This is a genomic window from Kitasatospora sp. NPDC002543, assembly GCF_053594915.1.
In genome coordinates, this window is sequence record NZ_JBSFWR010000002.1 from 170,365 (window position 1) to 217,991 (window position 47,627).

At 71.2% G+C, this 47,627-nt stretch carries 49 protein-coding genes and 1 riboswitch (1 of these 50 running past the window's edge); of the genes, 17 read left to right on the plus strand and 32 right to left on the minus strand.

Going from position 1 to position 47,627, the window contains the following annotated elements; translation table 11 throughout:
* Both ACWD4P_RS01840 and def read left to right on the plus strand, forming a co-directional pair.
* On the plus strand, window positions 1-810 hold the 3' portion of the coding sequence (locus ACWD4P_RS01840; RefSeq protein ID WP_449778217.1) for a tetratricopeptide repeat protein. It extends 183 nt beyond the left edge of the window; 810 of the gene's 993 nt are visible here — the last part of the coding sequence; the start codon falls outside the window, past its left edge; the stop codon is at window positions 808-810.
* A 42-nt stretch (window positions 811-852) separates the two neighbouring features.
* Window positions 853-1,503 (plus strand): peptide deformylase, encoded by a 651-nt coding sequence (def, locus tag ACWD4P_RS01845; protein ID WP_359818526.1) that lies wholly within the window; start codon window positions 853-855, stop codon window positions 1,501-1,503.
* Between the two features lie 268 nt (window positions 1,504-1,771).
* Here def and ACWD4P_RS01850 read toward each other — a convergent pair whose 3' ends face one another.
* Both ACWD4P_RS01850 and ACWD4P_RS01855 read right to left on the minus strand, forming a co-directional pair.
* Window positions 1,772-2,635 carry a PaaX family transcriptional regulator C-terminal domain-containing protein gene (locus ACWD4P_RS01850; RefSeq protein WP_449778218.1) on the minus strand — a complete coding sequence of 288 codons (864 nt, stop codon included), beginning with the start codon at window positions 2,633-2,635 and terminating at the stop codon, window positions 1,772-1,774.
* Between the two features lie 77 nt (window positions 2,636-2,712).
* Entirely contained in the window at window positions 2,713-3,204 is a 492-nt protein-coding gene (locus tag ACWD4P_RS01855) for a YqeB family protein (RefSeq protein WP_449778219.1), read from the minus strand.
* Window positions 3,205-3,363: 159 nt separating this feature from the next.
* Between ACWD4P_RS01855 and ACWD4P_RS01860 the strand changes: the two genes are divergently transcribed.
* Complete coding sequence (locus tag ACWD4P_RS01860) at window positions 3,364-3,816, plus strand: SRPBCC family protein (RefSeq protein WP_449778252.1); 453 nt, start codon at window positions 3,364-3,366, stop codon at window positions 3,814-3,816.
* A gap of 30 nt (window positions 3,817-3,846) precedes the next feature.
* Here the strand turns inward: ACWD4P_RS01860 and ACWD4P_RS01865 are convergent, their stop codons facing one another.
* The 10 genes from ACWD4P_RS01865 to ACWD4P_RS01910 form a co-directional block, all read right to left on the minus strand.
* A complete protein-coding gene (locus ACWD4P_RS01865) occupies window positions 3,847-4,245 on the minus strand; it encodes a hypothetical protein (protein WP_449778220.1) in 399 nt (132 codons plus the stop codon).
* 74 nt (window positions 4,246-4,319) lie between these two features.
* Window positions 4,320-4,556 (minus strand): DUF397 domain-containing protein, encoded by a 237-nt coding sequence (locus tag ACWD4P_RS01870; protein WP_449778221.1) that lies wholly within the window; start codon window positions 4,554-4,556, stop codon window positions 4,320-4,322.
* 90 nt (window positions 4,557-4,646) lie between these two features.
* Window positions 4,647-4,883, minus strand: a complete 237-nt coding sequence (locus ACWD4P_RS01875) for a hypothetical protein (RefSeq protein WP_449778222.1) — start codon at window positions 4,881-4,883, stop codon at window positions 4,647-4,649.
* Between the two features lie 62 nt (window positions 4,884-4,945).
* A complete protein-coding gene (locus ACWD4P_RS01880) occupies window positions 4,946-5,779 on the minus strand; it encodes a helix-turn-helix domain-containing protein (protein ID WP_449778223.1) in 834 nt (277 codons plus the stop codon).
* A complete protein-coding gene (locus ACWD4P_RS01885; protein WP_449778224.1) occupies window positions 5,776-6,297 on the minus strand; it encodes a DUF6879 family protein in 522 nt (173 codons plus the stop codon). Before ACWD4P_RS01885 ends, ACWD4P_RS01880 begins: the two co-directional genes overlap by 4 nt.
* The gene (locus ACWD4P_RS01890) at window positions 6,281-6,484 is read right to left on the minus strand and encodes a hypothetical protein (RefSeq protein ID WP_359818549.1); all 204 of its coding nucleotides are present in this window, start codon (window positions 6,482-6,484) and stop codon (window positions 6,281-6,283) included. Before ACWD4P_RS01890 ends, ACWD4P_RS01885 begins: the two co-directional genes overlap by 17 nt.
* A 484-nt stretch (window positions 6,485-6,968) precedes the next feature.
* Window positions 6,969-7,472: a DUF6879 family protein gene (locus ACWD4P_RS01895; protein ID WP_449778225.1), complete on the minus strand. Its 504-nt coding sequence runs from the start codon at window positions 7,470-7,472 to the stop codon at window positions 6,969-6,971.
* Entirely contained in the window at window positions 7,459-7,665 is a 207-nt protein-coding gene (locus ACWD4P_RS01900; protein ID WP_449778226.1) for a hypothetical protein, read from the minus strand. The genes ACWD4P_RS01895 and ACWD4P_RS01900 overlap by 14 nt, the downstream gene beginning before the upstream one ends.
* Before the next feature lie 142 nt (window positions 7,666-7,807).
* Window positions 7,808-8,086, minus strand: coding sequence for a hypothetical protein (locus tag ACWD4P_RS01905; RefSeq protein ID WP_449778227.1), 279 nt, complete (start codon window positions 8,084-8,086; stop codon window positions 7,808-7,810).
* Complete coding sequence (locus ACWD4P_RS01910) at window positions 8,083-8,520, minus strand: ATP-binding protein (protein ID WP_449778228.1); 438 nt, start codon at window positions 8,518-8,520, stop codon at window positions 8,083-8,085. The genes ACWD4P_RS01905 and ACWD4P_RS01910 overlap by 4 nt, the downstream gene beginning before the upstream one ends.
* Before the next feature lie 228 nt (window positions 8,521-8,748).
* Here ACWD4P_RS01910 and ACWD4P_RS01915 point away from each other — a divergent pair, with 228 nt between their 5' ends.
* On the plus strand, window positions 8,749-9,609 hold the full coding sequence (locus tag ACWD4P_RS01915; protein ID WP_449778229.1) for a helix-turn-helix domain-containing protein: 861 nt from the start codon (window positions 8,749-8,751) through the stop codon (window positions 9,607-9,609).
* A 3-nt stretch (window positions 9,610-9,612) separates the two neighbouring features.
* Window positions 9,613-9,831, plus strand: coding sequence for a DUF397 domain-containing protein (locus ACWD4P_RS01920; RefSeq protein ID WP_449778230.1), 219 nt, complete (start codon window positions 9,613-9,615; stop codon window positions 9,829-9,831).
* Between the two features lie 65 nt (window positions 9,832-9,896).
* Here the strand turns inward: ACWD4P_RS01920 and ACWD4P_RS01925 are convergent, their stop codons facing one another.
* The 5 genes from ACWD4P_RS01925 to ACWD4P_RS01945 form a co-directional block, all read right to left on the minus strand.
* Window positions 9,897-10,913, minus strand: a complete 1,017-nt coding sequence (locus tag ACWD4P_RS01925) for a ribonucleotide-diphosphate reductase subunit beta (protein WP_359818564.1) — start codon at window positions 10,911-10,913, stop codon at window positions 9,897-9,899.
* Window positions 10,913-13,324 carry a ribonucleoside-diphosphate reductase subunit alpha gene (locus tag ACWD4P_RS01930; RefSeq protein WP_359818637.1) on the minus strand — a complete coding sequence of 804 codons (2,412 nt, stop codon included), beginning with the start codon at window positions 13,322-13,324 and terminating at the stop codon, window positions 10,913-10,915. The genes ACWD4P_RS01925 and ACWD4P_RS01930 overlap by 1 nt, the downstream gene beginning before the upstream one ends.
* A 191-nt stretch (window positions 13,325-13,515) precedes the next feature.
* Window positions 13,516-13,672, minus strand: a riboswitch (cobalamin riboswitch).
* Between the two features lie 49 nt (window positions 13,673-13,721).
* Entirely contained in the window at window positions 13,722-15,386 is a 1,665-nt protein-coding gene (locus ACWD4P_RS01935; RefSeq protein ID WP_449778231.1) for a glycosyltransferase family 39 protein, read from the minus strand.
* Window positions 15,383-16,471, minus strand: a complete 1,089-nt coding sequence (locus tag ACWD4P_RS01940) for a glycoside hydrolase family 26 protein (RefSeq protein WP_449778232.1) — start codon at window positions 16,469-16,471, stop codon at window positions 15,383-15,385. Before ACWD4P_RS01940 ends, ACWD4P_RS01935 begins: the two co-directional genes overlap by 4 nt.
* Before the next feature lie 5 nt (window positions 16,472-16,476).
* The gene (locus ACWD4P_RS01945; protein WP_359818640.1) at window positions 16,477-17,895 is read right to left on the minus strand and encodes a glycosyltransferase family 2 protein; all 1,419 of its coding nucleotides are present in this window, start codon (window positions 17,893-17,895) and stop codon (window positions 16,477-16,479) included.
* Between the two features lie 445 nt (window positions 17,896-18,340).
* On the opposite strand from ACWD4P_RS01945, the gene ACWD4P_RS01950 reads away from it, so the two are divergent.
* From ACWD4P_RS01950 to ACWD4P_RS01960, 3 genes are all read left to right on the plus strand, one after another.
* On the plus strand, window positions 18,341-19,552 hold the full coding sequence (locus ACWD4P_RS01950; protein ID WP_359818572.1) for a ricin-type beta-trefoil lectin domain protein: 1,212 nt from the start codon (window positions 18,341-18,343) through the stop codon (window positions 19,550-19,552).
* Window positions 19,553-19,823: 271 nt separating this feature from the next.
* Window positions 19,824-20,999 (plus strand): LamG domain-containing protein, encoded by a 1,176-nt coding sequence (locus ACWD4P_RS01955; protein ID WP_449778233.1) that lies wholly within the window; start codon window positions 19,824-19,826, stop codon window positions 20,997-20,999.
* A 187-nt stretch (window positions 21,000-21,186) separates the two neighbouring features.
* Window positions 21,187-22,875: a hypothetical protein gene (locus ACWD4P_RS01960; protein WP_449778234.1), complete on the plus strand. Its 1,689-nt coding sequence runs from the start codon at window positions 21,187-21,189 to the stop codon at window positions 22,873-22,875.
* 7 nt (window positions 22,876-22,882) lie between these two features.
* Here the strand turns inward: ACWD4P_RS01960 and ACWD4P_RS01965 are convergent, their stop codons facing one another.
* The 5 genes from ACWD4P_RS01965 to ACWD4P_RS01985 all read right to left on the minus strand — a co-directional run bounded on the left by ACWD4P_RS01965 (window position 22,883) and on the right by ACWD4P_RS01985 (window position 27,634).
* The gene (locus tag ACWD4P_RS01965; protein ID WP_449778235.1) at window positions 22,883-23,389 is read right to left on the minus strand and encodes a GNAT family N-acetyltransferase; all 507 of its coding nucleotides are present in this window, start codon (window positions 23,387-23,389) and stop codon (window positions 22,883-22,885) included.
* A gap of 66 nt (window positions 23,390-23,455) precedes the next feature.
* Window positions 23,456-24,358, minus strand: coding sequence for a histidine phosphatase family protein (locus tag ACWD4P_RS01970; protein WP_449778236.1), 903 nt, complete (start codon window positions 24,356-24,358; stop codon window positions 23,456-23,458).
* 154 nt (window positions 24,359-24,512) lie between these two features.
* The gene (gene mctP / locus ACWD4P_RS01975; protein WP_359818584.1) at window positions 24,513-26,123 is read right to left on the minus strand and encodes a monocarboxylate uptake permease MctP; all 1,611 of its coding nucleotides are present in this window, start codon (window positions 26,121-26,123) and stop codon (window positions 24,513-24,515) included.
* Complete coding sequence (locus tag ACWD4P_RS01980) at window positions 26,120-26,383, minus strand: DUF3311 domain-containing protein (RefSeq protein WP_449778237.1); 264 nt, start codon at window positions 26,381-26,383, stop codon at window positions 26,120-26,122. Before ACWD4P_RS01980 ends, mctP begins: the two co-directional genes overlap by 4 nt.
* Before the next feature lie 459 nt (window positions 26,384-26,842).
* The gene (locus ACWD4P_RS01985; protein ID WP_359818590.1) at window positions 26,843-27,634 is read right to left on the minus strand and encodes a GntR family transcriptional regulator; all 792 of its coding nucleotides are present in this window, start codon (window positions 27,632-27,634) and stop codon (window positions 26,843-26,845) included.
* A gap of 336 nt (window positions 27,635-27,970) precedes the next feature.
* On the opposite strand from ACWD4P_RS01985, the gene ACWD4P_RS01990 reads away from it, so the two are divergent.
* The 7 genes from ACWD4P_RS01990 (at window position 27,971) to ACWD4P_RS02020 (ending at window position 37,794) form a co-directional block, all read left to right on the plus strand.
* A complete protein-coding gene (locus tag ACWD4P_RS01990) occupies window positions 27,971-29,260 on the plus strand; it encodes an extracellular solute-binding protein (protein WP_359818592.1) in 1,290 nt (429 codons plus the stop codon).
* 90 nt (window positions 29,261-29,350) lie between these two features.
* The gene (locus ACWD4P_RS01995) at window positions 29,351-30,379 is read left to right on the plus strand and encodes a carbohydrate ABC transporter permease (protein WP_449778238.1); all 1,029 of its coding nucleotides are present in this window, start codon (window positions 29,351-29,353) and stop codon (window positions 30,377-30,379) included.
* Complete coding sequence (locus ACWD4P_RS02000) at window positions 30,376-31,203, plus strand: carbohydrate ABC transporter permease (protein ID WP_359818596.1); 828 nt, start codon at window positions 30,376-30,378, stop codon at window positions 31,201-31,203. The genes ACWD4P_RS01995 and ACWD4P_RS02000 overlap by 4 nt, the downstream gene beginning before the upstream one ends.
* Before the next feature lie 6 nt (window positions 31,204-31,209).
* Complete coding sequence (locus tag ACWD4P_RS02005; RefSeq protein ID WP_359818599.1) at window positions 31,210-32,763, plus strand: glycoside hydrolase family 3 protein; 1,554 nt, start codon at window positions 31,210-31,212, stop codon at window positions 32,761-32,763.
* A 454-nt stretch (window positions 32,764-33,217) separates the two neighbouring features.
* Entirely contained in the window at window positions 33,218-34,498 is a 1,281-nt protein-coding gene (locus tag ACWD4P_RS02010; RefSeq protein WP_359818602.1) for an extracellular solute-binding protein, read from the plus strand.
* Window positions 34,499-34,736: 238 nt separating this feature from the next.
* Window positions 34,737-35,795, plus strand: a complete 1,059-nt coding sequence (locus ACWD4P_RS02015; RefSeq protein ID WP_359818604.1) for an SIS domain-containing protein — start codon at window positions 34,737-34,739, stop codon at window positions 35,793-35,795.
* A 478-nt stretch (window positions 35,796-36,273) separates the two neighbouring features.
* On the plus strand, window positions 36,274-37,794 hold the full coding sequence (locus ACWD4P_RS02020; protein ID WP_449778239.1) for a sensor histidine kinase: 1,521 nt from the start codon (window positions 36,274-36,276) through the stop codon (window positions 37,792-37,794).
* A gap of 560 nt (window positions 37,795-38,354) precedes the next feature.
* Here the strand turns inward: ACWD4P_RS02020 and ACWD4P_RS02025 are convergent.
* Window positions 38,355-38,606 carry a WhiB family transcriptional regulator gene (locus ACWD4P_RS02025; protein ID WP_014138019.1) on the minus strand — a complete coding sequence of 84 codons (252 nt, stop codon included), beginning with the start codon at window positions 38,604-38,606 and terminating at the stop codon, window positions 38,355-38,357.
* Between the two features lie 369 nt (window positions 38,607-38,975).
* On the minus strand, window positions 38,976-39,947 hold the full coding sequence (locus ACWD4P_RS02030; RefSeq protein WP_449778240.1) for a diacylglycerol/lipid kinase family protein: 972 nt from the start codon (window positions 39,945-39,947) through the stop codon (window positions 38,976-38,978).
* Between the two features lie 50 nt (window positions 39,948-39,997).
* Here ACWD4P_RS02030 and ACWD4P_RS02035 point away from each other — a divergent pair, with 50 nt between their 5' ends.
* A complete protein-coding gene (locus ACWD4P_RS02035; protein WP_359818609.1) occupies window positions 39,998-40,426 on the plus strand; it encodes a hypothetical protein in 429 nt (142 codons plus the stop codon).
* A gap of 71 nt (window positions 40,427-40,497) precedes the next feature.
* Here the strand turns inward: ACWD4P_RS02035 and ACWD4P_RS02040 are convergent, their stop codons facing one another.
* From ACWD4P_RS02040 to sodN, 8 genes are all read right to left on the minus strand, one after another.
* Window positions 40,498-41,505 (minus strand): SigB/SigF/SigG family RNA polymerase sigma factor, encoded by a 1,008-nt coding sequence (locus ACWD4P_RS02040; RefSeq protein ID WP_449778241.1) that lies wholly within the window; start codon window positions 41,503-41,505, stop codon window positions 40,498-40,500.
* Window positions 41,506-41,691: 186 nt separating this feature from the next.
* Window positions 41,692-42,102, minus strand: a complete 411-nt coding sequence (locus ACWD4P_RS02045; protein WP_359818614.1) for an ATP-binding protein — start codon at window positions 42,100-42,102, stop codon at window positions 41,692-41,694.
* A 188-nt stretch (window positions 42,103-42,290) separates the two neighbouring features.
* Window positions 42,291-42,767, minus strand: a complete 477-nt coding sequence (locus tag ACWD4P_RS02050) for a GNAT family N-acetyltransferase (protein ID WP_359818617.1) — start codon at window positions 42,765-42,767, stop codon at window positions 42,291-42,293.
* Between the two features lie 9 nt (window positions 42,768-42,776).
* Window positions 42,777-43,160 carry a nuclear transport factor 2 family protein gene (locus tag ACWD4P_RS02055; RefSeq protein WP_359818620.1) on the minus strand — a complete coding sequence of 128 codons (384 nt, stop codon included), beginning with the start codon at window positions 43,158-43,160 and terminating at the stop codon, window positions 42,777-42,779.
* 88 nt (window positions 43,161-43,248) lie between these two features.
* A complete protein-coding gene (locus ACWD4P_RS02060) occupies window positions 43,249-44,241 on the minus strand; it encodes an ABC transporter substrate-binding protein (protein ID WP_449778242.1) in 993 nt (330 codons plus the stop codon).
* A 42-nt stretch (window positions 44,242-44,283) separates the two neighbouring features.
* Window positions 44,284-45,102 (minus strand): ABC transporter ATP-binding protein, encoded by an 819-nt coding sequence (locus tag ACWD4P_RS02065; RefSeq protein WP_449778243.1) that lies wholly within the window; start codon window positions 45,100-45,102, stop codon window positions 44,284-44,286.
* A complete protein-coding gene (locus tag ACWD4P_RS02070; RefSeq protein WP_449778244.1) occupies window positions 45,099-46,178 on the minus strand; it encodes a FecCD family ABC transporter permease in 1,080 nt (359 codons plus the stop codon). The genes ACWD4P_RS02065 and ACWD4P_RS02070 overlap by 4 nt, the downstream gene beginning before the upstream one ends.
* Window positions 46,179-46,507: 329 nt before the next feature.
* Window positions 46,508-46,903 carry a superoxide dismutase, Ni gene (sodN, locus tag ACWD4P_RS02075; protein WP_045699892.1) on the minus strand — a complete coding sequence of 132 codons (396 nt, stop codon included), beginning with the start codon at window positions 46,901-46,903 and terminating at the stop codon, window positions 46,508-46,510.
* Window positions 46,904-47,080: 177 nt separating this feature from the next.
* Between sodN and sodX the strand changes: the two genes are divergently transcribed.
* Entirely contained in the window at window positions 47,081-47,536 is a 456-nt protein-coding gene (gene sodX / locus ACWD4P_RS02080) for a nickel-type superoxide dismutase maturation protease (RefSeq protein WP_449778245.1), read from the plus strand.
* Window positions 47,537-47,627: the final 91 nt, after the last annotated feature.

Genomic DNA, 47,627 nt, shown 5'->3' on the forward strand with positions numbered 1-47,627 from the left:
CGCCGGGACTGGGAGCAGGCCCGCTCGGCCGGCCTGCGCGCCGTCGCCCTGCTGGACCGCGAGCACGGCGCCCCCGACTGGTGGAACCTCGGCATCACCGCCACCGCCCTGCAGGACTGGCCGCTGGCCCGCCGCGCCTGGCAGGCGTACGGACTGAAGCTGCCCGGCGGCCCCGGCGGGCAGCAGGACGGCCCGGTCAGCCTGGACCTCGGCACCACGCCGGTGCGGCTGTCCCCGGAGGGCGAGTCCGAGGTGGTCTGGGGCCGCCGGCTGGACCCGGCCCGGATCGAGGTGCTGTCCATCCCGCTGCCGTCCTCCGGCCGCCGCTGGGGCGAGGTGGTGCTGCACGACGGCGCCCCGCACGGCGAACGGGTCACCGACGGTGTCGCCTACCCGGTGTTCGACGAGATCGAGCTGTGGGCGCCGTCCCCGGTGCCGACCTACGTGGTGCTGCTCCAGGCCGCCACCGCGGGAGACCGGGACGCGCTGGAGCAGCTGGTCGCCGACGCCGGCTACGCGGCCGAGGACTGGACCTCCTCGGTGCGGCTGCTCTGCCGGGCCTGCTCGGAGAGCCGGATGGCCTCCGACGACGGTGTCGCAGCCCACCACGACCCGCACGACGACGGCGACGCCGCCCACCCCGGCCACCTCAGCCACCTCAGCCAGGGCGGCGCGGCCGGGATGTCCTGGCTGGTCGAGCGCGAGTGCGGGATCGCCGCCCCGGCCCACCTCGTACGCACCCTGCTGGACCGCTGGGCCGCGGCCGCCCCCGGAAGCCGGGCTTACCGGGATCTCGAAGAAGTGTGCTGAGTACCCTGGTGAGGTACGCGTAGACCTATGGAAGCGGAAGACATGGCGGAGCAGCACGGGCACAACCACGACCACGACCACGAGCACGACGTGGAGGGGGCGGCGCCCGAGGCGCCCGTGAAGGTGATCGGCGAGGAGCCCGACCTCAGCAAGGGCACCGCCCGTCCGATCACCGTCGTCGGCAACCCGGTGCTGCACCGCGAGGTCAAGGACGTCACCGTCTTCGACGACGAGCTGTCCGCGCTGATCGACGACATGTTCCAGTCGATGTACGCCGCCGAGGGCGTCGGCCTCGCCGCCAACCAGATCGGCGTCGACCTCAAGGTCTTCGTCTACGACTGCCCGGACGACGAGGGCGTGCGCCACATCGGCCACGTGATCAACCCCGTGCTGGAGGAGTACCCGGCGGACCGCCGCCGCGACCTGGACGACGGCAACGAGGGCTGCCTCTCCGTCCCCACCGCGTACGCCGAGCTGGCCCGCCCGGACTACGCCGCGGTCACCGGCGTCGACAAGAACGGTCAGCCGATCCGCGTCGAGGGCACCGGCTTCTTCTCCCGCTGCCTCCAGCACGAGACCGACCACCTCTACGGCACCCTCTACATCGACAAGCTGTCGAAGCGGGACCGCAAGGACGCCCTGCGGCAGATGGCCGAGGGCACCCCGAAGTACGCGACCGTGGCGAACGACTGACGGTCCGTCGTGCACGAGGGCCGGGACACCGCGGGTGTCCCGGCCCTCGGCGTTCCGCCGGCCGCGCCGGACCCGGCCGGCGGCCTCGCGGGCGACCGGCTCCGGGGCGACCGGGTAGTCCCCGACCTGGCCGCCGGATCGGTCACGGGCTGAAGGCGCGCACCCGCGGCCCCGGACGTCCCCGGTGTCCGGGAGGGCGCGGCGATCCGTGTGGGGCGGCGGTCCGTGCGGGGAAGTCACGTCCGTCCGGGTGAGGTCCGGGTGGGCATCAGGCGGGCAGGGGCCGCTCCGGCTCCGGCTCCGGTTCGAAGGCGCGGAAGAGCGAGAGGTCGGGGGTGCGGCCGCGGATCGCGGTCCAGGCCTCGTGGAAGTCGCGCCGGACCTCGGACGGCGGCCACGGGGCGGGCCGCAGCTCCGGGGGGAGGAGCGGATCGAGCTCCAGGGCGTGGGTGAAGGCCTCGGCCAGGCGCAGCGCGGTGGCGACGAGCTCGACGGAGCCGCGGTCGGGGCCGAGGGGTTCCTCGGCCAGCGCGTCGGCGAGGGGCCGGTAGGCCTCGACCGTCCCGGCCGCCGGCCAGAGGTGTTCCGCGGTGGCGCCGGGGCCGGTGAAGCCCCGGCCGGTCAGGCGGGTGGCCTCCGCCGTGACCAGGTAGGCGTCGACGGTCGCCGCCGAGGCCTCGGCGGCCAGTTCGTCGAGCAGGTCGTGCGGGCTGACGTAGGCGCCGGGCGCGAGCGGTGCGGCGCCGAGCCGGGTCAGCGCGGTGCGCAGGGCGTCGCGTTCCGACCGGTGGCGTTCGGGGACGGAGAAGGTGTAGAGGCGCCACAGCCCGTCCCAGGGGGCGAGGCCGGCATCCTGCGCGTAGGCGAGGGCGACGAACCGGACGTCCAGGTCCGAGCGGATCCTGCCCCGGTCGGTCAGGACGAGCCGGCCCTTGCGGCCCCGCCCCTCCTGCCGCAGGACGCCCGCCGCCTCCAGCCGGCGAACGGCCAGCCGTACCGGCTGGTCCGACAGCCCGGCCGCCGCGGCGACGTCGTAGACGTAGTCGAGCGGGGCCGTGCCCTGCGGATCGAAGCAGGCCTCGACGACCGTACGCGGCGCGGGTCGGTACGGCGCGGCGTTCTGTGCGGACACGGGAGACCTCGGTTCTCGATCGCGCGCCCCGGGGGTGGGGCCGTCCGGTCAATGTGCCACATGCGGCACGCGGGAGCTCAGGCGCCTTCCCAGGGGTAGCCGTGGCGGCGGAAGGCCGAGGCGATGGCCGCCCGCCGGCCCTCGACGTCGTCGTCGAAGAGGACGCGGCCGAGCGGTGACTCGATCCGCACCTTGCCGCCGTGGCGGAAGACACCGCCGACCTGGTCGCGGGTGATCACCCGGCTGTCATCGCCCTCGACGACGGTGATGCTCTCGTCCGAGATGCGCAGCGTGGCGGCGTGGTAGGTGACGAAGAGTCCGACCAGGAGCCCGACGGCGGCGAGCGCCACCGGTCGGCCGATCACCATGGCGGGGGAGGTGAACGAGCCCAGGAACCGCACGGTGTCCGCGTAGGGGATCGGGTGCCGGGCGGCGAACTGGAGCAGCCACGGGACGGCGAAGCCGAGGCCGGCGCCGACCGCGGCGCAGAAGGCCCAGATGACCACCTTGGTGTCGAGGGGCATCCGGAGCTCGGTCACGGCGGACTGGGCATCGGTTTCTTTCATCATGCATACGACCGTAGCAGCTGCGATAGATTTCGGCGATCGGCGGAGCGTTCCGGGGCGGGGGCCGGCGCCGGTGTCACGTTTCCGGCGGCTCCCCGGTCCACCTGTCGAGTGCGGCCGCCGCAGTCAGTGCCGCTGCCGACCGAGAGAGGGGACATGACCATGGAGACCCTGACCGTCCGACGCGTCATCGCCGCACCGATCGAGGACGTCTTCGACTGGTGCGCCACCACCACCAACTACACCCGCTCACCGCTCATCCTCCGGGCCCGCCTCGCCCGCCCCGGCGCCGCGGCGCCCTACGGGGTCGGGGCCGTCCGGCTGCACACCTGGGCGATCGGCTGGTTCCGCGAGCGGGTCACCACCTACGACCGGCCGTACGGCTTCGACTACACGGTCGAGCGCAGCGTGCCGCCGTCCCGGCACGAACTCGGCCGGATGACCTTCACCGAGGTCCCCGGAGGAACGGAGGTCGCCTGGACGACCACCTTCCAGGTCCGCCTGCCCTTCGGCGCGACCCTCACCCGGGTGCTGGCCAAGCCCCTCATCGCCCACACCTTCGCCCGCATCCTCGCCGCCGCCGACGCCGACCTCACGGCCGGACGCCGACCCTGACCCCCGCCCCTGATCGCCGCCCCGCGGGCGTCAGCCGGTCGGAGCCGGGCAGGGGAGGCCCGGCCAGGCCCTGTTGGGGCAGACGATCACGTAGTGGCCGGACCAGCGGCTGTCGGAGACCCAGCGGGACCACACCACGTCGGATTCCTGGGCCAGTTGGTCGAGCGCGGACTGCCGACGGGCGGCGACCGGGAGCCAGGGTTCACCGCCGGGGGTGTGCTCCTCGTAGCGGTTCACCAGCCAGGTGACCGCATCGGCCGGCGTCGTCCAGGTGCCGCGGACCTGGGCGGCGGGCCGCAGCAGCCACCAGCCCGTCATCATCGGCGGAAGCTCGGAGAGGCGGAACCCCGAACCGTCGACCGGCCGGCGCTCCGACTCCCTCGCCAGGAGCCGTCCGTCACCGGCCCACTCGTAGCCGTGGAAGTGCAACTGCGCTTCTCCTCAGTGGCGTTGGCGCCCCGTCCGCCCGCACGGGACTGCGGGCGGACGGGGCGCAACGGAGGTCAGGCCGAGAGCCCGAACCGCGCCGGGTCGATCCCGGCCGCGGCCAACTCCTCGGCGCTGAACAGCAGGGGCTCGCGGTCGGGACGCTTGCTGTCGCCGAGTGCGAAGACGCCGTGCGTCACCAGGCCGAGGGTCACGCACGACTCGCCGTCGTCGCCCCCGCCCTGGTTGCCGCCGCACGCGCGGTTGAACTCGACCCGGGAGAGGTCGAGTTCGTACAGGTTGTCGTCGGTCATCGCCTGCACCTTCCGGTGTCGCTTCGGGGCGGCGAGGAGCGGCCCCGCCCCGCCCAGGACTTGGGCGGAGGAATGAGGGGGAGAGGACGGTCAGCGCCAGAGGCTGATACGGGTGGTGAGCTGGTCGGCCGGCACCTGGCGCGGCGGCGTGTCCGGCTCGAACAGCGGCCGGACGAGGGCCCGACCGTGCTCCGCACCGACCAGCTCGACCAGGCGCCCGGTCGCCAGATCCTTCCGCACCGGGTTCTCGTCGATCCGCGCCATGAGCTCCGCATGCGTACGGCGGCGGTTGTTTTCGGCCGGCTGTGCGAAACCCGCAGCGGACATGGAGGACTCCCGTGGCTCTCTGACTTTCTCTGCCGAGCCACCAAATTACGGCCGGAAGAGGCCTATTCCGGCGCGCTTTCCTGTTCCCGAAAGAACTCGTCCCGGATTCTTCCGGCCATCTCCCGCATGGCGTCTCCGAAAAGTGCCGCTCTTTCGAACCGGTCGAACCGGTCCAGGTACAACTCCACGTCTCTCGGTTCGCTGGTGGTGACCTCCGCGTGCGGGATCTCCACGATGACCAATCGGTTGTCGAAGACGACGAACGACGAGGAAGGCGGTTCTGCCATGTGGGTCGAGAGCGGCACGACACCGATCCGGACGTTCGGGAGACGGGAGAGAGCGATGAGCCGGTCGAGCTGGACGGCCATCGCGAGTGGGGAGAGGAGCCGCCAGCGCAGCACCGATTCGGTGATCACGTACCGGAAGGACTTGGACGGCTCGAACAGTACGGCTTGCCGCTGGATTCGGGCGCCGATGGTCTGCGACAGAACCTGCTCTGTCAGGCCCTTCGTGCTGAGGATCGCCCGGACATACTCCGGTGTCTGGCACAGGCCAGGAATGCAGGACGGCTGGAAGATCCGTTGAACAGTGGTTTCGGCTTCGACGGCACGGATGGCGTCCTGGTGCAAGTGAAAGCCGCTGCGGCGGTACAGGCGCCAGGCTGTGGCTTCGGTGGCTTCTCTCCGCGCAGTCTCCACGAGTCCTGCCCGGACTTCATCCGGCACTCCGATGGCAGTCAGGATGCGGTCCACATCCATTGCCGTCGGGGCGATCTTCCCGGTCTCGATGCGGCTCAGCTTGGACGCGGACATGGCAGCGCTGCGGGCGACTGCTTTGGCCTCTTTCCCGCTGGCCTTCCGCAGCTCCCGCAGCGTGCTACCGATTTTTCCCCTCACGTGTTTCCGTGCCGCTCCCACCACTCAGCGAAGGGCTCGGCGTGGCTCAGGGCCGCATCTCGCAGTCGGAGCCACTTCTGCGCATCGGGCTCTTCCTCTGCTCCGAGGAATCCACCTTCATTGTCGTAGGCCATCGACACGGTCCTGGACTCGTCGAACATCCAGAAGTCGGGGACGCCTTCGAGTGGGTTCGGCTTGTCGGTGATGTCGAGGATGAAGAACTCTTCGCCTGCGGTTGCGTTCGTCCGGTAGCCCCAACCCAGTTCGAACTGGAGGTAGCGGGTGAGCGGCCGGGTCAGGACGTGGACGCGGTACATCCGGCGGCCGGCGTCGGTGTTGCGCCGGACCCGTGTCAGCCACACGGCGTTGTAGTCGGCCGGCTGCGGCTCTCCGGCCAGGAATGCCTGGTAGGCATCGACGCTGCCGGACTTGCCGTAGTCGTCCAGTGTCTCCAGCCGGAACGCTTCCAGCTGGAAGCCGTCGAAGAGTGCGCCGAAGGCGTCAGGAGAGATGGTCACGGGCAACCCTCACCAGGAGATCGATCGGAATGCGTACGGCAGTTTCGGCTTCGGGCAACCGCATCGTTGCCAGGGCTTCCGGGTCCTCCACCCGGAAGCCCTGAACGACCAGTTCTCCGGTGTCGGTGGCATAGATCGTCGGGCACGGCCCGTTGTCGCAGGAACTGTCGAGTTCGGTCAGCTTCACGGCTGCGTCCTCCCCTTGGCTGCTTGTTCCATGTTCCCGACATCCCGAGTGCGGGGTCAAGAACGTGATCTTTCGAGAACGGGAAATCGGGACGATGGGTGGCCGCCCCGCTCGGCGTGGATGCCGGGCGCGGCGGGGGTTGTTCAGGGCTCGCCGTTGGTGGTGATGGTGATCGGGTGGGCCGTCCGGTCGGTCATCTCGCCGATGCGGAGGATGGTGCTCCAGGTGCCGCTGTGGGCGAGGCAGTTGGCGGCTCCTTGTGCAGCCGGACCCTCGTGCGCAGGAAGTCGGCTGGTCCGACTTCCTGCGCACGAAGGGCCGTGGGATGTTCGCCCCTCAGGAAAACCCGAGGGGCTTCCCGACGGTGGGAGGCCCACTCGTGCAGCCGACATGGAAGCCCTGCGGGCGATGGTCCCGGCCGTCTTGTCCGAGGCGATTCGCAGCGCCCGCAGGGCTTTGCCCAAGTCGTTGTGATGTCCCCCGCTCAAGCTTCCGTGTACTCCCCGAAGGTGACGGCGCTGGCCAGGGCGATGGCTCGGTACTGCTGGTACTCGGGGAGGCGGTTCTCGGGTAGGAGTTCGGCGCCGAGGAACCGGCCGGCGTCGGTGTAGTGCATGCGGTAGACGTAGACGTCGTCGAACAGCCAGAAGTCGTGGTCGGGGAGCCCGGCGACCTCCTGGCGGGCCGTGTCGATGATGCCGATCGACTCACCGGCCTTGATGTTGCCGGGGTACGACGCCAACTCGTACCGGAGGTAGTCCGACAAGGGGGACCGGAGGACGTGCACCCGGGCCACCTGCTTGCCCAGGTCCGTCATCGAGCGGACCCAGGGGTTGTCGGAGGACTCGGGTGGCAGTCCCTTGCCGGCGAGGAAGTCGGCGAACTCCTCACGTTCCTCGTCCACGTCGTAGACGGCCAGCGTTTCGAGACGGAAGGCCGTTCGTTCGAAGGTCTCGAAGAGGCGGCCGAAGTCTTCACCCTTGAGCACGGAAGTATCCCTCCAGGATCGCGGCGGGGATCACGACCGCGGACTCACCGTCCGGCAGGTTCAACTCCGCCAGGCGGCGCGGATCGGTGATCACGTATCCCTGGGCCGCGTAGTCCCCGTTCTCGGTGCCCCAGAGGGTGGGGCAGTTGCCGTTCTTGCAGGACCCTTCCCCCGCCAGCCAACGCAGCATCATGTGCCTCCAGTCGCCAGTGGTTCCTGTTTCGCTCGATGCCCCTGATCCCACCTGCCCAGGGTCAAGAACCTGATCTTTCCAGAACGGGAAGGCGGTCGGGCCGTCCCCGCCCGGCGTGAACGCCGGGCGGGGACTGGGGAGTTCAGGGCTGCGGGGCGGTGGTGGTGATGGTGATCAGGTGGGAGGTCCAGTCGGTCATCTCGCCGACGTAGAGGGTGACGCTCCAGCTGTCGTTGCGGGAGAGGCAGGTGGCGATGCCCTGGCCGCCGCCCGGACCGATGCAGATCCGGATGAAGTCCCGGTGGGCCTCCCGGATGGGGAGCTTGCGGACGCGCTCCCAGAGGACGGGAAGGGCGTGGTCGAGGCTGGGGAAGTCGGTGGGGAGCATGACGCCGGCGATCCCGGCCCGGACGGCGGTCACGCGGCGTCCGCCTCGGGGGAGACGTGGCACCAGACGTACTTCCCGACGCCACCCTTGCGCGGGCAGCAGCCCCACTGGGTGGCCAGCTGCTGGACGAGGAACAGGCCCCGGCCGGTCTCGGCGGAGGTGGAGGCGGGGCGGAGGGAGGGCTTCTCGCTGTCGGCGTCGTGCACCTCGATGCGGAGGGTGTCGTCCGGAAAGAGTCGGAAGCGGACGAAGATCAGCCGGTCGCGCGGGGCGCAGGCGTGCCGGACGGCGTTGGTGACCAGCTCGCTGACCAGCAACTCCCCGGTGAAGACGAGGAGTTCGCCGGAGGGGTGAGGGAGGAGGAAGTCGTGGAGTTCCCAGCGGGCGGTGCGGGGGGCCTTGCGGTGCCGGGGCAGCCAGCAGGTCCGCTCGGTGGGGATGGGGGAGGGGGAGAGGTCTTCAGGCATGGCGGGGCCACCTCTGGAGTGTGCAGGTGAGAGCAACTGAAGAAGGCATGGGGATGCCCGGGTGGCTGGCCCGCCATGATCACAATGTGTCGACCTGCGGGCTACGGTGAGTAGCATGCTCCTGGGAACTTCCAAAGTGCAAGTCCCCACTTTGGAAGTGATCAAAGATTGTTGTCGATGCCTGACAGGGGCAGACTGACAGCTCACAGAAGTGGGGAGGTCGCGACGGTGCCCGTGAACAAGAACCCGACGGTTCGGCAGCGGCGGCTGGCTCGAACACTCAAAGAGCTGCGAACCGGGGCTGATCTGACGATTGCCCAGTCGGCTCGGCAACTTGCGTGCGCCGAGAGCAAGATCAGTCGTATCGAGGCCGCCCAGTCTGGCATCCGGTTGGTGGATCTCCGGCTGCTGCTTGATCTGTACGGGGTGACGGACTCGGAGGCCAGAGGTCGGTTGGAGCTTCTGTCGCGCGAAGGTCGCTTGCGCGGATGGTGGGATCGCTACTCGGAGGCCTTGTCACCGTTGTATGCCGACTACATCGCATTGGAGTCCGATGCGTCGGACATGTACAGCATCCAAACTCTGTTGGTGCCCGGGATCCTGCAGACTGAGGACTACACCAGGGCTGTCGTGAGGGCGCAGATAGAGGATGCGACTCCTGACCAGATCGAGACCCTGACGAAGGTTCGCCAGGAACGTCGCTCAGTGTTGACGCGAGATGCGCCGATGCGGGTGTGGGCCGTGCTCTCGGAATCTGCGCTCAGGCATCAGGTCGGTGGGTCGTCGGTGATGCGCGAGCAGCTTCGGTCCCTCGCGGCTTCCGCTGAGAGCCCCAACATCAACGTCCAGGTCCTGCCGGAGGCGTCGGAGATCCACGCCGCGCTCTTCGGACCGGTCACTATCCTCAGCTTTCCGGAGGTGGCCGAGACGGACGTGGTGTATGTCGACAGCCTTCTCAGCACTCTGTACATCGAGGAGCCGGACGAGGTCTTCAAGTACGCGAACCTGTTCCGCCGAGCCCTGGCGGAGTCACTGCCCCGCAACGAATCGATCGCGCTCATCGAGCGCATCGCGAGTGAGAAGGTCTAAATCGTGAGCGAGTTCTTGCCAGATGGTGCCTCAGGACTTGAGTGGCACAAGTCCTCGTTCTCGGGTGCGCAGAGCGAGTGCGTCGAGGTGGCTGTTGGCCTGCTCGATGCCGTACCAGTTCGTGACTCGAAGGACCCGGGCGGGCCGGCGCTGCTCTTCCCGGCTGATGCCTGGTCGTCCTTCCTCTCCGGGGTCAAGTCCGGGGAGTTTCCGACCGGCTGAACCTACAGAGGTGCCCCGCACGGCCACAGCCGTGCGGGGCACCTCTGTCATTCGTTCTGTTCTTCCTAGAAGTCGTCGTCGAAGGCGACGGTGCCCTCGACGGCGACCTGGTACGCCGACACCCGGCGCTCGAAGAAGTTGGTCAGCTCCTGGACGTTCTGGAGCTCCATGAAGCCGAACGGGTTGGTCGACCCGTAGCGGATCGGCAGGCCGAGCCGCGCCAGGCGCTGGTCGGCGACGGCCTGAAGGTACTCGCGCATGGACGCGGTGTTCATGCCGGGCAGGCCGTCGCCGCAGAGGTCCTGGGCGAACTGGAGCTCGGCCTCGACGGCCTCCTCCAGCATCTCCGTGACCTGCTTGGCCATCTCGTCGTCGAAGAGGTCGGGCTCCTCCTCGCGGACGGTGTCGACCACGGACATCGCGAAGTCCATGTGCATGGACTCGTCGCGGAACACCCAGTTGGTGCCGGTCGCCAGGCCGTGCAGCAGGCCGCGGCTGCGGAACCAGTACACGTAGGCGAACGCGCCGTAGAAGAAGAGGCCCTCGACGCACGCCGCGAAGCAGATCAGGTTCAGGAGGAACGCGCGGCGGTCCTCCTTGGTCTGCAGCGACTCGATGTGGTCGACCGCGTTCATGTACTTGAAGCAGAACTGCGCCTTCTGGCGGATGGAGGGGATGTTCTCCACCGCGGCGAAGGCCGCGTTGCGGTCCTCCGGGTCGGGCAGGTAGGTGTCCAGCAGCGTCAGGTAGAACTGGACGTGCACGGCCTCCTCGAACAGCTGGCGCGACAGGTACAGCCGCGCCTCCGGGGAGTTGATGTGCTTGTAGAGGCTCAGCACCACGTTGTTGGAGACGATCGAGTCACCGGTGGCGAAGAACGCGACCAGTCGCCCGATGAGGTGGCGCTCGCCCTCGCTGAGCTTCGCCAGGTCGGCGACGTCGGAGTGCAGGTCCACCTCCTCGACGGTCCAGGTGTTCTTGATGGCGTCCCGGTACCGGTCGTAGAACGACGGGTAGCGCATCGGGCGCAGGGTCAGCTCGAAGCCGGGGTCGAGCAGCATCTTCTGGCGGTCGTCGGACATTACTGGCAGGCCTCGCAGGACTCGGGGTTCTCCAGGGAGCAGGCGATGGCGGCTTCCTGCTCCGGGGTGAGGGAGGGGGTGTTCACGGGCACCGGCGCCGGCGCGGCGGCACGGGCGGTGCCGGACGCGGCCTGGGCGATGCGGGTGGCCGGGCGCGAACGCAGGTAGTAGGTGGTCTTCAGGCCGACCTTCCACGCGTAGGCGTACATCGAGCTGAGCTTGCCGATGGTCGGCGCCGCCATGAACAGGTTCAGGGACTGGCTCTGGTCCAGGTACGGCATGCGGGCCGCGGCCAGGTCGATCAGCGCGCGCTGCGGCAGCTCCCACGCGGTGCGGTACAGCGAACGCACCTCGGCGGGCAGCCAGTTGAGCTCCTGGACGGAGCCGTTGGCGTCGCGCAGGGCGTCGCGGGTCTGCTGGTCCCAGACGCCGAGCTCCTTGAGCTCGCGCACCAGGTACGGGTTGACCTGGAGGAACTCGCCGGACAGCGTCTCGCGCTTGAACAGGTTGGACACCTGCGGCTCGATGCACTCGTAGACGCCGGCGATGGAGGCGATGGTCGCGGTCGGCGCGATGGCCAGCAGCAGCGAGTTGCGCAGGCCGGTCTCGGCGATCCGGGCGCGCAGCGCCGTCCAGCGGTCGGCCCACTGCGGGGCGGCCGTCGGGAAGTGGTCGATGTGCAGCTCGCCGCGGGCGGCGCGGGTCTCGCCGTACGCCTCGTGGCGGCCGAGCTGCTCGGCCAGGTCGGCGGAGCGCTCGTAGGCGGTGAGCATGATGCGCTCGGCGATGAGGGTGGAGAGGACCTTCGCCTCGGCGGAGTCGAAGTCGATCCGCAGCTGGAAGAAGACGTCCTGGAGGCCCATCACGCCGAGGCCGACCGGCCGCCAGCGGGAGTTGGAGGTGCCCGCCTCGGTGGTCGGGTAGAAGTTGATGTCCACCACGCGGTCGAGGAAGGTGACGGCGGTGCGCACGGTGGCGTCCAGCCGCTCCCAGTCCATGGCGCCGATGAGGTCGGCGGCCGTGGCGCCCGGGGCGACGTGGGCGCCCAGGTTGACCGAGCCCAGGTTGCAGACGGCGGTCTCGGAGTCGTCCGTGACCTCCAGGATCTCCGTGCACAGGTTGGAGGAGTGCACGGTGCGGCCCGGCAGGGCGGTCTGGTTGGCGGCGCGGTTGGAGGCGTCCTTGAAGGTCATCCAGCCGTTGCCGGTCTGCGCCAGGGTGCGCATCATGCGGGCGTACAGGGTCTGCGCCGGGATGGTGCGGACGGCCTTGCCGGCCAGCTCGGCCTTGCGGTAGGCCTCGTCGAAGTCGGCGCCCCACAGGTCGACCAGCTCGGGCACGTCGGCCGGGGAGAACAGCGACCAGTCCTGGTTGGCGTTGACCCGGCGCATGAACTCGTCCGGGATCCAGTGGGCCAGGTTGAGGTTGTGGGTGCGGCGCGCCTCTTCGCCGGTGTTGTCGCGGAGCTCCAGGAACTCCTCGATGTCGGCGTGCCAGGTCTCCAGGTAGACGCAGGCCGCGCCCTTGCGGCGGCCGCCCTGGTTGACGGCGGCGACCGAGGAGTCGAGGGTGCGCAGGAACGGCACGATGCCGTTGGACTTGCCGTTGGTGCCGCGGATCAGGCTGCCGCGCGAGCGGATGCGCGAGTAGGACAGGCCGATGCCGCCGGCGTGCTTGGACAGGCGGGCGATCTGCGCGTAGCGGTTGTAGATCGAGTCCAGGTTGTCCAGCGGCGAGTCGAGCAGGTAGCAGCTCGACATCTGCGGGTGGCGGGTGCCGGAGTTGAAGAGCGTCGGCGAGGAGGTCAGGTACTCCAGGCGGCTCATCAGGCCGTACAGCTCGGCCACCTCGCGCACCGACTGCTCGCTGTCGCCGACCGCCAGGCCGCAGGCGACGCGGAGCAGGAAGTGCTGCGGGGTCTCGATCACCTTGCGGGTGATCGGGTGGCGCAGCAGGTAGCGGGACTGCACGGTGCGCAGGCCGAAGTACTCGAAGCGGTCGTCGCCCGAGGGGTCGATCAGCGCGTCCAGGGCGGCGGCGTGCTTGGCGACGAACGCGGCGGTGGTGTCGCCGATCAGGCCCTCGGCGTGGCCGACGGCGATCGAGGCGGAGAAGGACACCGAGCCCTGGCTGTTCGCCTCGTCGACGATCTCCAGCGCGAGCAGGCGGGCGGCCAGCTTCGAGTACTGGGGGTCCTCGGCGATCATCGACGCGGCGGCGTCCACGGCCAGCCCGCGCAGCTCGGCGAAGTCCGAGCCGGCGTGGCGGCCGCGCAGTGCGGCGGCGGCGACATGGCCGGGGTCGACCTCGGTGAGGTCGGTGCTGCGGTCGGTGAGCAGCCGCAGCAGCGCGCCCCCGGGGTCGGAGACCGTCGGGTCGGTGAAGGCGGTACCGGAGCCCTGGGCGGGCAGGGTGGCTGAGGCAGCGGTGGTCAAGGCGCTCTCTCCTGGCGGCGATCGGCGGCGGTGCTCGGGGGCCACCGGGCCGATCTGGGCAGGGGAGCACGGCGCGAACGCAAAAAGCGTCGCGCGAGGTGACTCCCCGGCCCGCCCGCGAGGCCCGGAGGGGTACTGCTCGTGCCGGCGCGGCCTCTGCGGGAGGGCCGTGGCGCACGCCGTCGGCAGGTACTCGGACTCGCGGGGTGCGGCTGCTGGAGCCGCCCGCTCACCGCTGCGGGGCAGTCCCGGATTCGCACCGGGTTCCCCTGCATCGACAGCAGAAGCGAGCATACATGTAGTGCCGCCAGACTGCGGCGGCACCATATGTTGTGCCTGTCGTGTCGCGGGTGTGCGTGGGCCGGACAGCCGGTCAGTGCTTGAGATAGACCTTGTACGTGCTCGAATCACCGGTCGGCGAGGTGAACTGGGCGACCAGCCGGTAGTGTCCGGCGGCGGCCAGGGCCTCGCGCAGGGCCCGGTCGGTGCCCCTCGGCGCGGTGCTGTCCAGGACGACCATGGTGAACCAGCCGTCCCGGATCGCGGCCACACTGCCGTCGTCCCCGTGGTGCTGCACCCCGCCGCCGTCGCGGTACTCCGTGCCGGCCCGCGTCGAGATCCACTGCGCGGGTTCGGAGACGCTGCCGAGGTAGTACTCGGCCAGGCCGTCGACCTCGGTGAGATAGCGCCCCTGGGGCTCGGTGTGGGCCCTCAGAACGGCCAGCAGGCGGCCGGAGTCGGGCCCGTTCTGGTAGCGCAGGGCGGACTGCTCCATGCCGAGCGCGAGCAGCGCGACCCAGACCAGGATGCCCAGCTGGGGGTGGCGGAAGTGGGCGCCGACCAGCCGGGTCAGGCCGACCCCGGCGAGCGGGGCGGCGAGCAGCATGCCGTAGCCGAGGTGGCGGAACAGCGCGCCGGAGGTGCCGGTCCACAGGTGGGCGGCGGGGATCAGCAGGGCGGTGACGGTCAGGACGGCCCCGAGCAGGGCGCGCTGCCCCCGGGTGGTGGGGACGGCGTCCTTCTCCGGCGCGTCGTGCTCGTTCATCTGCTCGCGGCGCGCGTAGGCGACGGTGCCGGCGACGGCGAGGACGGTGAACAGGCCGGCCCACTGGAGCGTGCCGAGCAGGATCGGGCCGGCCGGGCCGGGCGCGTTGCCGCGCGAGGGCGACCACCCCGCGACCGCGCCGAGGGTGCCGTACGGGAGCAGCAGGACGAGGGTGGCGGCGGCCGACAGCAGCGCGCGCACGGCGGCCGGGCCGGGCCGGTGGTGCGGCCGGGCGGCGGCGAACGCGAGGGCGACCAGCGCGGGGACGGCGAAGGCCGCGGAGTAGGCCACGGCGCAGGCCAGTGCCGCGGGTGGGGCGGCGAGCAGGGCCAGGGCCGGATGGCGGCGGGCGGTGAACACCGTGGTCCAGGCCGCGAGGGCGATCAGCAGGACGGCGAGGGACTCGGGCGCGGCGTAGAAGCCGACGACGACGGTGGACTGGAGGACGGCGTACACGGCGATCGCGCAGATGGCGACCCGCTCGTTGAACAGACGCCTGGTCAGCGCGTACAGCAGCATCGTGGTGATCAGTGCGAAGCCGAGACTGAGCAGCCGGGTGCCCCAGATGCCGTTGGCGTCGGCGGCGGCGCCGGCCAGCGGCGGGTAGAGCCAGGGCGAGCCGTGCACCCGGTCGACCAGGTCGGTGGTGACCGGGGTGCCGTGCAGCAGGTGGGCCAGCTGCTGGCGGCCGGCGACCATGGCGGCGGCCTCGTCGGGGTGCGCGGCGGCCAGCAGCCGCAGCGAGAGCGCGGCCTGGACGGTCAGGACGGCGCCCAGCAGGCCGCGGGCGATCCAGCGGCGCCGGGGGCTGCTGCCCGGGTCCCAGCCGATCGTGGGGACCGGCGGGATGGTGTACGGGGCCAGCTCGATGCCGTCGGGGTTGTCCACCGCCACGGCCGCGCGGTGCTCGGCGGGGTCCGGTTCCGGACCGGCCGTCGGGCCGTGGGCGGAGCGGCTGGTCGGGACGGGGGGGAACTCGGACTCAGTGCTCATCGGGGGTTCCGGATGTCGAAGCCGTAACGGGGGTCGGACACGCGCTGTTTGAACGCGGCGAGGGTGTCCGGGACGGCCTCGACCCGCCAGTCCGCCCGTTTGACGATGTTGAACCAGACGAAGCCGATGATGTCGTCGTGCGCCTCCAGCCCGGAGAACAGCTGGTCGATGTCGGCCTGCTGGCGCTTGCCCTGCTCGGACGCGGTCTCGCTGATGAAGAAGGGCTTGGCGCAGAAGGTGCGGATCTCGGCCATGGTGGGCCCGTAGAGGGTCTCGAAGGTCTTCGGCCCGGTGCGGGTGAAGTAGCCGGTCATGCCGGCCCAGTCGACGTAGGTGTCGCCGGGGTAGTACGGCTGCAGGCGGGTGTTGGGCGCGGGGTCGATGATGTTGGGGCTCCAGACCCAGATCACGTTGGTGGCGCCGGCCTGGTCGAAGATGTCGTGGACGTGGCGCCAGGCGGCCACGAAGTCCTCGGGGGTGGCTGCCTGGCGGCCCCACGGGTACCAGTCGCCGTTCATCTCGTGGGCGATGCTGATGGCGATCGGCAGGTTGAGCTTGGCCACGGACTTGGCGACGCCGCGCACGTAGTCGTCGGTGTCGCCGGCCGCGATGGAGGCGAGCGAGCGGTCGTGCGGCTCCCAGGCCATGAAGGGCAGCGCTCCGGCCTCGTAGATCCGGCGCACGCCGGCGGTGTCGAAGCCGCCCTTCCAGTAGGCGTAGTACTCCAGGACGTTGGGCTGCTTGCCGATCGCGGAACTGTAACCGGGCAGCGCGTCCATCGTGGCGGGGACGTCGGGCAGGGCGGCGCCGAGGTACTTGCGGTCCGGCTTGAGCAGCGGCGTGACGTCGTACGGGACGCCGGTCGGCAGGGCCTTGGGCTGGGCGGGCGCGGCCGGTGCGGTGCCGCCGGGGCCCCCGGAGGCGCCGGGGGCCGCGGTGGGGGCGGTCAGGGCGAGGTCCCGCTGCATCGCGAAGCCGGGGTCCTCGGGGCCGCACGCGGTGGTGAGCAGCAGGCCGGCGGCGGCCAGCAGCGGGAGCGCCAGCCGCCGACGGAGCCGGTCAGCCCGTCCGGGGTGGGCGGTCATGGCGATCACACTGCTTCCGTGGGACGCGGCTGGACGAGGACCCGGCCCACGATGGTGGCGTAGAAGAGGCCGGAGGCGAGGACGAGGGCGAAGTTCAGGGGGCCCATGGTGAGCATCCGCCAGATGCTCAACAGCACCCAGAGCAGGGCCGTTCCTCCGCCCCAGGCAATGACGCCGATCCAGAACCGGCGGGTCTTGTTCCGCTTGGCGCCGTCGGAGCCGGTCGGCTGCCAGGCCATCCGGTTGCGGCGCACGATGTCCCAGATGGCGAAGACGTGCGCCCAGCCGTACATCATGCGGGCGGCCCAGGCCTCCAGCCGGTAGGGATTGCGGTGCCAGAGCGGGAATATGACGGTCGCGTAGAGCAGGCCGGGCAGCACCAGGGCGGTGTTCTCCCAGCGGATCAGGTCGGGGCGGGCGAGCAGCAGGACGATCGGTATGAGGGGTGAGACGACGGTGAACAGCGCCGTGTGGATGTAGTAGAAGAAGCCGGACAGGTAGCAGGCCCGGGTGATCGGCCGCAGCTTGGTCTGCCAGAACTTCTTGCTGCCGAGCAGGCTCATCGAGCCGGTGCACCAGCGGTACTGCTGGTTGAAGAAACCGCCGACGTTGTCCGGGCAGACGCCGGTGGCCAGAGCGACGGGTATGTACTGGAGGTCCCAGCCGAGCCGGCGCAGGTCGAACCCGGTGTGCACGTCCTCGGAGTGGCCGATCAGCGTGGTGCCGCCGTTCTCCTCCAGCGCCGCGCGCCGGTACACCGCGCAACTGCCCACGCAGATGGCGCCGTCGTTGCGCTGCCGGGAGACCTGGACGGTCCGGTAGAACAGTTCCTGGACGGCGCCGGCGCCGCGTTCGATCCAGTTCTGCGAGTCCATGATGCGGAAGAACTGCGGGGACTGGACGATGCCGAGGCGCGGGTCGGCCTCCATGTAGGGGAGCATCTCGTTCAGCAGGTCCGGCCGGGGCGCGAAGTCGGCGTCCAGGATGAGGATGTAGTCGCTGTCGGAGTTGCGGAAGCCGAACTGGAGGTTGCCGGCCTTCTTGAACCAGCCGAGCTTGTCGCGGGTGCCGTACACGAACCCGAAGTCGACGGCCATCTGCGCGAGCTGGGGGCTGTTGCTGTCGTCGAGGACGTACGGGGTGACCTCGCCCGGGTACTGGTCGCGCAGCCGGGCGACGTGGGTCCAGGTGTTGTGGAGCACCTCGATCGGCTCGCCGGCGACGGGCAGGAAGACGTCGACGGTCGGATGGCGCTCGGGCTGCCAGGACTTGACGAGGGCGCGGTGGGCGCCGAGGTCGAAGGTCTCGTTGAAGCCGTGCACCCAGCGGGAGATCAGGTAGTAGACGATGGTGAAGGCGAGCGGCGGTATGAAGAAGAGGAACCACGGCGTCGCGCTCAGCAGGCCGATCTCGCTGGCCACCATGCAGGCGAAGCTGATGAGCGAGAAGCAGGTCAGCACCCACAGGTTGGTGCGGGCGTAGAGGTACTTCTCCGTGTTGTCCGGGGGCTGGGGGAGCAGGCCCCACCGGTTGCGGGCGGCCGGGTCGCGCCGGCTCCGGCGTCGTGAGGCCGGCGGCTGACCGCTTCCCGCGAGTCGCGCGCGCTCGGTGACAGTCACGTGCTCTACTCCCCCGAAAGCCGTACTGATCTGAACCGTCCCCGGGCAGCGGCCGTTGTGAATCGGGCGACAGGGGGACGCCAGGATCGTACGGGACCGATCGCACGGAGTTCGCTCCCCCCTCTTCGGACGGCCATCCGGAACCGATATCGAGTTCCGATCGTGATGCGAACGAAGGTGCGGCCGGAGCGCTTGTGTACGGTTGTCCGCTCGGCGGACGAGGACGGTTCGGACGGTTCGGGGGAGAGCGATGGTCATCGAGGACGGCAGAGCCGGGCGCCTGGGGCGCGGCCTGTGGGCGGTCGCCGCGTTCGGTGCGGTCGCCGCGCTGCTGGCCGGGTGCAGCGGAGAGGTCGGAGCGGTGGAGCCGCCGGCCGCCACGACGGGGGCGCCGGGCCTGTGTTCGACCGTCCGGGAGCCGTTCCCCAAGCTGGCGATGGACGGCGGCGCGAAGGTCCTCGAACCGAACCCGTGGAACACCGCCGGCACGGTCTGCGTGGACCCGGTCGGGGACAGCGGGTTCACGCTGTCCCGGACCGACGACTTCGTCCCGAAGAACCCGCTGGCCCCGGGCGCCTACCCCAACGTCTCCACCGCTCCGGGGGCGAGTGGCCTGCCGGTGCCGGTCAGCGCGCTCGGCGATGCCACCGTGGACTGGGACGCCAACGGCCGGGTGAGCGGCTCCTTCAACCTCTCCTTCGACCTCTGGTACGGCTCCAGCCCGGACAACTGCCTCCCGGGGGAGAGCGCCGAGGTGATGATCTGGCTGGACGCCACCGACAATGTGCGGCCCGCCGGGGACAAGGTGGCGGACGCCCTGCCGTTCGGGGACGCGAACTACCACGTGTACCAGGCGCCGATCACCGGCCCGCACAGCGTGATCAGCTACGTCCGCACGGTCCCCACCCACACCACCCGCGGGCTGAACCTGAGGCTGCTCACCGCCGACGCGATGGCGCGCGGCTACGTCCCCAAGGGCTCCTACCTGTGCCGGGTGCAGGCGGGCTTCGAGGTCTGGAGCGGCGGAACGGGCCTGCGCAGCAACTCCTTCGCCTTCCACAACCGGGTCGGGCTGCCGTCCGGCGAGGTGCCGGCGGGCGCCCCGGGGATCTGTCTGCGGCACGGCGGAGGCGGGACGGCCGGTGCTCCGGTGACCGTCGGGTCCTGCGGCGACCAGGCCGTCTCGACCGGGTGGACGGTGGGCAACGACGGCTCGCTGCGCGGCGGAGCGGCCTGCCTGGCGCCGGCCGGCGACCGCTCCTCGGTGACGCTGGCCGAGTGCACCGGAGGTTCGGCGCAGCGCTGGGTCACCGCCCCGGGGCAGCGGCTGAAGCACCAGGACACCGGGCTGTGCCTGGGAACCGCGGGCGGGGCGCTCGCGGAGGGCACGGCGGTGCTCCTGCGGCCGTGCGCGGACACCGTTTCGCAGCGCTGGAAGCTGCCGTACAACGGCGTCGCGTGAGTGGTCGTCCCCCGCGGGAAGCCGCAGGCGCGTTGACGTTTCGTCCGCGCACCCCCCATGGGCGTGTCGGGGCGGATGCCCTAGCATTCGGGCCATGAGCGATCGACCGGTACCGAGTGGCGAGCCGGGGCAGCCCCCCACGCCACCGCAGCAGGCACCGGCCGGGGGGGCCGCTCCGGCCACCGGTGTGCCACCGCGGCCCCCGAGCGGAGCATTCGGCCCCGCGTCCGGCTACGGGCCGCCGCCCGCTGCGCCAGCGCAGCCCCAGCAGATGACGCCGCATCCGGTCCCGCAGCCGGTGCCGCCGGTGCCGCATCCGGGCGGCGGGCCCGCCCCGGTGACGCCGGGGCCGGTGCGGCCCGGTCCGGTGGCGCCACAGCAGGCGCAGCCCGTCCAGCCGCAGCCGCCGGCGCCGGCCCCGCCGCCCGGCCGGCAGCCCTTCCCGCCCGGCCCGCAGCCGGCCCAGCCGGTGGCGCACTGGCAGCAGCAGGGCGGATTCCAGCCGCCGGCGCCCCCGGCGGGCGTACCGGCTCCCTCGTCCGCCACACCGGACTGGGAGGCGCTGGCCGACCGCAACGAGCAGTCCGCCAAGCGCGGCCGCAGGCTCAAGCTGATCGGCGCGGTGACCGCCGTGGTGGTGGTCGCCGCCGCCGGTGGCGGCGGGTACTGGTACTACCAGCGCGGCAAGGACGAGAAGCCGGTGGCCCACAGCACCGGCACGCCGAGCCCGACGGCCTCCGGGCCGTCGGGTCAGACGGGCGCGCCGCCGGTCAAGGGCATCGACAGCCCGCCGACCGTCGGCTCGCTGCCCGCCAAGAAGGGACCGGCCGCGCTCAACCTGGGGGCCGACGCCAAGCAGGGGACGATGGCCGGCTTCTCCGGCCAGGTCCTCAAACTGCCCAGCGGCCAGGACTCGTTCGCCTCGACGTCCACGCCGGTCGTCGACGTGAGCAAGAGCTTCACCGTCTCCGCGCGGGTGCTGGTGGACGTGCCCAACGGCAACCGCAGCGCGGTCAGCCAGGGCGACGGCCAGTACTACGCGTGGTCGATCGGCCGGGCCGGCAACAACGGTCACGACCAGTGGTACTTCAAGGTTCAGATGCCGGGCGGTGGTTCGGCGATCGCGTGGTCCAAGGGCGATGCGACGGTCAACCAGTGGGTGATGCTGACCGGCGTCTACGACGATCCGTCCGGTCAGATCACCCTGTTCGTCAACGGCGCCGCGCAGTCCTCGGCGAAGTCGGCGGGGGTTCAGCCGAGCGGCACCAACACCCTCCAGGTCGGCCGGCTGAGCTCCAACTCGCAGTGGGCCGACCCCTGGCACGGCGCGGTCGCCGACGTCCAGGTGTGGGACCAGATGCTGCCCGAGGCCGACATCGTCAAGATCGTGGCGGGGCCGAGCTCGCCGCCGTCCATCGCGCCGACCGGCGCCTGGCTCGGCGGCTGAGCCCGTCCGGCGCGGGTCCAGCGGTCCGGTTCCGGTGAGGACGACCAGCAGGACCCGCCGCAGGGCCGACCGGCCCTGGTGAACGTCCGGCCGCCGCCCCCGGCAGTGCGGGGCGGCGGCCGAAGCACGCCCAGGGGCGCGCGGCCCCGGCGGCCGGATGCGAAGTCCCAGATGAGGAGCAGTACTGATGAGCGCGGACGGCCGCTGGATCCGGCCCGAGTCCACCCGGAAGCCCGTCCTCGGCGTGGCCAGGCCGGCCGGGGCGGCCCTCGGTGAGCGCGACCGGGCGGCCACCGGGCCGGGGCAGGCCTACCCGGCGGCCGACCGGCGCCGTCGCAAGCCGGGGCTGCCCCGGGTGCCGCACCCGGCCCGGCCCGTCCTGCGGGCGGACTGGCTGCCGCTGGCGGCCGTGCTGCTGGTCCAGGCAGCGCTCTCGTACCACCTGATCCTCAGCAACACCGCCTTCATCGACGAGGGCACCTACATCTACGCGGGCTACCAGGAGATCGCGCACCTGCGGCACGGCGCCCCCGTGGCGACGTACGAGACCTTCTTCTCCGGTTCGCCGCTGATCTATCCGGTGGTGGTGGCCGTCGCGGACCACCTCGGCGGGCTCAACGGCGCCCGGCTGCTGAGCCTGGCGTTCATGCTCTCCGCCACCGCGGCCGTCCACCTGGCCACCCGGCGGCTGCACGGCTCGCTCGCGGCGTTCTGCGCGGCGGCCGCCTTCGTCGCGCTCGGCCCCACCCAGTTCCTCGGCGGCCTGGCCACCTACGACGCGATGGCGCTGGCGGTCCTCGCCTGGGCCGGGTACTTCGCGGTGCGGCTGACCACGGGCGGCGGCTACCCGAGCCTGGTCGCCTCCGGGCTGCTGCTGGCCCTGGCCGGCGCCACCAAGTACGCCGCGCTGCTGTGGGTGCCGGTGGTGGCGGGCATCGCGGTGCTGGCCGGGCCGCACGGGTCGCTGCGCCGCTGGCACGCCTGGCGGCGCGGGCTGCTGCTCCTGCTGACCTTCGTGGTGGCGGTCGGAGCGGCAGCGCTGGCGGCCGGCGAGAAGTACGTCAACGGCTTCAACCACACCACGCTCAAGCGCGCCCCGGGCCACGACGCGTACTCCTACGTGGCCTCGGAGGCCGCCCGCTGGGTGGGCCCGCTGCTGGTGGTCGCCCTGGCCGGGGTGCTGGTGCAGCTGGTGCGGGCGCGGCGGCGCGGTGGTGCGGCCTGGCCCGAGTTCTGGCTGGCGCTGCTCCTGCTGCTGGCGGGACTGATGGCGCCGGTGAACCAGATCCGCATCCACACCTGGCTGTCGCTGCAGAAGCACGTCGACTTCGGCGCCTGGTTCTCCTGCGTCGTGGTGGGCCTGGTCCTGGCCCGGACGGTGCTGTGGCTGAAGGGCCGGCTGCACCTGGTGGCCGGGGTGGCGGCCGCGGCCCTGGTGGTCGGACCGCTCGCCTGGGTGGGCGCGGCCCAGGGCCGGGAGATGAACGGCGAGTGGTCGAACTCGAAGGAGTTCGTCGCCGCCCTGGAGCCGTACATCGTCAAGGGCGACGACCGGTACCTGGTCGAGAACTACAACGTCCCCGCGTACTACCTGCGCAAGCAGAGCAACTGGCAGCAGTGGCACGACCTGGTGGCCGTCTTCCGCCGGAACCCGGACACCGGCGAGATGCAGAACGGCGTGCCCGCGATCCAGGCCGGCATCCAGGCCCACGAGTGGAAGGTCGTGGTCCTGGACTTCACCCAGACCGGGGCCATCGACAAGGCGATCCAGCCCACCCTGAAGGCCGCCGGGTACCGCGTGGTCACCGTGGTGACGAGCGGGAAGCACGGCCGGTACACCGTCTACGTGGCGCCCGGGTACGACAAGAGGCCGTGACGGGCGCTCAGAAGCCCTCCTGGAAGGCCATGGTGTAGACCATCAGGTCCATGCCCGGGTACGGGGCCCAGTCGCGCTCGGGGGTGCGGCGGAAGCCGATCCGCTCGTATATGCGGTGGGCGGTGGTCATCTCCGGGCGGGTGGAGAAGGCCATGCCGGCCAGGTCGAGTTCGCGGCTGCGGGTGACGGCGGCGCGGACCAGGGCCTCACCGACGCCGCGGCCGCGGGCGGCGGGGGAGGTGGCGAGCATCCGGATCTCTCCCTCGCGCGGGGTGGCGATGTCCGCCCACTCGGTGCCGCCGACCGCGAAGGTCACGCAGCCGAGCACGCCGGCTCCGGCCGCGTCGACGGCGACCAGCAGCTCGGCCTCCCGGGCCCGTCGTTCGGCGTCGCGCAGCAGGTCGACGTAGCCGCTCGCGGGGTTGGTGAAGCCGTCGCCGACGAAGGCCTCGACGGTGATCCGGCCGGCGTCGGTGAGGTCCTCGGGGAGGGCCTGGCGGATGAGGAAGTCCATCGGGCCAGTGTGCCGGAGCCCGGTGGGGGGTGCTCCTCCGGGGTCGAACGAGCGCGCGGCCGTCCGTCAGTCCTCCCCGAACGCCAGGTGCCCGACCCCGTTCCAGCCGTCCGGCCGCAGCCGCCCGTCCTGGGCCCGCCAGAGGCTGGTGGAGCAGTTGTGCACCGGCCCGAGCGCGGTGAGCTGCTCCTCGGTGAGCCGGTCGAGGGCGTAGCGGAGCATCAGCACCGTGCAGTCGTGCGCGACCAGCAGGACGGGCCGTCCGGCTTCCTCCTCGCAGAGGTCCCGCAGCAGGCTGCGCACCCGCAGGGCGACGTCGGCCCAGGACTCGCCGCCGGGCGGGCGGTAGTACAGCTCGCCCATCTTGCGCCGCCGGGCCGCCTCCTCCGGGTGCTTGGCCTCGATCGCGGCCTTCGGCAGCATCTCCAGGACGCCGAGTTCGCGGTCGCGCAGCCGCTCGTCGTACCGGACGGCCAGGGTGACGGGGACGGCGCCGAGCCCGGCGGCCTGGGCGAGCGCGATCCGGGCGGTTTCGGCGGTGCGCACGTACGGCGAGCACCAGACGCTGCGGGGGCGGTCGGCGCTGGGCAGGGCGGCCCACCAGTGGCCGAGCGCCTGGGCCTGCTGCCGGCCGTGCAGCGACAGCGGGATGTCGGCGTCGCGGCAGCTGATCGGCACGCTGAGCGCTCCGGCGGCCTCGGCCAGTTGGAACTCGACGTTGGCGGTGGACTCGCCGTGCCGGGTGGCGATCAGCACGGACGGCAGCCGGCCGGCCGCCGCGGGCCGGTGGCCGGGGGCGTGCTGCCCGGTGCCCGTGCCGTGCTGCTGTCCGTGGCCGGCGCCGTGCTGCCCCTGGGCGCCGGTGTGCTGGCCCTGGCCGGTGCCGTGCGGGCCCTGCGTGCCGACGTGGTGGTGCTGGTTCTGGGCGGACTGGTGCTGGCCGTTGAGGGTGGTGCCGAGTTCTGCCATGGCCGCGAGCTCCCCGTGGTCGATCAGGTTCCGGCCGGATGCCGGTCCGGTCTGGTGGTGCCCGGCGTGCACGCCTGTTCATACATATGATCGCGCCGCCTTCTCCAGTGTTCACGGAGAAGGCGGCGCGATCACAGGGCGCGTACCGCGCGAATCAGTGCGCCGCTACAGGCTCCGGCGCGTTCTTCAGCTCTTCGTCGCCGGCTTCGGCGCTGTAGTCGGACGGCTTGGTCTCGTCCGGGCCGTCCGGCGCGTTGACCGCCCTCAGCACCAGGGTGAGGGCCACCGCGACGATCAGGTTGAGCGCGAAGGCGGTCAGGCCGATGTAGCCGATCTCGCCGATGCCGGGGATCGCGGCCGCGTTGCCGCCGAAGTGCTTGGTGGCCGGGCTGGCGATGCCGTAGGCCTTCCAGGTGCCGTAGACCATGCCGGCCGCCCAGCCGGCGAACAGCGCCCAGTGGTGGAACCAGCGGGTGAACAGGCCGCCGACGATCGCCACGAAGGTCTGCAGGATCCACAGGCCGCCCAGCAGCTGGAGGTTGATCGCGGCCTGCTTGTCCATGCCGAGGACGAAGACCAGCGCTCCGACCTTGACCAGCAGCGAGACCAGCTTGGCGATCCTGGTCTCGTCCGCGGGGGTGGCGGCGGGCTTGAGCCACTCCTTGTAGACGTTGCGGGTGAACAGGTTGGCCGCCGCGATGGACATGATGGCGGCCGGCACCAGCGCGCCGATGCCGATCGCGGCGAAGGCCACGCCGGTGAACCAGTCCGGGAACATGTCGGCGAACAGCTGCGGCACGGACAGCTGGGAGTTGTAGCCCTTGACGCCCTTGCCGACGCCGGCCGCGACCGCCATGAAGCCGAGCAGCGCCAGCAGGCCCAGCATCAGCGAGTAGGCGGGCATGATCGCCATGTTGCGGCGCACGGTGGCGCGGGACTTGGAGGCCAGCACGCCGGTCACCGAGTGGGGGTACATGAACAGCGCCATCGCCGAGCCGAGGGCGAGCGTCGCGTACGTCCACTGCTTGTTCTCGGGGACGGTCAGCGAACCGCCCTTGGTCTCCTTGAAGTGCTGCGCGACCGTGTCGAAGATGTGCCCGTAGCCGCCCAGCCGGATCGGGATGTAGATCACCGCGACGATGATCACGATGTAGACGAGGGCGTCCTTGACGAAGGCGATCAGTGCCGGGGCGCGCAGGCCGGAGGAGTAGGTGTAGGCGGCCAGCACGCCGAAGGCGATGAACAGCGGCAGGTCCTTGACGAACCAGTTGGCGTTCGGCCCGCCGCCGACCCCCAGCACGTCCAGCACGGCCTGGATGCCGACGAGCTGCAGGGCGATGTACGGCATGGTGGCCAGGATGCCGGTGAGCGCGACCACCAGCGACAGCGGCCGCGAGCCGTACCGGCCGCGCACGAAGTCGGCCGGGGTTACGTAGCCGTGCACCCGGGAGACCGACCAGAGCCGGGGCAGGAAGAGGAAGACCAGCGGGTAGGCGATGATCGTGTACGGCACCGCGAAGAAGCCCACCGCGCCGGTCGCGTACACCGCGGCCGGGACGGCGACGAAGGTGTACGCGGTGTAGAGGTCGCCGCCGAGCAGGAACCAGGTCACCCAGGTCCCGAAGCTGCGGCCGCCCAGCCCCCACTCGTCCAGGTGCGCCGCGTCGTCCGCGCGTCGCCAGCGCGAGGCGAGGAAGCCCATCACGGTGACCAGCGCGAAGAACAGCACGAAGACCGCGAGGGCCGGCACGTTGACGTCCTTCATCGCGCACCGCCCTTCCGGGCCGCCTTGCGGGCCTTCTCGTCGCGGTTGATCAGCAGGTAGGCGGCGACGGTGAACACGGCCGACACCGGCACCCAGAGCAGCTGGTACCAGTAGAAGAACGGCATCCCGGCCACCGCCGGGTCCTTCTTGTCGTACGAGGACACCCAGAGGATCGCGACGATCGGCACGAGCAGGGCGAGGCCGGCCAGCACCCGCTCGGGCGTCACCGCCGGGACGGGTGTCCTGGCTGGCTCGGGCATGACACGTTCGACGGCGGGGGGATCAGACGGCATCTTCGGCTCCGCTCCGGAGGGTTCCCCGTCGGCGCCGCAGCCCGGCCGGCGCCGAGCGCCGTACGGGCCCGCCGGCAGCACCATCGGTGATCGGCAGTCAGTTCGGTACGGCTGCGCAATCTAGGGCATGGGGTGATCCATGTCACCAGGATTGACCGAAGTTCCCGCCAGTCGGACGCAGCCGACCGATGTCCCCCACCGGGGCGGCGGAAAAGCGACGGCGCGGGCGAACGGCGCGCACCGCCCTTCCCGGCGCGAGCGCCCCTCTCCCCGGGGCGCGCACGCCGTCGTCCCGGGGCGTGGGCACCTCCCTCCCCGGGCGCGCACGCGGCGTCCCCGGGTGTGAACGCGGCCTCGCGGAACGCGAAGGGCACCGGCGCGCGGGTCGCGTGCGCCGGTGCCCGGAGGTGCGGTGGGGGAGTGCGGCTACTCCGGACGCTTCAGTCGGGTGATGAACTTGTAGCGGTCGCCGCGGTAGATCGAGCGGACCCACTCGACCGGGTCGCCCTCCGCGTCGAAGGAGTGCCGGGAGAGCTGGAGCATCGGCAGGCCGAGGTCCGAGCCGAGCAGGCCGGCCTCGCGCGGGTTGGCCAGGGTGGTCTCGATGGTCTCCTCGGCCTCGGCCACGGTGACCCCGTACACCTCGCGCAGCGCCGCGTACAGCGAGTTGTGCTTGGCCAGGTTGCGGCGCAGGGCCGGGAAGCGCTTGGCGGACAGGTGGGCGACCTCGATGGCCATCGGGTCGCCGTTGGCCAGCCGCAGACGCTCGATCCGCAGCACCCGGCCGCCGGGCTTGATGTCGAGCAGCGGGGCGAGCCGGTCGTCGGCGGTGATGTAGCCGATCTCGATCAGCCGGGAGGCGGGCTCCAGGCCCTGGGCCCGCATGTCCTCGGTGTAGGAGGTCAGCTGGAGGGCCTGGGCGACCTTGGGCTTGGCGACGAAGGTGCCCTTGCCCTGGATGCGCTCCAGCCGGCCCTCGACCACCAGCTCCTGGAGGGCCTGGCGCACGGTGGTGCGCGAGGTGTCGAACTGGGCGGCCAGTGCCCGCTCGGGCGGTACCGGGGTGCCGGCGGGCTGGGTTTCCGTAAGCTGCAGGAGGTGCCGCTTCAGTCCGTAGTACTTGGGGATGCGCGCGGTCGGGTCGGTGCCGGCCTGCGCCGGGAGGCTGTTCACCTCGGGGTCGTTGACCTGGGCGGTGGATCCCCCGTCGCTGCTCATCGGACCTGTTCTCCCGCTTCTCGCGAGGCTTCAGCGGCCCCGCCACATCGTTAACGGCTCACATCGTTGCATGTATGGCTACGGAACGAATACCTCATCACGCGATGAACGATGTGCGGTGTCGGCTTGATAACGGGTGGTCGAGATCGGTCGGACAGCCGTTGACAGGCCCATTGGTCTAGGCCAAGCTCCAGGCAGCTGGTCTACACCACTAGACCGGTACCTATGAATCCCCCCACCCGTTCGAAGGGGTCCGCGGCACCTTTCCCCCCGCTTTGTGTGGGTCTGCCGCTGCCGCCCGACGGGGGCAACCCAGGCATCCCTCAGGAGGATGGCGTGAAGCGTCAGCTCATCGCGGCGGTCGGCGTCGCAGCAATGGTCGTCGGCCTGGCGGCTTGCAGCTCGGACGGCAAGAAGAACGAGGGTGACTCGAAGTCGTCCTCCGCCTCCGCGGCCGACAAGTACAAGGGCAAGACGCTGAAGGTCTGGACCATGAGCGGCTCGGCCCCGAAGGGCTGGACCGACGGGGTCAAGACCGAGTTCGAGACCACCTACCCGGGTTCGAAGGTCGAGTTCGCGACCCAGGAGTGGGGCGGCATCGGCGCCAAGGTCACCGCCGCGCTGTCGGAGGGCTCGGTCGACGTCCTGGAGGTCGGCAACACCCAGACCGCCGGCTACGCCGCCTCGGGTGGTCTGCTCGACATCACCAAGGACAAGGGTGCCCTGGGCGGCGACTCCTGGGCCGCCAACCAGAACGAGTCCACGATCCTGGACGGCAAGCAGTACGCCGCCCCGTGGTACGTCACCAACCGCGTGGTCGCGTACAACAAGGACCTGTGGGCCAAGGCCGGCCTGACCGACACGCCGAAGACCCTGGAGGAGTTCTACGGCGACCTGGAGAAGCTGAAGACCACCGAGGGCGTCGTCGACCCGATCTACATGCCCGGCCAGGAGTGGTACGTCTACTTCGGTCTGCTCACCAGCGAGGGTGGCAAGATCGCCAAGAAGGACGGCGACAAGTGGGTCGGCGGCCTGTCCTCCCCCGAGAGCCAGAAGGCCTTCGAGACCTACAAGAAGCTCCAGGGTTACTCGGCCACCGGTCCGAAGGACAAGGACGAGGCCACCCCGCAGCAGAAGGACGTCTTCGGCCAGGGCAACGTCGGCACCATGATCGGCCTCGGCTGGGAGCTCCCGGACGAGAAGGCCATCCCGAAGGACAAGATCGGCTTCTTCCCGCTCCCGGGCAAGACCGCCGACAAGCCCTCCGGCGTGTTCCTCGGTGGCTCGAACCTCGCGATCGCCGCGCAGAGCAAGAACACCGACATGGCCAAGGACTTCCTGAAGATCGCCCTCAACGACAAGAACGAGGGCGTCGTCGCCGCGGCCGGCAACATCCCGAACAAGGCCTCGCTGAACAGCCAGATCACCGGTGACTTCGCCAAGGCCGCGCAGCTGGCCGCCGCGGTCGGTGCGATCACCCCGAACACGCCGAACTGGGCGAGCGTCGAGGACAACCCGAACCCGATCAAGGAGTTCCTGACCGCTGCCCTCCAGGGCGGCGACTTCGCCTCCACGGCCAAGAAGTACGACGACGAGATCGCCAAGAAGCTCAACCAGAAGCAGTAAGCACCGAGCGGCGTCGCTCACCGGCCCCCGGCGGGGGGTCGGTGGGCGACGCCTGTCCGTCGTGGGCCAGGTTGTGAGGAAGTGAGAACGATGGCTGTGCATTCGGAGCGGGTGCAGACACAGTCCCCGGAACCAGGGAAGGCTGACGTGACCAGTCTTCGGAAGAGCGCCTCGGGTGGCGGCTCGAACGGTTCCGCGCCGAAGGGCGCAAGATCCGCGGGCGGCCCCAGCCTGGGCTCACGCCTCGCGCCGTACCTGCTGCTGCTGCCGGCCACCGTGGCGACCCTGGCCCTGCTGGGCTGGCCGCTGCTCAAGACGGTCCTGCTGTCGTTCCAGAACCTCAACAGGCGCCAGCTCGTCCTGCACCTGACCGAGTGGACCGGCTTCGACAACTACAAGGAGCAGCTGACCGACCCGGAGTTCTGGTCGGTCACCGGCCGGACGGTCGCCTTCACCCTGATCAACGTGGTGCTGATCATGGTCGGCGGCACCCTGATCGGCCTGCTGCTCAACCAGCTCGGCAAGAAGATGCGGTTGGTCCTCCAGATCGCGCTGCTGCTGGCCTGGGCCATGCCGGTGGTCGCCGCGACCACCGTCTACACCTGGCTGTTCGACTCCCAGTGGGGCGTCGTCAACTGGATCCTGGACCAGCTGGGCTGGCACGCGATGCGCAGCTACAACTGGCTCAGCGACCCCTACTCGACGTTCTTCATCATCATCCTGCTGATCGTCTGGATGTCGATCCCGTTCGTGGCGTTCAACATGTACGCCGGCCTGACCACCATCCCCAAGGAGCTCTACGAGGCCGCGCGCATGGACGGCGCCGGCCCCGTCAAGATCTTCACCGCGGTGATCTTCCCGAACCTGAAGCCGTTCTTCCTGGCCACGACCTTCCTGGAGGTCATCTGGGTGTTCAAGGCCTTCACCCAGGTGTACGCCGTCAACGCCGGCGGTCCCGAGAAGCTGACCCGGACGCTGCCGGTGCACGCCTTCCTGGAGGGCTCGGCCGGCCAGCACTACGGCATCGGCTCCGCGATCGCGGTGCTCACCATCCTGATGCTGGGCGTGCTGATGGCGTACTACTTCCGCATCATGATCAAGCAGGAGGACGAGCTGTGAGGCGCTCTCTCTTCGGACGTACCTGGCTGAACGTGATCGCGGCCGTCCTCGCCGTCTTCTTCGTCTTCCCCGTCTACTGGATGTTCGCGACCGCGTTCAAGCAGAACAGCGACATCATCAGCCCGACGCCGGTGTTCATCCCGCTCGACGCGACCTTCGAGCACTTCACCACCGCGGTCAACGCGCCGAACTTCTGGACGTACGTCCTCAACAGCGTCACCGTCACCGTCGGTGCGGTGCTCGGCTCGCTGGTGATCGCGACCCTGGCGTCCTTCGCCATCGCCCGGATGAAGTTCCGCGGCCGCAAGACCTTCGTGCTGGTCATCATGATGGCCCAGATGGCGCCCTGGGAGGTCATGACCATCGCGGTCTACATCATCTCCCGCGACAACGACATGCTGAACAGCCTGGTGCCGCTGACCCTCTTCTACATGATGATGGTTCTGCCCTTCACCATCTGGACGCTGCGCAGCTTCATCGCCGCGGTGCCGAAGGAGCTGGAGGAGTCGGCCATGGTGGACGGCTGCACCCGTGCCCAGGCCTTCGTGAAGGTGATCTTCCCGCTGCTGGCCCCGGGCCTCATGTCGACCTCGCTGTTCGGCTTCATCACGGCGTGGAACGAGTTCCCGCTCGTCCTGATCCTCAACAAGGACGAGGGCAAGACCCTGCCGCTGTGGCTGTCGTCGTTCAAGACCGCCTTCGGCAACGACTGGGGCGCCACCATGGCCGCGTCCACGATGTTCGCCATCCCCGTGCTGATCCTGTTCGTCTTCCTCCAGCGCAAGGCGGTCGGCGGTCTGACCGACGGCGCCGTGAAGGGCTGAGTCCACGTGAGCATCCTCGTTCCCACCGTTCCGGACAGCGACCAGCTGCACCGTGACGCCCTGACCGTCCTGCAGCCCGGCTTCGTCGGCACCGAGCCGCCGGAGTGGCTGCGCCGCCACCTCGCCGCGGGCCTCGGCTCGGTCGCGCTGTTCGACCGCAACGTGGCCGACCTCGACCAGCTGTCCGCGCTCACCCGGGCGCTGCGCGCCGAGAACCCCGACCTGCTGATCGCCATCGACGAGGAGAGCGGCGACGTCACCCGGCTGGAGGCGGGCTCCGGCTCGTCCTGGCCCGGCAACCTCGCGCTCGGCGCGATCGACGACCCGGCGCTGACCCGGGACGTCGCCCGCGAGCTGGGCCGGGCGCTGGCCGCGGCCGGCGTCAACTACAACTGGGCGCCCACCGCGGACGTCAACTCCAACCCGCGCAACCCGGTGATCGGGGTCCGCTCCTTCGGTGCCGACCCCGAGCTGTGCGCCCGGCACACCGCCGCCTGGGTGGAGGGCCTGCAGTCGGCCGGTGTGGCCGCCTGCTCCAAGCACTTCCCCGGCCACGGCGACACCGCGGTGGACTCGCACCACGGCCTGCCGGTCATCGACGTCGACCTGGACGTGCTGCGGGCCCGCGACCTGATCCCCTTCCAGGCGGCGATCGCGGCCGGCACCAAGGCCGTGATGACCGCCCACATCATGATCCCGGCGCTGGACCCGAAGCTGCCGGCCACCCTGAGCCCGGCCGTGCTGCGCGACCTGCTGCGCGCGGCCCCGGCCGACGGCGGCCTCGGCTACCAGGGCTTGATCGTCAGCGACGCGATCGAGATGGGCGCCATCGCCGACACCTTCGGGATGGGCGAGGGCACCGTGCTGGCCCTGGCGGCCGGTGCGGACGCGATCTGCGTCGGCGGCGGGCTCGCCGACGAGGAGACCGTGCTGATGCTGCGCGACGCCATCGTGGCGGGCGTGCGCTCCGGCGCGCTCGCCGAGGAACGGCTGGCGGACGCCGCCGAGCGGGTCCGGGCGCTGGGCAGCTGGGGCCGGATCGCGGCCCAGGGCGAGCGGATCGAGCCGGACCTGGCGGTCGGCCTGCGGGCCGCGCGCCGGGCGCTGCGGGTGGTCCGGGCGCCGGGCCGGGCGGTGTCGCCGGTGAGCGAGCGCCCGTACGTGGCCTCGTTCTCGGACGAGCCGAACATCGCGGTCGGCGACGTCACCCCGTGGGGCGTGGCCGGCATGCTGGCCGACCGTTTCCCGGGCACCCGCACCCGCGAGGTGTCGGCGGGCGACGCCGCGCCGGAGCTGCTGGACGCCCTGGTCGACGAGGTGGTGGCCGGCGCCGAGGGCCGCCGCCTGGTGCTGGTGGTCCGGGACGCGCACCGGCACGCGTGGATGTCCGCCGCGCTGGGCCGCCTGGTGGCGGCCCGTCCGGACGCCGCGGTGGTGGAGATGGGCCTGCCCCAGTCCGAGCCGGTCGGCGCCCTGTACATCGCCACCCACGGCGCCGCCCGGGTCTGCGGGCTGGCGGCCGTGGAGGTCCTCACCGGCCAGCCGGGAGCGGTCGGCTGAGACGAACGACGAGACGTCACCGGCCCTGTCCGGTGACGTCGGCCGACGGGCCCGTCATGCGCATGTCGCATGGCGGGCCCGTTCCGTTTCCCCGGACGTCGACCCGTGGACCCGCCGGGTGACCGTGTTCCCTCAAGGGGGCCTTAAATCCACCTTAAGACCTACTTAGGGTGACGGAACGGCGACTGCCGGCCACGCGGTACAACAGCTCTGCAACGGCCGCCCCGACGAAGGCTTTTGGCCGTTGACACCACCTATGGTCTAGGCCAGAGTCCAGTCATCCGGTTCGAGATTCAACCTCGCCGGATGTGGTATCGGCCCACCCCGAAGCTCTTCGCCGCCCCCAGTCCGGACTCTCCGCCGCGGGCGCCAATCACGCTGCCGGCGGGCAACAGGCTCTACACCTTCGGAGGACGGCGTGAAGAAGCGTCAACTCGTCTCGACGCTCGGAACCATGGCACTGGCAGTCGGACTGACGGCCTGTTCCTCGACCGCGAAGCCCGCCGGCTCCGACGGCGCGAGCGGCTCCGCGGACGCGAAGGCCGCCGCCGGCACCGTCACCGTCTGGCTGATGGACGACGCCCAGAAGAACTGGCCGGACCTGGTCCAGCGGGTCAACGACGAGTTCGCGGCGAAGTACCCGAACGTCAGCCTCAAGCTCGCCTACCAGGGTTGGGCCGACAAGGTGGGCAAGCTCGACAAGGCGATCGCCGACGGCAACGCCCCCGACGTGGTCGAGCTGGGCAACACCGAGACCATGAAGTACGTGCTCTCCGGCGCGCTGGCCCCGGTGGACCGCAGCACCTTCGACAACTCCGACAGCTGGATCAAGGCGCTCGCCAACACCTGCACCTACCAGGACAAGCTCTGGTGCGTGCCCTACTACGCCGGCGCCCGGGTCGCCGTCTACAACGCCACCGCCTTCCAGCAGGCCACCGGCAGCGCCGACTTCCCGAAGAGCGAGGCGGACCTGACGGCCGCGCTGGACAAGATCGCGGACCGGAACAAGGCCGACAAGACCTACTCCGCGCTCTACCTGCCCGGCCCGTACTGGTACGCCGCGATGAGCTACGTGGCCGCGTACGGCGGCGCCATCGCCAAGTTCGACGGCTCCGGCAACTGGCACGGCACCCTGCACGACCCCAAGTCCCAGCAGGGCATCAGCCACTTCGTCGACCTGGTGCGCAAGTACAACAAGGGCGACCTGTCGGTGACCGAGCAGAACCAGTTCGAGGCGATGGCCCGCGGGCACGCCGCGTCCTTCTACGGCAACGGCTACGAGGCGGCCAGCGTCACCGCGCCGGTCACCGGCGACCCGAGCCTCAAGGACGCCGTCAAGGTGGCCACCATGCCCGGCCCGGACGGCAAGCCGCTGCCGACCTTCATCGGCGGCTCGGACCTCGCCGTCACCGCCAAGTCCCAGCAGACGGCGCCGGCCACCGACTGGATCCGGATGTTCACCAGCGCCAAGTCCCAGCAGGCGCTGGCCGACAAGGACATCCTGCCGAACAACCTGACCCAGTTGAACCCGCTGAAGAACAAGCCGACCACCTCCGCCGCGGCCAACGCCGTCCCGGACGCCTGGTTCACCCCGCTGGCGCCCGGCTGGGGCTCGATCGAGAAGCAGAAGATCATCCCGGACATGCTGACCGCGGTCCTCAAGGGCAAGTCGGTGGACCAGGCCACCAAGGAGGCCGACGCCGCGATCGACCAGCTGATCAACAAGGCGTCCTGACCTCACCGCCGCCCGGCCCCGGGCGCGCTCCTCCCGTCCGCGGAGGGGTGCGCCGGTGGGCCGGGCGGGGGCGCGTCGGAAGGCGCCCGGGCGTGCGGACGGAGGTGCCCGGCAGCGGGCGCGCCCGTAGGATTGCGGGACGAAGGACCGCAGCGAGTGTGCGGACTCGCCGCCGTGGAGGTCCCCGCCGGGCAGCCGCCCGGGCGGGGTCGAACCGTCTCATCGGAGGCAGACCCAGATGTCCGACCCGCAGACTGTTTCCGTCCCCGGCCGGATCATGGCGGCGGAGATGGCCGAGCAGCCGGCCGTCCTCCAGCGCATCCTCGACGAGGGTGCCCCGAAGATCCGCGAGGTCGCCGCGCAGATCGCCGCCCGCAGCCCGCGCTTCGTCCTGCTCACCGCGCGCGGCACGTCCGACAACGCCGCGCTGTACGCCAAGTACCTGATCGAGATCCTGCTCGGCAAGCCGGCCGGCCTGACCTCGATGTCCACCACCACCGCGTACGGTGCCAAGCCGGACCTCACCGACGTGCTGGTCGTCACCGTCAGCCAGTCCGGCGGCTCGCCCGACCTGGTGGCCTCGACCAAGGCCGCCCGCGAGGCCGGTGCCATCACCCTCGCGGTGACCAACAACGCCGCCTCGCCGCTCGCCGAGGTCTCCGAGTTCCACATCGACGTGCTGGCCGGCCCGGAGAAGGCGCTGCCGGCCACCAAGACCTACACCGCCGAGCTGCTGGCGCTCTACCTGCTGGTCGAGGGCCTGCGGGGAGGCGAAGGCGCGGCCGCCAAGGAGCTGCCGGGGCTGGCCGCCGGGGTGCTGGCCCGCAGGGCCGAGGTGAAGGCGCTGGCCGAGCGCTACCGCTTCGCCCAGCGGCTGGTCATCACCTCGCGCGGCTACGGCTACCCGACCGCCCGCGAGGCGGCGCTCAAGCTGATGGAGACCACCTACATCCCGGCCACCCCGTTCTCCGGCGCCGACCTGCTGCACGGTCCGCTGGCCATGGTGGACAACGTCTCGCCGGTCATCGCGATCGTCCCGGACGGGAAGGGCGGCGAGGCGCTCCAGCCGGTGCTGGACCGGCTGCGCGGGCGCGGCGCGGACCTGGTGGTGGTCGGCCAGCAGGCGCAGGTGGACGCGGCCTCGGCCGGCTTCGCGCTGCCGGCCGGCGTGCCCGAGGAGGTGCAGCCGATCCTGGAGATCCTGCCGCTGCAGCTGCTGGCCTACGAGGTCACCATCGCCCGCGGCCAGGACCCGGACGCCCCGCGCGCCCTGGCCAAGGTCACCGAGACCAGGTAGGCGTCCCGCGGACGCGAGCCGGCCCCCGGTCCACAGCCTGTGGATCGGGGGCCGGTTCCTTGAGCGGCGGAAACGTGGTTCCGGGGGTGGAAAACACTACGGGCCACGGCGCCGACACGGGACCCTCAACCCATGCGGCACCGCAGCCCGGAGCTGTCGTCGGGCGCCGGCTCCGATCGAGAACTGTGCGGGGTCCTCGATCTGCGGCGTCCGACCGAGGAGGGGCCGCGCGCGGTCAGGGCAGTTGCGCGGGGGCCTCTCCTTGGTGCCCTTTCATTGTGGACTAGACCAATCTCGGTTGTCCAGGCCTCTCGGAAAATTGGTCTAAACAACTCCGGGGGGGGGTGAGCGGGCGGCGCCGGTCCGCCCACCGGGGCCCGACCCGGCCTCCGCCCCCCTCCACTGGCCCTCCCGGGCGGGGCGCCGCAGCCACCGGTCCGCCGCGCCCCGCCCGGACCGGCGGCGCTACCCTCGCCATGTGCCCTCGTTGAACGAACTCGTCCGCCGCCACACCACCCTCACCGGGGCCGACGTGGAATGGCTCCACCACCTGGTCTCGGAGTGGCAGCTGCTCTCCGACCTCTCCTTCGCCGACCTGGTGCTGTGGATCCCCACCTGGGACGGCATCCGCTACGTCTCGGTGGCACAGATGCGGCCCAACACCGGGCCCACCTCGTACCAGGACGACATGGTCGGCCACCTCGTCCCGCGCGGCCGCCGCCCGCTCCTGGACGCCGCCTTCGACGAGGGCCGGATCGTGCGCGAGGGCGACCCGGAGTGGCGCGAGGAGGTCCCGGTCCGGGTCGAGTCGATCCCGGTCCGGCGCGAGGGCAAGGTGCTGGGCGTGATCGCCCGCAACACCAACCTGCTGACCGTCCGCACCCCGAGCCGGCTGGAGCTCACCTACCTCCAGAGCGCCTCCGACCTGGCCCAGATGATCGCGGCCGGCTCCTTCCCCTTCCCGGGCGCCGAGCAGGCCGACATGGACGCCGCGCCCCGGGTCGGCGACGGCCTGATCCGGCTGGACGCGGACGGCATCGTCACCTACGCCAGCCCCAACGCCCTCTCCGCCTACCACCGCCTCGGCCTCACCACCGACCTGGTCGGCAGCCACCTCGGCCGGGCCACCGCCGACCTCGCCCCGCCGTCCCGCTCGGCCGTCCACGAGGCGCTGGTGAAGGTGGCGAGCGGCTGGGCGCCCCGGCAGACCGAGGTGGAGGCACAGGGGGGAGTGGTCACCCTGCGGGCGATCCCGCTCAAGCCCAAGGGCACCCTGACCGGTTCGCTGGTGCTCTGCCGGGACGTCACCGAGCTGCGCCGCCGCGACCGCGAGCTGATGACCAAGGACGCCACCATCCGGGAGATCCACCACCGGGTGAAGAACAACCTGCAGACCGTCGCGGCCCTGCTGCGGCTGCAGTCCCGCCGGATGGATTCGGAGTCCGGCCGGGCCGCGCTGGACGAGGCCGTGCGCCGGGTCGGCTCGATCGCGATCGTGCACGAGACGCTCTCCCAGGCGCTGGACGAGCAGGTGGCCTTCGACGAGATCGCCGACCGGGTGCTGGCGATGGCGATGGAGCTGTCCCAGGACGGACGGGTGGCGACCCGGCGCACCGGCAGCTTCGGGATCCTGTCCGCCGAGGTGGCCACCCCGCTGTCGATGGTGCTGACCGAACTGCTCCAGAACGCCCTGGAGCACGCGTTCGGCCCGACGGCCTCCGGGAACCTGGAGGTCAGCGCACTGCGCGGACGGGCCCCGGCGACCGGCATGGGCTGGTCGGACAGCTGGAACGGCGGTGCCCGGCCGGAGGAGTACCTGCTGATCACGGTGCAGGACGACGGCCGCGGCATGCCGGAGGGGTTCGACCCGAAGACGGCGGGCAACCTCGGGCTGCAGATCGTCCGGACGCTGGCGACCGGCGAGCTGGGCGGCACCTTCGACATGGTGGCCGGCCCGGACGGCGGGACCAAGGTGATCCTGGAGATCCCGGTCCGCTGAGGGGCGGGTGGGGGCCCTGGTCCGTGCGCGGTCCGGGCCCGCTGGGCATCAGGTGTGCAAAGGCGCGCGAAGGTGCGCGAACCCGTGTGAAGGTGCGTGGTGGGGGCGCGCGCCCGCCACGGGCGCCGGCCGCGCGCTTCGCACGCCGGAGCTCGGCAGTGGCATGCGAAAACCCTCGGGGGGGGGGAGCCCGAGGAGGATCCGGGGGAGAGCCGGGGGAGATCCGGGGAGAGAGACAGAAACGAGGCCCTGTCGACCGGGGGGGGGGTGGGTCGACAGGGCCTCTCAACCCGTTCCGGCCGTCGGGGGGAGTCGGCCGGAGCGGGGGCTCTGGGTGGTGCGACACCTCGCCGGTGCGTTGCACACGGTGAGCGCCACAGCTCCACGATATTGCTCTAAGTGAACAGTATCAAGTGGCTGGGCGGGTCCGGTGTCGCAGGACCTGGCTGGGCGAGGTCCTTTGTACGGAAGGCTTCACCAGGAGGTGCAGGGAAGCCTTGATCATGTGTCGATCGGTACGGCGGTTACTGCGGGTGCTACGGCGTGTGATCGCTGCGCGATCAGGCGGTGCGGGCGCGGTTGCGGGCAGCGCGGCGCTTCATCGCGCGACGCTCGTCCTCGCTCATGCCGCCCCAGACGCCGGCGTCCTGACCGGTCTCGAGCGCCCACTGGAGGCACTGCTCCATCACCGGACAGCGGCGGCACACGGCCTTGGCTTCCTCGATCTGCAGCAGAGCAGGACCGGTGTTCCCGATCGGGAAGAACAGCTCCGGGTCCTCTTCGCGGCAGACAGCGCGGTGGCGCCAGTCCATGGTCGTCCAACTCCTCCTGCCGCGGGGGGTGGCCCGATCGGCATAATCGAATGGCTTGTGAATGTGAACGCTTTCACGAATCCCGCAACAGCAAAAGAGACCAAAGGCCCGTCGGGCCCGGGTGGTCTGTGCTGGGGGGGATTCGGCGATTCGAGGGACGCCCCGCGGTCGGCGCTCCTGTGGTTCCGGAGTTGCCGTCGCTGCGATGTGTCCCGATCGCCATGTAGAGGTTCGCAAACCTCGGGCTCGGATACAACCCCCTTCGGGGAGGAATTTTGGATTCTTCGGTGTCGCCTAGCTCACAGCCAGTACTTCTATGGAGTGAAGGGGGCTTGTGCGTTCGAGAAGAAGGAGGAACCCCCCTTCCGGTCACACAATCACACGCAGTGCCCGCCGTACGCCTGTGAAACTGACGCGACTCCTGTCTCCAAGATGGTCCCCGTCGACTTGGAACGGGGCCGGTTCCTGTGAAACCAAGGTGAAGTGTCTGACGTCGTGATAGGAGACGACGTGCTTCCCGGAGGGGCCGGCCGGAGGGGCGCCGTCGCTCGAAGTCGTGTACGACCGCAGGATCTGACGGACCGTTCGAGCCGTGCCGAACGCGGTCATCCGGGTGATGCCGAAGACGTCCAGGTCCGTGTCGAAGGAGGCGAGCGGTGAGGGGTAGACCGGACGGTTGCCGAGGAAGGTCCACGGCGAGGTGTTGCTGACTATCGACAGGACCAGGCCCGGAACCCGTTCGCGGCCCGGCAGCTCCAGCGAGACCGGGCCGGAGCGGCGCTGCTCACGCTGGGTGAAGTAGTGCCGGAGGGCCTGGCCGACGTACAGGGCGTGGGTGGACTTGCGCCCGGCCCGGCGCTGCTCCTCGACCCGGCCCACCACCCCGGCGTCGAAGCCGAGCCCCGCGGTGAAGGTGAACCAGCGGTCCGGCAGCCCGTCGGTCATCGCCTTGCCCAGCCCGATCGGCCGTTCCCGCTCGTGCTCCAGCGCGTCCAGCAGGGCGCCGGTGGCCTCCACCGGGTCGTTGGGCAGTCCCAGCGCGCGGGCGAACACATTGGTCGAACCGCCCGGCACCACGGCCAGTCGCGGGACCTTCTCGCCCGGGCCGTGCGCCAGCAGCCCGTTCACCACCTCGTTGACGGTGCCGTCCCCGCCCAGCGCCACCACCAGGTCGACCGTGCCGTCCTCCGCCGCCTCGCGGGCCAGGTCGCGCGCGTGGCCCCGGTACTGGGTCTCGGCGACCTCCAGCTTGAGATCGCTGCGCAGGGCGTGGATCAGGACGTCCCTGGTCCGGCCACTGGTGGTGGTGGCCTTGTGGTTCACGACCAGGAGAGCGCGCATGGGGAAAGCCTACGGGTCGGTACGGACCGACCGGCGGCTACCCTGCTGGAGTGACCGCAGAAACCTCCGCACCCGTACCCTCGGCCGGCTCCGGCCGCCCGGCCTCCCTGACCCTGGGCGCCGCCATCACGGCCCTGGAGGGCGCCGCGCTCGCGGTCGTCGGAATCTGGGACATGGTGGCCGCGCTGTCCGGCCAGTCCAAGCAGCTGGCGCTGAACGAGTTCGGCGGAGCGGTCATCGTGCTGCTCGGCGTGCTGCCGGTGCTGGCGGCCCGCGCGCTGCTCAAGGAGCGCCGCTGGGGCCGCAGCCCGGCCGTGCTGACCAACTCGATCTGCCTGCCGGTCGCCTACTACATGTTCGAGAGCGGCGGCGGGATGATCGCGGTCGGCGCGCTGATCGGCGTGCTCGGCCTGGTGGGCATCGGCTGCCTGCTGAACCCGAAGTCGACGGCGGCCCTGTACGCCCCGTCCGAGAGCTAGGACGCGGGGCGCGCAGGGCCGCCGTCGGAACCGCGCGGCCGCCGGGCCTCCGGGCTGAGCGGCCGTCAGTCCTACTCCTCCACCAGGAGCTTCTCCCGCAGCTGGGCCAAGGTCCGGGCGAGCAGCCGGGACACGTGCATCTGGGAGATCCCCACCTCGGCGGCGATCTGCGACTGGGTCATGTTCCGGAAGAACCGCAGCACCAGGATCTTCTGCTCCCGGGGCGGCAGTTGGGCCAGCAGCGGCTTGAGCGACTCGCGGTACTCGACGCCCTCCAGCGCCTCGTCGGTCGCGCCCAGGGTGTCCGCGACGGCCGGCGACTCGTCGTCGCTGTCCGGCACGTCCAGGGACAGCGTGGAGTACGCGTTGGCGGACTCCAGGCCCTCCAGGACGTCCTCCTCGGAGATCCCCAGGTGCTCGGCCAGCTCGTGCACCGTGGGGGAGCGGCCGTGCCGCTGGGACAGTTCGCTGGTCGCGGTGGTGAGCGACAGCCGCAGCTCCTGGAGCCGGCGCGGGACACGCACCGCCCAGCCCTTGTCGCGGAAGTGCCGCTTGATCTCCCCGACGATGGTCGGCGTCGCGTAGGTGGAGAACTCGACCCCGCGCTCGTGGTCGAAGCGGTCCACCGACTTGATCAGGCCGATGGTGGCGACCTGGGTCAGGTCGTCCAGCGGCTCGCCCCGGTTGCGGAAGCGCCGGGCCAGGTGCTCGACCAGCGGGATGTGCATCCGCACGAGCTGGTTGCGCAGTTCGACCCGCTCCGGGGAGCCCTCGGGCAGTGCGGACAGCCGGACGAAGAGCGCGCGGGCGGCCTCGCGGTCCGGGGCGCCGGTGCGGTGCGAGCCCTGGGCGGGCACGGCGCCGTGCAGTTCGGCCTCGACCGCCGGGTCCGATTCCGCCGCCGGGTCCGGCGGGGGCACGGAGGCAGGCGTCGGCTCGGACGTCGGCTCGGTGGGGTGGCTCATCCGCTGGGCGTCCTTCGGGTGCGCTTCGTCGTTGGCGGCGAGGCCGGGAACGCTCGCCTGGGTCGGTACGGCAGGTCCCGCCGTCGCGAGGCCGGTACGGTCCAGATCACTCACGGCCATTCCCCCGTTCCGTTCCGGGAGCACCGGGGCCGCGGGCCCCGGATTCGTCTCGTTGGTCGTACCGCCTGGGGTGCGGTACCGGGAGCCGTCCGTCCGTCCCCGGGGGCGGGGAGCGGCGGACGGCCCTTGCGCGGGTGCTGCTCGGTGCTGCTCGGTCGTGCGGTTCGGTCCGGCGCCCGGTCAGTGGGCGGGGGAGCCGCCGCGCTTCTTGTGCAGGCTGATCGACACGGTGTTGTCCTCGGCGACCGAGGAGTCGACCTCGCCGGCCAGTGCGGAGAGCACCGTCCAGGCGAAGGTGTCCCGTTCGGGAGCCTTGCCGTCGGTGGTCGGGGCGGAGACGGTGACCTTCAACGAGTCACCGACCAGCCGGAACTCGCAGGACAGCACGGAGCCGGGCACCGCCTGCTGGAGCAGGATGGCGCAGGCTTCGTCGACCGCGATCCGCAGATCCTCGATCTCGTCGAGCGTGAAGTCCAGCCGGGCCGCCAACCCGGCCGTCGCTGTTCGCAGGACGGAGAGGTAGGCCCCCGCTGCGGGCAGCCGGACCTCCACGAAGTCCTGAACACCGAGATCGCCGTCGATCTGGGACACCCTTGCCTCCTGGGTGACGCGCTGTGCTTTCTTGGTACCCCGCTTGTTGCCTCTTGCTACCCCCGAAGGGGGTCCGGTGCCGCGGATCCGCCATCGCTCTGCCTTCCGCACCCCGGTTCGGGAGTTACTCATGGTAAGGCATTGCGACGCAGGGTGGCAGACCCTTTGCCCGGACTCCGAGGAGCCGTTCAGCGCCGTCCGGCGGCGGCCAGCGCCTCGTCGGTGAGCCGGTAGACCGTCCACTCGTCCATCGGCACCGCGCCGATGGACTTGTAGAAGTCGATCGAGGGCTGGTTCCAGTCCAGGACCGACCACTCGACCCGGGAGTAGCCGCGCTCGACGGCGATCCGGGCGAGTTCCAGCAGCAGTGCCTTCCCGTGGCCGCCGCCACGGGCCTGGGGGCGGACGTACAGGTCCTCCAGGTAGATCCCGTGGGTGCCGCGCCAGGTCGAGAAGTTGCGGAACCAGACCGCGAAGCCGACCGGCTCGCCGGTGGCGTCGTCCTCGGCGATCAGCCCGAACAGGGCCGGGTTCTCGCCGAACAGGGCCTCGTGCAGCTGCTCCTCGGTGGCCTTCGCCTCGTGCAGGGCCTGCTCGTAGTCCGCGAGTTCGCGGATCATGGCGTGGATGACGGGGACGTCGGTGGAGACGGCGGTGCGGATCATGTGGTGAGCCTACTGCTCGGGGCCGGTCTCGTCCCAGGCCTGGACGGAGGTCTGGTCGACGATCCGTCCCTCGCGCAGGCCGGCCATCGAGGACATCAGCACCCGGACGCCGTCCGGGTACCGACAGGACTCCAGGAAGGCCACGTGGTCGCCCTGGACCACCACCTGTTCCAGCTTGTGGGTCATCTCGCGGCTGCAGACGTCCTCCAGCATGGCGCCGATCTCCTCCCGCCCGTGCACCACCAGGGGGTGGCTGGGCTGGGTCGTGCGATCGACCACGCGCAGTTCGGCGTCGTCCGCGTAGAGCGCCAGGAGGGTCTCGGCGTCGCGGCGCTCGATGCCCTCGCGCAGCGCGCGGGTGTCGAAGGCGGCGGGGGCCGCCGTGGTGGTCATGATCTCGCTCCTCCGGTCGGGTTCCGTCGGCTCGTACCTTGAGCGTACGCCCGGCCGCCCCCGCCCGGAGGAGCTCCGGCAGGGCCGGTCAGCGGGCCGGTACGGTGCGCAGGTACGCCGACAGCGCGCTGATCGCGGCCGGGTTGCGCGGGCTCTCCACCATGTCCGCGTAGTCCATGACGAAGATCCGGTCGTTCTTGACCGCGGAGACGCCGGCCAGCGGCGGGAAGGACTTGAGGAACTGCCGCTTCTCCTCGGCCTTGGGCGTCGCGTAGTCGTTGATCACGATCACCTCGGGGTCGCGCTCGACCACGCTCTCCCAGCCGGCCGTGACCCAGGTGTCGGCGAGGTCGCCCATGATGTTGGTCCCGCCGGCCTTGGCGATGATCTCGTTGGCGGCCGCGAACTTCCCGGCGGTGTACGGCTTGTCCTGCCCGCTGTCGTACAGGAAGACGGACGGGCGCCGCTCGGGCGCCGGGACGGCGGCGATCCGGGCCTTGAAGCCGGCGATCAGCTTGTCGGCGCGGTCCTTGACGTCGAAGATCTCGCCGAGGTTGGCCAGGTCGGTGTAGAGCGCCTCCAGCGGGTCCATCACGCCGCGCACGGTGCCCTTGCCGCTGCGGCAGGACTCGGTGAGCACGTAGGAGTCGATGCCGAGCGCCTTGAAGGCCTCCGGGGTGACGCCGTTGCCCTCGCCGAAGCCGTAGTGCCAGCCGGCGAACACCAGGTCGGCCTTGGCGTCCAGGGCGATCTCCTTGGTGAGCGTCTTCTTGGAGAGCCAGGTGGTCTGCTGGTAGCCGTCCTTCCAGGCGACCTCGTCGACCCGCCCCTTGTCGTCGGGCATCACGTAGCCGGCCATCCGGTCGGCGAGGCCGAGGGAGAGCATCAGCTCGGTGATGTTGACGTCGTTGGTCACCGTCCGGGCGGGCTTCTGCGCGAAGGTGAGCTTCTCGCCGCAGTTGTCCACCGTCACCGGGTAGTGGGCGGAGGCGGTGGCGGCCTCCTTCGGGGCGATCTCGGCGCCGCAGGCGGTGAGTCCGAGGGCGAGCAGGGCGGTGGCGGCAACGGCCTTGGTGCGCACGGTGGTTCCTCTGGGCAGGGGGCGGGTCAGCGGGTGGGCGGGTCAGGCGGACGGGGCGAGGCGGTCGAACAGCAACTGGACGGCGCCCGTCTCCGGGTGGCGCACCGGGGTGGCCCGGACGCCGAACACCTCGGCCAGCAGGGCGGGCCGGAGCACCTCGTGGGGCGGTCCGGAGGCGACGATCCGGCCGGCCCGCAGCACGTACAGCAGGTCGCAGTGGCTCGCCGCCAGGTTGAGGTCGTGCAGCGCGGTGAGCACCGTCGGGCCGGCCTCGCGGGCGAGCGCCAGCACCTCCAACTGGTGGGCGATGTCGAGGTGGTTGGTGGGTTCGTCCAGTACCAGCAGGCGCGGCTCCTGGACGAGGGCGCGGGCGAACAGCACCCGCTGCTTCTCGCCCCCGGACAGGCTCAGGAACCCCCGCTCGGCGAGGTGCCCCGCCCGGACCTTGCACAGCGCCTCGGCACAGCGCTCCGCGTCGCCGTCGCCCGGGGCGCCGAAGCCGCGGCGGTGCGGCAGCCGTCCCATGGCGACGACCTCGGCGACGGTGAAGTCGAACTCGGCGGAGTGCTCCTGGGAGAGCGCGGCGACCCGGCGGGCCGACTCGCGGGCGGTGAGCGCGTGCAGGTCGTCGCCGGCCAGCCGGACCGCGCCGCCGGCCGGCTTCAGCACCCTGTAGACGCAGCGCAGCAGGGTCGACTTGCCGCTGCCGTTGGGGCCGACCAGCCCGACCACCTGCCCGGCGGCGGCCGCCAGGCTCACCTCGTGGACCAGCCGGGTGCCGGCCAGCTGCACCGAGACGCCGTCGACGGCGAGGTCCTGGGCGGGCCCGGTCGCGGTGTCCACCGCTGTCACGTCGGTCATCGGGTACCTCCGAAGGCCTGGCCGCGGCGGCGCATCATCAACAGGAAGGCGGGCACGCCGAGCACCGCGGTGAACACCCCGACGGGCAGTTCGGCGGGCGCCAGCAGGGTGCGCGAGGCGATATCCACCCAGACCAGCAGCAGCGCCCCGGCGAGCGGCGCGATCACCAGCACCCGGCGGTGGCCGGCGCCGACCAGCATCCGCGCCAGGTGCGGCACCAGCAGTCCGACGAAGCCGATCGCCCCGCTGACCGCGACCACGGTGCCGGTGACGGCGGCGGTCACCACGAACAGCTCCCGGCGCAGCCGGTCCGGGTCCACGCCGAGCGAGGCGGAGGTCTCGTCGCCCATCGCGAGCGCGTCCAGCCGCCCGGCGGAGCAGGCCAGGTGGACGAGTCCGGCCGCCACGGTGACGGCGGCGATCGGCACCGAGCCCCAGGTGGCGCCGCCGAGGCTGCCGAGCAGCCACATCATGGCGTCCCGGGCGGCCTCGCCGCGGTCGGCGGCGAAGACCATCAGGGTGGTGGCGGCGGAGAAGCCGTAGGACAGGGCGGTGCCGGTGAGCACCAGGCGCAGCGGGGTGAGCCCGTACGCGGTGCGGGCGGCGAGGTAGACCAGGGTCATGGCGACCAGCGCGGAGCCGAAGGCGGAGGCGGAGATCGCCCACACGCCGAGCGCGGCGAAGGCGCCGAACAGCAGCACGGCGTTGGCGCCGACGGCCGCGCCGGAGGAGATGCCGAGGACGAAGGGGTCGGCCAGCGGGTTGCGCACCAGCGCCTGGACGGCGACCCCGCAGGCGGCCAGCCCGGCGCCGACCACGGCGGCCAGCACGGTGCGCGGCAGCCGGATCTCCCAGACGATCGCGTACGCGGAGGCCTCGCTCGCGTCCAGCCGGCCGCCCGTCAGCCCGGCGCCCAGCAGCCGCAGCACCCGGGGGACGTCGAGCCCGGCGGAGCCGAGGGCGACCCCGCAGACCAGCGACAGCAGCAGGGCGGCGCAGAGGCCGGCGGCGAGCGGGGCGACGGGTATGCGACGAGTGGGCGGGCCGACTGCACGGTCTGCGGGTGCGCGGTTCACGGGTGCGCCTTGCCTCGGGCCTCGGGTGCGCCGGGGCGGGCGCGGGCCGGAGGTGTGCCGGGCGCCGTTCCCTTCGCAGTCCACGGCGAGTTGTCGGGAGGTCAGCGGCCGAGGGCGATCGGGCTGGCGCGGTCGTACGGGCGGTACGGGCCGTGCTCACCGTTGCGGGTCAGCGCCGGATTCGCACCGGACTTCCCCCTCGGACGCCCAGGCAGCATAACAGCCGCTCAGTGCGGGTGACCCTTACCGGGGGCGGGTCGGACGTGGACGCACGACCGCCCCCGTCCGGCGGTGCGGACGGGGGCGGTCGGGGTGGCGACGCGTCAGGCTCAGGCCTGCTTGGTCTCCCAGAAGATCTTGTCGACCTCGGCGATCAGGTCCAGCAGGGCCTGGCCGGTGGCCGGGTCGGTGGACGCCTTGGCGGCCGAGGCGGCCTTCAGGGTGTCGTTGATCAGCTGGTGCAGCTGCGGGTACTTCTCGAAGTGCGGGGCCTTGAAGTAGTCGCTCCACAGCACCGAGATGTGGTGCTTGACGGCCTCGGCGCGCTGCTCCTTGATGATGATGGCGCGGGCGCGGAAGTGCGGGTCCTCGTTGGCCTGGTACTTCTCCTGGGTGGCCTTGACCGACTCGGCCTCCAGCTTGGCCTGAGCGGGGTCGTACACGCCGCAGGGCAGGTCGCAGTGGGCGTGGGCGGTGGCGCGCGGTGCAAACAGACGAGAGAACATGGGAGTCCTTCCTTAGATCGTCTTCCCGCGCCCGAGATTACCCTTCCGCCCTCGCGGTTTCGCGGTCGGGCGGCGGGCCTAGGGCAAAAGACGGACCAGGAACCGGGGTATTCCGGACATCGGACCGGTGGCGCTCCGTACGGCAGACTGGGGGCGGGCGCAGTGGGAGGAGGAGTCGTGGCGCGGAGCACGCGGCCGGAGGACGCCGGGGCCGGGGGGCGGCGGGGCGGCGTGCTGCCGTTCGGGCTGGTCGACGTGGCGGGCCCGTCGATGGTGCCGACCCTGCGCGAGGGCGACCGGCTGCTGGTCCGCTACGGCGCGCCGATCCGGCCGGGTGCGGTGGTGCTCTTCCGGCACCCCCTCCAACAGGACCTGCTGGTGGTGAAGCGGGCCGCCGGGCGGCGGGACCGGGGCTGGTGGCTGCTCTCCGACAACCGCCCGGTGGACAGCGACAGCCGCAGCTACGGCGCCGTCCCGGACGAGCTGGTGCTCGGCCGGGTGCTGCTGCGGCTGCGCCCGAGCCCGGTCTGGCTGGCGCCGGGGCGCCGGCTGGAGCGGCTGCTGCTCACCCCGCGGCTGGCCCGGGTGCCGGGCCTGGCCCGCCGGCTCGGCGCGTGGGTCGAGGAGGTCTAGGGCCAATGCCGGTGACTTTGTGGTCCATGCCTCGTTGGTCGTGGTGTGGCGAGGGTGGGGCAGGTCAAGTCGCCTGCGGGTGAGCGGTTGT

Coding starts and splice junctions, on each gene's coding strand:
- def (WP_359818526.1), top strand. CDS start 853: ATGGCGGAGCAGCACGGGCACAACCACGACCACGACCACGAGCACGAC.
- ACWD4P_RS01855 (WP_449778219.1), bottom strand. CDS start 3,204: ATGATGAAAGAAACCGATGCCCAGTCCGCCGTGACCGAGCTCCGGATG.
- ACWD4P_RS01860 (WP_449778252.1), top strand. CDS start 3,364: ATGGAGACCCTGACCGTCCGACGCGTCATCGCCGCACCGATCGAGGAC.
- ACWD4P_RS01870 (WP_449778221.1), bottom strand. CDS start 4,556: ATGACCGACGACAACCTGTACGAACTCGACCTCTCCCGGGTCGAGTTC.
- ACWD4P_RS01875 (WP_449778222.1), bottom strand. CDS start 4,883: ATGTCCGCTGCGGGTTTCGCACAGCCGGCCGAAAACAACCGCCGCCGT.
- ACWD4P_RS01900 (WP_449778226.1), bottom strand. CDS start 7,665: ATGATGCTGCGTTGGCTGGCGGGGGAAGGGTCCTGCAAGAACGGCAAC.
- ACWD4P_RS01910 (WP_449778228.1), bottom strand. CDS start 8,520: ATGCCTGAAGACCTCTCCCCCTCCCCCATCCCCACCGAGCGGACCTGC.
- ACWD4P_RS01925 (WP_359818564.1), bottom strand. CDS start 10,913: ATGTCCGACGACCGCCAGAAGATGCTGCTCGACCCCGGCTTCGAGCTG.
- ACWD4P_RS01935 (WP_449778231.1), bottom strand. CDS start 15,386: ATGAGCACTGAGTCCGAGTTCCCCCCCGTCCCGACCAGCCGCTCCGCC.
- ACWD4P_RS01940 (WP_449778232.1), bottom strand. CDS start 16,471: ATGACCGCCCACCCCGGACGGGCTGACCGGCTCCGTCGGCGGCTGGCG.
- ACWD4P_RS01945 (WP_359818640.1), bottom strand. CDS start 17,895: ATGGTGGCCAGCGAGATCGGCCTGCTGAGCGCGACGCCGTGGTTCCTC.
- ACWD4P_RS01950 (WP_359818572.1), top strand. CDS start 18,341: ATGGTCATCGAGGACGGCAGAGCCGGGCGCCTGGGGCGCGGCCTGTGG.
- ACWD4P_RS01955 (WP_449778233.1), top strand. CDS start 19,824: ATGACGCCGCATCCGGTCCCGCAGCCGGTGCCGCCGGTGCCGCATCCG.
- ACWD4P_RS01960 (WP_449778234.1), top strand. CDS start 21,187: ATGAGCGCGGACGGCCGCTGGATCCGGCCCGAGTCCACCCGGAAGCCC.
- ACWD4P_RS01965 (WP_449778235.1), bottom strand. CDS start 23,389: ATGGACTTCCTCATCCGCCAGGCCCTCCCCGAGGACCTCACCGACGCC.
- ACWD4P_RS01970 (WP_449778236.1), bottom strand. CDS start 24,358: ATGGCAGAACTCGGCACCACCCTCAACGGCCAGCACCAGTCCGCCCAG.
- mctP (WP_359818584.1), bottom strand. CDS start 26,123: ATGAAGGACGTCAACGTGCCGGCCCTCGCGGTCTTCGTGCTGTTCTTC.
- ACWD4P_RS01980 (WP_449778237.1), bottom strand. CDS start 26,383: ATGCCCGAGCCAGCCAGGACACCCGTCCCGGCGGTGACGCCCGAGCGG.
- ACWD4P_RS01985 (WP_359818590.1), bottom strand. CDS start 27,634: ATGAGCAGCGACGGGGGATCCACCGCCCAGGTCAACGACCCCGAGGTG.
- ACWD4P_RS01995 (WP_449778238.1), top strand. CDS start 29,351: ATGGCTGTGCATTCGGAGCGGGTGCAGACACAGTCCCCGGAACCAGGG.
- ACWD4P_RS02010 (WP_359818602.1), top strand. CDS start 33,218: ATGGCACTGGCAGTCGGACTGACGGCCTGTTCCTCGACCGCGAAGCCC.
- ACWD4P_RS02015 (WP_359818604.1), top strand. CDS start 34,737: ATGTCCGACCCGCAGACTGTTTCCGTCCCCGGCCGGATCATGGCGGCG.
- ACWD4P_RS02025 (WP_014138019.1), bottom strand. CDS start 38,606: ATGGACTGGCGCCACCGCGCTGTCTGCCGCGAAGAGGACCCGGAGCTG.
- ACWD4P_RS02030 (WP_449778240.1), bottom strand. CDS start 39,947: ATGCGCGCTCTCCTGGTCGTGAACCACAAGGCCACCACCACCAGTGGC.
- ACWD4P_RS02050 (WP_359818617.1), bottom strand. CDS start 42,767: ATGATCCGCACCGCCGTCTCCACCGACGTCCCCGTCATCCACGCCATG.
- ACWD4P_RS02055 (WP_359818620.1), bottom strand. CDS start 43,160: ATGACCACCACGGCGGCCCCCGCCGCCTTCGACACCCGCGCGCTGCGC.
- ACWD4P_RS02065 (WP_449778243.1), bottom strand. CDS start 45,102: ATGACCGACGTGACAGCGGTGGACACCGCGACCGGGCCCGCCCAGGAC.
- sodN (WP_045699892.1), bottom strand. CDS start 46,903: ATGTTCTCTCGTCTGTTTGCACCGCGCGCCACCGCCCACGCCCACTGC.